Source organism: Streptomyces sp. NPDC050145, from assembly GCF_044460245.1.
Lineage (GTDB): Bacteria > Actinomycetota > Actinomycetes > Streptomycetales > Streptomycetaceae > Streptomyces.
The window spans coordinates 155,360-210,499 of record NZ_JBITJS010000015.1 but is presented as its reverse complement, the minus strand read 5'-3'; the positions used below and the strand labels follow the sequence as shown (position 1 = coordinate 210,499).

54 protein-coding genes and 1 pseudogene (2 of these 55 only partly in view) are annotated in these 55,140 nt (G+C 71.0%); 14 read left to right on the top strand and 41 right to left on the bottom strand.

Annotated features, from left to right (window positions below; all coding sequences use genetic code 11):
• The 15 genes from recQ to ACIBTU_RS28660 all read right to left on the bottom strand — a co-directional run.
• On the bottom strand, positions 1 to 172 hold the 5' end (the start) of the coding sequence (gene recQ / locus ACIBTU_RS28730) for a DNA helicase RecQ (RefSeq protein WP_399129415.1). 1,772 nt of this gene lie to the left of the window's left edge; the window shows 172 of its 1,944 coding nt (coding positions 1–172); the start codon lies at positions 170 to 172; its stop codon lies off the left edge, out of view.
• A 205-nt stretch (positions 173 to 377) separates the two neighbouring features.
• Positions 378 to 2,027: an NADH-quinone oxidoreductase subunit NuoN gene (nuoN, locus tag ACIBTU_RS28725; protein ID WP_399129414.1), complete on the bottom strand. Its 1,650-nt coding sequence runs from the start codon at positions 2,025 to 2,027 to the stop codon at positions 378 to 380.
• Positions 2,028 to 2,035: 8 nt separating this feature from the next.
• Complete coding sequence (locus tag ACIBTU_RS28720) at positions 2,036 to 3,610, bottom strand: NADH-quinone oxidoreductase subunit M (RefSeq protein ID WP_399129413.1); 1,575 nt, start codon at positions 3,608 to 3,610, stop codon at positions 2,036 to 2,038.
• Between the two features lie 5 nt (positions 3,611 to 3,615).
• Positions 3,616 to 5,511: an NADH-quinone oxidoreductase subunit L gene (gene nuoL, locus ACIBTU_RS28715; RefSeq protein ID WP_399129412.1), complete on the bottom strand. Its 1,896-nt coding sequence runs from the start codon at positions 5,509 to 5,511 to the stop codon at positions 3,616 to 3,618.
• Between the two features lie 13 nt (positions 5,512 to 5,524).
• Positions 5,525 to 5,824, bottom strand: a complete 300-nt coding sequence (gene nuoK, locus ACIBTU_RS28710) for an NADH-quinone oxidoreductase subunit NuoK (protein WP_161299832.1) — start codon at positions 5,822 to 5,824, stop codon at positions 5,525 to 5,527.
• A complete protein-coding gene (locus ACIBTU_RS28705) occupies positions 5,821 to 6,648 on the bottom strand; it encodes an NADH-quinone oxidoreductase subunit J (RefSeq protein ID WP_399129411.1) in 828 nt (275 codons plus the stop codon). The genes nuoK and ACIBTU_RS28705 overlap by 4 nt, the downstream gene beginning before the upstream one ends.
• Positions 6,645 to 7,298, bottom strand: a complete 654-nt coding sequence (gene nuoI, locus ACIBTU_RS28700) for an NADH-quinone oxidoreductase subunit NuoI (protein ID WP_399129410.1) — start codon at positions 7,296 to 7,298, stop codon at positions 6,645 to 6,647. Before nuoI ends, ACIBTU_RS28705 begins: the two co-directional genes overlap by 4 nt.
• Positions 7,291 to 8,685 (bottom strand): NADH-quinone oxidoreductase subunit NuoH, encoded by a 1,395-nt coding sequence (gene nuoH / locus ACIBTU_RS28695; protein ID WP_399129409.1) that lies wholly within the window; start codon positions 8,683 to 8,685, stop codon positions 7,291 to 7,293. Before nuoH ends, nuoI begins: the two co-directional genes overlap by 8 nt.
• A complete protein-coding gene (locus tag ACIBTU_RS28690) occupies positions 8,682 to 11,183 on the bottom strand; it encodes an NADH-quinone oxidoreductase subunit G (RefSeq protein ID WP_399129408.1) in 2,502 nt (833 codons plus the stop codon). Before ACIBTU_RS28690 ends, nuoH begins: the two co-directional genes overlap by 4 nt.
• Positions 11,180 to 12,541: an NADH-quinone oxidoreductase subunit NuoF gene (gene nuoF, locus ACIBTU_RS28685; RefSeq protein ID WP_399129407.1), complete on the bottom strand. Its 1,362-nt coding sequence runs from the start codon at positions 12,539 to 12,541 to the stop codon at positions 11,180 to 11,182. Before nuoF ends, ACIBTU_RS28690 begins: the two co-directional genes overlap by 4 nt.
• Positions 12,538 to 13,320: an NADH-quinone oxidoreductase subunit NuoE gene (nuoE, locus tag ACIBTU_RS28680; RefSeq protein ID WP_399129405.1), complete on the bottom strand. Its 783-nt coding sequence runs from the start codon at positions 13,318 to 13,320 to the stop codon at positions 12,538 to 12,540. The genes nuoF and nuoE overlap by 4 nt, the downstream gene beginning before the upstream one ends.
• A complete protein-coding gene (locus ACIBTU_RS28675; protein WP_399129404.1) occupies positions 13,317 to 14,639 on the bottom strand; it encodes an NADH-quinone oxidoreductase subunit D in 1,323 nt (440 codons plus the stop codon). Before ACIBTU_RS28675 ends, nuoE begins: the two co-directional genes overlap by 4 nt.
• Positions 14,639 to 15,376 carry an NADH-quinone oxidoreductase subunit C gene (locus ACIBTU_RS28670; protein ID WP_399129403.1) on the bottom strand — a complete coding sequence of 246 codons (738 nt, stop codon included), beginning with the start codon at positions 15,374 to 15,376 and terminating at the stop codon, positions 14,639 to 14,641. The genes ACIBTU_RS28675 and ACIBTU_RS28670 overlap by 1 nt, the downstream gene beginning before the upstream one ends.
• On the bottom strand, positions 15,373 to 15,927 hold the full coding sequence (locus tag ACIBTU_RS28665) for an NADH-quinone oxidoreductase subunit B family protein (protein WP_016640165.1): 555 nt from the start codon (positions 15,925 to 15,927) through the stop codon (positions 15,373 to 15,375). Before ACIBTU_RS28665 ends, ACIBTU_RS28670 begins: the two co-directional genes overlap by 4 nt.
• Before the next feature lie 35 nt (positions 15,928 to 15,962).
• On the bottom strand, positions 15,963 to 16,322 hold the full coding sequence (locus ACIBTU_RS28660) for an NADH-quinone oxidoreductase subunit A (protein ID WP_003956195.1): 360 nt from the start codon (positions 16,320 to 16,322) through the stop codon (positions 15,963 to 15,965).
• A gap of 686 nt (positions 16,323 to 17,008) precedes the next feature.
• Between ACIBTU_RS28660 and ACIBTU_RS28655 the strand changes: the two genes are divergently transcribed.
• The gene (locus ACIBTU_RS28655; RefSeq protein ID WP_399129436.1) at positions 17,009 to 17,824 is read left to right on the top strand and encodes a C40 family peptidase; all 816 of its coding nucleotides are present in this window, start codon (positions 17,009 to 17,011) and stop codon (positions 17,822 to 17,824) included.
• A 104-nt stretch (positions 17,825 to 17,928) separates the two neighbouring features.
• On the opposite strand, the gene ACIBTU_RS28650 is transcribed toward ACIBTU_RS28655, so the two are convergent.
• Positions 17,929 to 18,255, bottom strand: coding sequence for a putative quinol monooxygenase (locus ACIBTU_RS28650; protein ID WP_399129401.1), 327 nt, complete (start codon positions 18,253 to 18,255; stop codon positions 17,929 to 17,931).
• Between the two features lie 83 nt (positions 18,256 to 18,338).
• Positions 18,339 to 19,634: a geranylgeranyl reductase family protein gene (locus tag ACIBTU_RS28645; RefSeq protein WP_399129399.1), complete on the bottom strand. Its 1,296-nt coding sequence runs from the start codon at positions 19,632 to 19,634 to the stop codon at positions 18,339 to 18,341.
• A 96-nt stretch (positions 19,635 to 19,730) separates the two neighbouring features.
• Here ACIBTU_RS28645 and ACIBTU_RS28640 point away from each other — a divergent pair, with 96 nt between their 5' ends.
• A complete protein-coding gene (locus ACIBTU_RS28640) occupies positions 19,731 to 20,234 on the top strand; it encodes a GNAT family N-acetyltransferase (RefSeq protein WP_399129398.1) in 504 nt (167 codons plus the stop codon).
• 16 nt (positions 20,235 to 20,250) lie between these two features.
• Here the strand turns inward: ACIBTU_RS28640 and ACIBTU_RS28635 are convergent, their stop codons facing one another.
• The 9 genes and pseudogenes from ACIBTU_RS28635 to ACIBTU_RS28595 form a co-directional block, all read right to left on the bottom strand.
• Positions 20,251 to 22,632, bottom strand: coding sequence for a hypothetical protein (locus ACIBTU_RS28635; RefSeq protein WP_399129437.1), 2,382 nt, complete (start codon positions 22,630 to 22,632; stop codon positions 20,251 to 20,253).
• A 168-nt stretch (positions 22,633 to 22,800) separates the two neighbouring features.
• Positions 22,801 to 22,869 (bottom strand): annotated as a pseudogene (locus tag ACIBTU_RS28630) (zinc-ribbon domain-containing protein); the annotation flags it as partial.
• Positions 22,870 to 22,994: 125 nt separating this feature from the next.
• Positions 22,995 to 23,684: a demethylmenaquinone methyltransferase gene (locus ACIBTU_RS28625; RefSeq protein ID WP_399129396.1), complete on the bottom strand. Its 690-nt coding sequence runs from the start codon at positions 23,682 to 23,684 to the stop codon at positions 22,995 to 22,997.
• A 543-nt stretch (positions 23,685 to 24,227) separates the two neighbouring features.
• On the bottom strand, positions 24,228 to 24,824 hold the full coding sequence (locus ACIBTU_RS28620; RefSeq protein WP_399129395.1) for an imidazolonepropionase-like domain-containing protein: 597 nt from the start codon (positions 24,822 to 24,824) through the stop codon (positions 24,228 to 24,230).
• A gap of 1 nt (position 24,825) precedes the next feature.
• Positions 24,826 to 26,031, bottom strand: coding sequence for a cyclic dehypoxanthinyl futalosine synthase (gene mqnC / locus ACIBTU_RS28615; RefSeq protein ID WP_188337464.1), 1,206 nt, complete (start codon positions 26,029 to 26,031; stop codon positions 24,826 to 24,828).
• Between the two features lie 68 nt (positions 26,032 to 26,099).
• Positions 26,100 to 26,801, bottom strand: a complete 702-nt coding sequence (locus ACIBTU_RS28610; RefSeq protein WP_399129394.1) for a prepilin peptidase — start codon at positions 26,799 to 26,801, stop codon at positions 26,100 to 26,102.
• A gap of 51 nt (positions 26,802 to 26,852) precedes the next feature.
• Complete coding sequence (locus tag ACIBTU_RS28605) at positions 26,853 to 28,565, bottom strand: protein kinase (RefSeq protein WP_399129393.1); 1,713 nt, start codon at positions 28,563 to 28,565, stop codon at positions 26,853 to 26,855.
• Between the two features lie 55 nt (positions 28,566 to 28,620).
• Complete coding sequence (gdhA, locus tag ACIBTU_RS28600; protein WP_399129392.1) at positions 28,621 to 29,976, bottom strand: NADP-specific glutamate dehydrogenase; 1,356 nt, start codon at positions 29,974 to 29,976, stop codon at positions 28,621 to 28,623.
• Positions 29,977 to 30,371: 395 nt separating this feature from the next.
• Positions 30,372 to 31,268, bottom strand: a complete 897-nt coding sequence (locus tag ACIBTU_RS28595) for a menaquinone biosynthetic enzyme MqnA/MqnD family protein (protein WP_399129391.1) — start codon at positions 31,266 to 31,268, stop codon at positions 30,372 to 30,374.
• Between the two features lie 362 nt (positions 31,269 to 31,630).
• Between ACIBTU_RS28595 and ACIBTU_RS28590 the strand changes: the two genes are divergently transcribed.
• Positions 31,631 to 31,834: a cold-shock protein gene (locus ACIBTU_RS28590; protein WP_003948780.1), complete on the top strand. Its 204-nt coding sequence runs from the start codon at positions 31,631 to 31,633 to the stop codon at positions 31,832 to 31,834.
• A gap of 128 nt (positions 31,835 to 31,962) precedes the next feature.
• Here ACIBTU_RS28590 and ACIBTU_RS28585 read toward each other — a convergent pair whose 3' ends face one another.
• Positions 31,963 to 32,541, bottom strand: coding sequence for a helix-turn-helix domain-containing protein (locus ACIBTU_RS28585; RefSeq protein WP_399129390.1), 579 nt, complete (start codon positions 32,539 to 32,541; stop codon positions 31,963 to 31,965).
• Positions 32,542 to 32,639: 98 nt separating this feature from the next.
• Between ACIBTU_RS28585 and ACIBTU_RS28580 the strand changes: the two genes are divergently transcribed.
• Entirely contained in the window at positions 32,640 to 33,341 is a 702-nt protein-coding gene (locus ACIBTU_RS28580; protein ID WP_399129389.1) for an AzlC family ABC transporter permease, read from the top strand.
• Positions 33,338 to 33,652 (top strand): AzlD domain-containing protein, encoded by a 315-nt coding sequence (locus tag ACIBTU_RS28575; protein WP_399129388.1) that lies wholly within the window; start codon positions 33,338 to 33,340, stop codon positions 33,650 to 33,652. The genes ACIBTU_RS28580 and ACIBTU_RS28575 overlap by 4 nt, the downstream gene beginning before the upstream one ends.
• Here the strand turns inward: ACIBTU_RS28575 and ACIBTU_RS28570 are convergent.
• Together ACIBTU_RS28570 and ACIBTU_RS28565 are read right to left on the bottom strand one after the other, a co-directional pair.
• A complete protein-coding gene (locus tag ACIBTU_RS28570; RefSeq protein ID WP_399129387.1) occupies positions 33,618 to 34,844 on the bottom strand; it encodes an MFS transporter in 1,227 nt (408 codons plus the stop codon). The two genes, ACIBTU_RS28575 and ACIBTU_RS28570, sit on opposite strands and share 35 nt — an antisense overlap.
• 213 nt (positions 34,845 to 35,057) lie before the next feature.
• Positions 35,058 to 36,476 carry an MFS transporter gene (locus tag ACIBTU_RS28565; protein WP_399129386.1) on the bottom strand — a complete coding sequence of 473 codons (1,419 nt, stop codon included), beginning with the start codon at positions 36,474 to 36,476 and terminating at the stop codon, positions 35,058 to 35,060.
• A gap of 219 nt (positions 36,477 to 36,695) precedes the next feature.
• Between ACIBTU_RS28565 and ACIBTU_RS28560 the strand changes: the two genes are divergently transcribed.
• The gene (locus ACIBTU_RS28560) at positions 36,696 to 37,535 is read left to right on the top strand and encodes a helix-turn-helix domain-containing protein (protein WP_399129385.1); all 840 of its coding nucleotides are present in this window, start codon (positions 36,696 to 36,698) and stop codon (positions 37,533 to 37,535) included.
• A gap of 21 nt (positions 37,536 to 37,556) precedes the next feature.
• On the opposite strand, the gene ACIBTU_RS28555 is transcribed toward ACIBTU_RS28560, so the two are convergent.
• A complete protein-coding gene (locus ACIBTU_RS28555; protein ID WP_399129384.1) occupies positions 37,557 to 38,861 on the bottom strand; it encodes an acetyl-CoA C-acetyltransferase in 1,305 nt (434 codons plus the stop codon).
• An 88-nt stretch (positions 38,862 to 38,949) separates the two neighbouring features.
• Here ACIBTU_RS28555 and ACIBTU_RS28550 point away from each other — a divergent pair, with 88 nt between their 5' ends.
• Both ACIBTU_RS28550 and ACIBTU_RS28545 read left to right on the top strand, forming a co-directional pair.
• Positions 38,950 to 40,287, top strand: coding sequence for a 3-oxoacyl-ACP reductase (locus ACIBTU_RS28550; protein WP_399129383.1), 1,338 nt, complete (start codon positions 38,950 to 38,952; stop codon positions 40,285 to 40,287).
• A 25-nt stretch (positions 40,288 to 40,312) separates the two neighbouring features.
• A complete protein-coding gene (locus ACIBTU_RS28545; RefSeq protein WP_399129382.1) occupies positions 40,313 to 41,191 on the top strand; it encodes a MaoC/PaaZ C-terminal domain-containing protein in 879 nt (292 codons plus the stop codon).
• Here the strand turns inward: ACIBTU_RS28545 and ACIBTU_RS28540 are convergent.
• The 3 genes from ACIBTU_RS28540 to ACIBTU_RS28530 all read right to left on the bottom strand — a co-directional run bounded on the left by ACIBTU_RS28540 (position 41,188) and on the right by ACIBTU_RS28530 (position 44,087).
• A complete protein-coding gene (locus tag ACIBTU_RS28540; protein ID WP_399129435.1) occupies positions 41,188 to 41,811 on the bottom strand; it encodes a TetR/AcrR family transcriptional regulator in 624 nt (207 codons plus the stop codon). The two genes, ACIBTU_RS28545 and ACIBTU_RS28540, sit on opposite strands and share 4 nt — an antisense overlap.
• Before the next feature lie 191 nt (positions 41,812 to 42,002).
• Positions 42,003 to 43,349 (bottom strand): dicarboxylate/amino acid:cation symporter, encoded by a 1,347-nt coding sequence (locus ACIBTU_RS28535; RefSeq protein ID WP_399129381.1) that lies wholly within the window; start codon positions 43,347 to 43,349, stop codon positions 42,003 to 42,005.
• A gap of 444 nt (positions 43,350 to 43,793) precedes the next feature.
• A complete protein-coding gene (locus tag ACIBTU_RS28530; protein ID WP_399129380.1) occupies positions 43,794 to 44,087 on the bottom strand; it encodes a DUF4229 domain-containing protein in 294 nt (97 codons plus the stop codon).
• Between the two features lie 107 nt (positions 44,088 to 44,194).
• Between ACIBTU_RS28530 and ACIBTU_RS28525 the strand changes: the two genes are divergently transcribed.
• Positions 44,195 to 44,719, top strand: a complete 525-nt coding sequence (locus ACIBTU_RS28525; RefSeq protein WP_399129379.1) for a GNAT family N-acetyltransferase — start codon at positions 44,195 to 44,197, stop codon at positions 44,717 to 44,719.
• Between the two features lie 46 nt (positions 44,720 to 44,765).
• On the opposite strand, the gene mqnE is transcribed toward ACIBTU_RS28525, so the two are convergent.
• Positions 44,766 to 45,929: an aminofutalosine synthase MqnE gene (gene mqnE, locus ACIBTU_RS28520; RefSeq protein ID WP_399129378.1), complete on the bottom strand. Its 1,164-nt coding sequence runs from the start codon at positions 45,927 to 45,929 to the stop codon at positions 44,766 to 44,768.
• A 104-nt stretch (positions 45,930 to 46,033) separates the two neighbouring features.
• A complete protein-coding gene (locus tag ACIBTU_RS28515; RefSeq protein WP_399129377.1) occupies positions 46,034 to 46,489 on the bottom strand; it encodes an Lrp/AsnC family transcriptional regulator in 456 nt (151 codons plus the stop codon).
• A gap of 149 nt (positions 46,490 to 46,638) precedes the next feature.
• Here ACIBTU_RS28515 and ACIBTU_RS28510 point away from each other — a divergent pair, with 149 nt between their 5' ends.
• Positions 46,639 to 46,773, top strand: coding sequence for a hypothetical protein (locus ACIBTU_RS28510; RefSeq protein WP_262928338.1), 135 nt, complete (start codon positions 46,639 to 46,641; stop codon positions 46,771 to 46,773).
• Here the strand turns inward: ACIBTU_RS28510 and ACIBTU_RS28505 are convergent.
• Positions 46,770 to 47,450 (bottom strand): UbiX family flavin prenyltransferase, encoded by a 681-nt coding sequence (locus ACIBTU_RS28505; protein WP_399129376.1) that lies wholly within the window; start codon positions 47,448 to 47,450, stop codon positions 46,770 to 46,772. The genes ACIBTU_RS28510 and ACIBTU_RS28505 overlap by 4 nt on opposite strands.
• A gap of 69 nt (positions 47,451 to 47,519) precedes the next feature.
• On the opposite strand from ACIBTU_RS28505, the gene ACIBTU_RS28500 reads away from it, so the two are divergent.
• Positions 47,520 to 48,146 carry a rhomboid family intramembrane serine protease gene (locus ACIBTU_RS28500; protein WP_399129374.1) on the top strand — a complete coding sequence of 209 codons (627 nt, stop codon included), beginning with the start codon at positions 47,520 to 47,522 and terminating at the stop codon, positions 48,144 to 48,146.
• Here the strand turns inward: ACIBTU_RS28500 and mqnP are convergent.
• Entirely contained in the window at positions 48,136 to 49,038 is a 903-nt protein-coding gene (mqnP, locus tag ACIBTU_RS28495; RefSeq protein ID WP_399129372.1) for a menaquinone biosynthesis prenyltransferase MqnP, read from the bottom strand. The two genes, ACIBTU_RS28500 and mqnP, sit on opposite strands and share 11 nt — an antisense overlap.
• Entirely contained in the window at positions 49,035 to 50,492 is a 1,458-nt protein-coding gene (locus tag ACIBTU_RS28490; protein ID WP_399129371.1) for a menaquinone biosynthesis decarboxylase, read from the bottom strand. The genes mqnP and ACIBTU_RS28490 overlap by 4 nt, the downstream gene beginning before the upstream one ends.
• 88 nt (positions 50,493 to 50,580) lie before the next feature.
• Between ACIBTU_RS28490 and ACIBTU_RS28485 the strand changes: the two genes are divergently transcribed.
• The 3 genes from ACIBTU_RS28485 to ACIBTU_RS28475 all read left to right on the top strand — a co-directional run bounded on the left by ACIBTU_RS28485 (position 50,581) and on the right by ACIBTU_RS28475 (position 52,252).
• On the top strand, positions 50,581 to 50,970 hold the full coding sequence (locus ACIBTU_RS28485; protein WP_399129370.1) for a PLD nuclease N-terminal domain-containing protein: 390 nt from the start codon (positions 50,581 to 50,583) through the stop codon (positions 50,968 to 50,970).
• Between the two features lie 2 nt (positions 50,971 to 50,972).
• Complete coding sequence (locus ACIBTU_RS28480; protein ID WP_399129369.1) at positions 50,973 to 51,428, top strand: nucleoside deaminase; 456 nt, start codon at positions 50,973 to 50,975, stop codon at positions 51,426 to 51,428.
• 230 nt (positions 51,429 to 51,658) lie between these two features.
• On the top strand, positions 51,659 to 52,252 hold the full coding sequence (locus ACIBTU_RS28475) for a TetR/AcrR family transcriptional regulator (protein WP_399129367.1): 594 nt from the start codon (positions 51,659 to 51,661) through the stop codon (positions 52,250 to 52,252).
• A 3-nt stretch (positions 52,253 to 52,255) separates the two neighbouring features.
• Here the strand turns inward: ACIBTU_RS28475 and ACIBTU_RS28470 are convergent, their stop codons facing one another.
• The 3 genes from ACIBTU_RS28470 to ACIBTU_RS28460 all read right to left on the bottom strand — a co-directional run.
• Complete coding sequence (locus tag ACIBTU_RS28470; RefSeq protein ID WP_399129365.1) at positions 52,256 to 52,759, bottom strand: SRPBCC domain-containing protein; 504 nt, start codon at positions 52,757 to 52,759, stop codon at positions 52,256 to 52,258.
• A 74-nt stretch (positions 52,760 to 52,833) separates the two neighbouring features.
• A complete protein-coding gene (gene ccsB / locus ACIBTU_RS28465; protein ID WP_399129364.1) occupies positions 52,834 to 53,931 on the bottom strand; it encodes a c-type cytochrome biogenesis protein CcsB in 1,098 nt (365 codons plus the stop codon).
• Positions 53,928 to 55,140, bottom strand: partial view of a cytochrome c biogenesis protein ResB gene (locus ACIBTU_RS28460; RefSeq protein ID WP_399129362.1) — the 3' portion only. The gene runs 536 nt beyond the window's last position; the window shows 1,213 of its 1,749 coding nt (coding positions 537–1,749); the start codon falls outside the window, past its right edge; its stop codon occupies positions 53,928 to 53,930. Before ACIBTU_RS28460 ends, ccsB begins: the two co-directional genes overlap by 4 nt.

The following is a 55,140-nucleotide window of genomic DNA, read 5'->3' as shown; positions in this document are numbered from 1 at the left end:
AGCACAGCGACTTTCCGCCGCCGGTCGGCATGAGCACGACCGCGTCGCCGCCGCTCACCACGTGCTCGATGACCGCTTCCTGCTCACCGCGGAAAGCGCCGTAGCCGAACACCCGGTGGAGCGTGGCGAGGGCCTCGCTCTGCACGGCCTCGCGCTCCGTCACCTCAGTCATACCCTCTGTCCCGTCGTCATCCCCGACCCCTTGCCTCGACCTCTGCCTCGACCTCTCCACCCACGATAGGGGGCCGGACCGACAACCCTCGAAGTTATCCACAGGCTCGGGACACGGCTCGGGACACGGCGCGGCACATGCCGGTGCCCGGCACCCCCTCCCAAGGGCACCGGGCACCGGAACACACGGTCGAACGAGGACCGCGCTACCGCACGAACACCCCGGCCTGGCTCGCCAGGTCCAGGAAGTACTGCGGCGCGAGGCCCAGCACGATCGTGACCGCCACACCCACACCGATCGTCGTCATGGTCAGCGGCGACGGCACGGCCACGGTCGGGCCGTCCGCCTTGGGCTCGCTGAAGAACATGAGGACGATCACGCGGATGTAGAAGAACGCGGCGATCGCGGACGAGATCACACCGACCACGACCAGACCGCCGGCCCCGCCCTCGGCCGCCGCCTTGAACACCGCGAACTTTCCGGCGAAGCCGGAGGTCAGCGGGATGCCGGCGAAGGCGAGGAGGAAGACGGCGAAGATGGCGGCGACCAGCGGCGAGCGCCGGCCGAGCCCCGCCCACTTCGACAGGTGCGTCGCCTCGCCGCCCGCGTCGCGCACCAGCGTGACGACGGCGAAGGCACCGATGGTCACGAAGGAGTACGCGGCGAGGTAGAAGAGGACCGACGAGACGCCCTGCGGGGTCGTCGCGATGACACCGGCGAGGATGAAGCCGGCGTGCGCGATCGACGAGTACGCGAGGAGTCGCTTGATGTCGGTCTGGGTGATGGCGACGACCGCACCGGCGAGCATCGTGACGATCGCCACGGCCCACATGACCGGCCGCCAGTCCCAGCGCATCCCCGGCAGCACCACGTAGAGCAGCCGGAGCAGGGCGCCGAAGGCCGCGACCTTGGTGGCCGCCGCCATGAAGCCGGTGACCGGCGTCGGGGCACCCTGGTAGACGTCGGGCGTCCACATGTGGAACGGCACGGCGCCGACCTTGAAGAGCAGCCCCATGACGACCAGCGCCATGCCGATGAGCAGCAGCGCGTCGTTGCCCATGGTGTCGGCGAGGGCCGGGTTCACGTTCTGGACCGTGCCGTCGACGACCTCGGCGAGCGTGGCGTACGAGACGGAGCCCGCGTAGCCGTACAGGAGCGCGATGCCGAAGAGGGTGAACGCGGAGGCGAAGGCGCCGAGCAGGAAGTACTTGACCGCGGCCTCCTGCGACATGAGCCGCTTGCGGCGGGCCACGGCGCACAGCAGGTACAGCGGGAGTGAGAAGACTTCCAGGGCGATGAACAGCGTCAGCAGGTCGTTCGCCGCGGGGAAGACCAGCATGCCGCCGATCGCGAACAGGGCGAGCGGGAACACCTCGGTGGTGGTGAACCCGGCCTTGACCGCGGCCTTCTCGCTGTCGCTGCCGGGTACGGCGGCGGCCTGCGCGGCGAACGAGTCGACGCGGTTGCCGTGCGCCTCCGGGTCGAGCCGGCGCTCCGCGAACGTGAAGATCGAGACGAGTCCGGCGAGCAGAATGGTCCCCTGGAGGAAGAGGGCCGGTCCGTCGACGGCGATCGCGCCCATGGCCGCGATGTGTGCCTTGGTCGTCCCGTATCCGCCGGCGGCGAGGCCGACGACGGCCGCGAACGCGGCGGCGATCGCGACGATCGCCAGGAACGCCTGCGCGTAGTAGCGCTGCCTGCGCGGGACGAAGGCCTCGACGAGGATGCCGAGGACTGCGGCGCCGATCACGATCAGCGTCGGGGACAGCTGCGCGTACTCGATCTTCGGCGCGTCGATCTTCGTGATCGGGTCAGCTGCCGCTGTCCACAGGGTGTGGACGGTCGGGGCACTCACGAGAGCACTCATTTGTGAGCCGCCTCCACTTCCGGCTTCGGGTCCTTCTTGTGGACGTCGGACAGGGTGTGCTTGACCGCCGGGTTCACCAGCTCGGTGAGCGGCTTCGGGTACACACCGAGGAAGATCAGTACACCGATCAGCGGGACCACGACCGCGAGCTCACGCACCCTGAGGTCCGTAATGCCCTCGGTCGACGGCTTCACCGGGCCGGTCATGGTGCGCTGGTAGAGGACCAGCGTGTAGAGCGCGGCGAGGACGATGCCGAAGGTCGCGATGATCCCGATGACCGGGTAGCGCGTGAACGTGCCGACCAGGACCAGGAACTCGCTGACGAACGGGGCGAGTCCGGGCAGCGACAGGGTCGCCAGGCCGCCGATCAGGAAGGTGCCGGCGAGCACCGGGGCGACCTTCTGCACGCCCCCGTAGTCCGCGATGAGGCGGGAGCCGCGGCGCGAGATGAGGAATCCGGCGACCAGCATGAGCGCGGCCGTCGAGATGCCGTGGTTGACCATGTAGAGCGTCGCGCCGGACTGGCCCTGGCTGGTCATCGCGAAGATGCCCATGATGATGAAGCCGAAGTGCGAGATCGACGCGTAGGCGACCAGGCGCTTGATGTCGCGCTGGCCGACGGCGAGCAGTGCCCCGTAGACGATGCTGATGAGCGCCAGTACGAGGATCACCGGCGTCGCCCACTTGCTGGCCTCCGGGAAGAGCTGGAGGCAGAAGCGGAGCATCGCGAAGGTGCCGACCTTGTCGACCACGGCCGTGATGAGCACGGCGACCGGGGCCGTGGCCTCGCCCATCGCGTTCGGCAGCCAGGTGTGCAGCGGCCACAGCGGGGCCTTCACCGCGAAGGCGAAGAAGAAGCCGAGGAAGAGCCAGCGCTCGGTGCTGGTGGCCATCTCCAGGGAGCCGTTCGCCCGGGCGGCGACGATGTCCTGGAGCGAGAAGGTTCCCGCGACCACGTAGAGGCCGATGACGGCCGCCAGCATGATGAGGCCGCCGACGAGGTTGTAGAGGAGGAACTTGACCGCCGCGTACGAGCGCTGGGTCGCGGCCTCCTTCTCGCCGTGCGGGCCCGCGCGGTCCCCGAAGCCTCCGATGAGGAAGTACATCGGGATGAGCATGGCTTCGAAGAAGATGTAGAAGACGAAGACGTCGGTGGCCTCGAAGGAGAGGATCACCATGGCCTCGACCAGGAGGATCAGGGCGAAGAAGCCCTGCGTCGGCCGCCACCGTGAGCTGCCGGTCTCCTGGGGGTCGGCGTCGTGCCAGCCGGCCAGGATCACGAACGGGATCAGCAGCGCGGTCAGCGCGACGAGCGCCACCCCGATGCCGTCCACGCCCAGCTCGTAGCGGACGCCGAAGTCCTTGATCCAGGCGTGGGACTCGGTGAGTTGGTAGCGGTCGCCGGTCGGGTCGAAGCGGACCGCGACCACCGCCGCGACCGCGAGTGTCGCGACCGAGAACAGCAGCGCGAGCCACTTGGCCGCGGTGCGCTGTTTCGCCGGCACGGCGGCCGTGACGATCGCCCCCACGGCCGGGAGCGCCGCCGTCGCTGTCAGCAGAGGAAAGGACATCGGTATCAGACCGCCCTCATCAGCAGGGTCGCGGCGACGATGAGTGCCGCACCGCCGAACATCGAGACGGCGTACGAGCGCACGTAGCCGTTCTGGAGCTTGCGCAGCCGGCCGGAGAGTCCGCCGACCGAGGCCGCCGTCCCGTTGACCACCCCGTCGACCAGGGTGTGGTCCACGTAGACGAGCGAGCGGGTGAGGTGCTCGCCGCCGCGTACGAGGACGACGTGGTTGAAGTCGTCCTGGAGGAGGTCGCGGCGGGCGGCCCGGGTGAGCAGCGAGCCGCGCGGGGCGACGACCGGGACGGCGCGGCGCCCGTACTGGAGCCAGGCGATGCCCACGCCGATCACGAGGCACACCATGGTGGCCCCGGTGATCACGCCCGCGCTGATCGGCGCGTGCCCGTGGTCGTGGCCGGTGATCGGCTCCAGCCAGGTCAGGAAGCGGTCGCCGAGGGAGAAGAAGCCGCCGGCGAAGACCGAGCCGAAGGCCAGGACGATCATCGGGATCGTCATGGACGAGGGCGACTCGTGCGGGTGCGGCTCGTGGCCGTCCGCGTCCGGCTGCCAGCGCTTCTCGCCGAAGAAGGTCATGATCATCACGCGGGTCATGTAGAACGCGGTGATCGCGGCGCCCAGGAGCGCGACGGACCCGAGGATCCAGCCCTCGGTCCCGCCCTTCGCGAAGGCCGCCTCGATGATCTTGTCCTTGGAGAAGAAGCCCGACAGGCCCGGGAAGCCGATGATGGCCAGGTAGCCGAGGCCGAACGTCACGAAGGTGACCGGCATGTATTTGCGCAGGGCGCCGTACTTGCGCATGTCGACCTCGTCGTTCATGCCGTGCATGACCGAACCGGCGCCGAGGAAGAGCCCGGCCTTGAAGAAGCCGTGCGTCACCAGGTGCATGATCGCGAACACGTAGCCGATGGGGCCGAGGCCCGCGGCGAGGATCATGTAGCCGATCTGCGACATCGTCGAGCCGGCCAGCGCCTTCTTGATGTCGTCCTTCGCGCAACCGACGATCGCACCGAACAGCAGCGTGACGGCACCGACGATGGTGACGACCAGCTGGGCGTCCGGCGCCGCGTTGAAGATCGCGCCGGAGCGGACGATCAGGTAGACGCCCGCGGTCACCATGGTCGCGGCGTGGATGAGGGCCGAGACCGGGGTCGGGCCCTCCATCGCGTCCCCGAGCCAGGACTGCAGCGGCACCTGCGCCGACTTGCCGCACGCGGCGAGCAGCAGCATCAGGCCGATCGCTGTGAGCTTGCCCTCGGAAGTGTCCCCGACGCTGTCGAGCACGGGGCCGAAGGCGAAGGTGCCGAAGGTCGTGAACATCAGCATGATCGCGATCGACAGACCCATGTCGCCGACACGGTTGACCAGGAACGCCTTCTTCGCGGCCGTGGCCGCGCTCGGCTTGTGCTGCCAGAAGCCGATCAGGAGGTACGAGGCGAGGCCCACACCCTCCCAGCCGACGTACAGGAGCAGGTAGTTGTCGGCGAGCACCAGCAGGAGCATCGCCGCGAGGAACAGGTTCAGGTAGCCGAAGAAGCGGCGGCGCCGCTCGTCGTGCTCCATGTACCCGATCGAGTAGATGTGGATCAGCGTGCCCACGCCGGAGATCAGCAGGACGAACGTCATCGACAGCTGGTCGAGCTGGAACGCGACGTCCGCCTGGAAGCCCTCGACGGGGATCCAGCTGAACAGGTGCTGGGCGAGCGTGCGGTCCTCCGGGCCCTTGCCCAGCAGATCGGAGAAGAGCACGACGGCGATCACGAAGGAGGCGGCCGCGAACACGGTGCCGAGCAGATGACCCACCCGGTCCAGTGCCCGTCCGCCGCAGAGCAGGACGGCCGCTCCGAGCAGTGGCGCCGCTACCAGCAGCGCAATCAAGTTCTCCACTGGTTGCGACCCCTTACAGCTTCATCAGGCCGGCGTCGTCGACCGAGGCCGAGTGGCGGGTACGGAACAGCGACACGATGATCGCGAGCCCGACCACGACCTCCGCGGCGGCGACGACCATCGTGAAGAACGCGATGATCTGGCCGTCGAGATTGCCGTGCATCCGGGAGAACGCGACGAACGCGAGGTTGCACGCGTTCAGCATCAGCTCGATGCACATGAACACGACGATCGCGTTCCGCCTGATGAGCACGCCGGTGGCGCCGATCGTGAACAACAGGGCGGCGAGATACAGGTAGTTGACCGGATTCACTTCGACGCCTCCTCTGCCTTGTCGCGGGAGCCGCGCTCGAGCCGCTCGGCCGAACGCTGCTCCAGGGCCTTGAGGTCGCTGAGCGCCTCACCGGACACGTCCCGGATCTGGCCGCGCTCGCGCAGCGTCTGCATGACCGTGAGCTCCGACGGGGTGCCGTCCGGCAGCAGGCCCGCGATGTCCACCGCGTTGTGCCGGGCGTAGACGCCGGGGGCGGGCAGCGGCGGCAGGTGCTTGCCCTCGCGGACGCGCTGCTCGGCCAGCTCGCGCTGGGTCTTGGCCCGCTCGGTGCGCTCCCGGTGCGTGAGCACCATCGCGCCGACGGTCGCCGTGATGAGCAGGGCGCCGGTGATCTCGAAGGCGAAGACGTACTTGGTGAAGATGAGGGCGGCGAGGCCCTCCACGTTCCCGTTCGCGTTCGCCTGGCCGAGGCCGGTGAACTGCGTCAGCGACGCGTTCCCGATCCCCGCGATCAGCAGGACGCCGAAGCCGATCCCGCACAGGGCGGCGAGCCAGCGCTGCCCCTTGATGGTCTCCTTCAGGGAGTCCGCGGCGGTGACGCCGACGAGCATGACCACGAAGAGGAACAGCATCATGATCGCGCCCGTGTAGACGACGATCTGGACGATGCCCAGGAAGTACGCCCCGTTGGCCAGGTAGAACACCGCGAGGATGATCATGGTCCCGGCCAGACAGAGGGCGCTGTGCACGGCCTTCTTCATCAGGATCGTGCACAGGGCGCCGATGACGGCGACGGTGCCGAGGACCCAGAACTGGAAGGCCTCACCGGTGGAGGTGGCGTAGGCGGCGAGCTGCGTGCTCATGCCTCCACCCCCTCGGCCTCGGATGCGGCCTCGGACGCGGCCTCGTCGGGCTTCTCGCCCTTGGAGACGGCCACTTGGCGCTCGGTGCCGGGCGCGGCCTCGGTCACCAGGCCCCGGTAGTAGTCCTGCTCCTCCATGCCGGGGAAGATCGAGTGCGGGCTGTCGACCATGCCCTCCTCGAGGCCGGCCAGCAGCTGCTCCTTGGTGTAGATCAGGTTGGCCCGGCTGCTGTCGGCGAGTTCGAACTCGTTCGTCATCGTCAGCGCGCGCGTGGGGCACGCCTCGATGCACAGGCCGCACAGGATGCAGCGGGCGTAGTTGATCTGGTAGACGCGGCCGTAGCGCTCACCCGGGGAGTAGCGCTCCTCCTCCGTGTTGTCCGCGCCCTCCACGTAGATGGCGTCCGCCGGACAGGCCCAGGCGCACAGCTCGCAGCCGACGCACTTCTCCAGGCCGTCCGGATGGCGGTTGAGCTGGTGCCTGCCGTGGAAGCGGGGAGCCGTGGTCTTCGGTTGCTCCGGGTACTGCTCGGTCAGCCGCTTCTTAAACATGGCCTTGAAGGTCACGCCGAAGCCGGCGACCGGGTTCATGAACCCCGGCGCTGTGTCCTTCTCGCTCTTCTCGTTCATCTCGTTCTTCTCGTCAGCCATCGGACGCCTCCTTTCCCTCACGAGATCCGCCGAGTGATTCGTCACTCTGAGTATCGGGGCCACCACTGACAATCAACTCGCCCTCACGGCGCGAGCGTCGGCGCGGCACGGGCGGCAGGGACTGTCCGGGCAGCGGTGGCACCGGGAAGCCGCCCGCCATCGGGTCGAAGGCCGCCGGTTTCGCCGCCGCCTCGGCCTCGGCCTGCTTGGCGCCCCGGTCGCGGAAGATGTCCACGACGAACGAGAGCAGCAGGAGCACGAGGATGCCGCCGCCCACGTAGAGGGCGATCTCGGCGAAGTCGTAGTTCTCGTTCTGGAGCGTCCGCACGGTGGCGACGAGCATCAGCCACACCACGGAGACCGGGATGAGGACCTTCCAGCCGAGCTTCATCAACTGGTCGTAGCGCACGCGCGGGAGCGTGCCGCGCAGCCAGATGAAGAAGAACAGCAGCAACTGGACCTTGATGACGAACCAGAGCATCGGCCACCAGCCGTGGTTCGCGCCCTCCCAGAACGTGGAGATCGGCCACGGCGCGCGCCAGCCGCCCAGGAAGAGCGTCACGGACACCGCGGAGACCGTGACCATGTTCACGTACTCGGCGAGCATGAACATCGCGAACTTGATGGACGAGTACTCGGTGTTGAAGCCGCCCACGAGGTCGCCCTCGGACTCCGGCATGTCGAACGGCGCGCGGTTCGTCTCGCCGACCATCGTCACGATGTAGATGAGGAACGAGACGGGCAGCAGCACGATGTACCAGCGGTCGTGCTGCTGGGCGACGATCTCCGAGGTGGACATCGAGCCCGAGTACAGGAAGACCGAGGCGAACGCGGCGCCCATCGCGATCTCGTAGGAGATCATCTGCGCGCAGGAACGCAGGCCGCCGAGGAGCGGGTACGTGGAGCCGGAGGACCAGCCGGCGAGGACGATGCCGTAGATGCCGACCGAGGCGACCGCGAGGACGTAGAGCATCGCGATCGGCAGGTCGGTGAGCTGCATCGTGGTGCGCGTGCCGAAGATCGAGATCTCGTTGCCGGCGGGTCCGAAGGGGATCACCGCGATCGCCATGAAGGCCGGGATGGCCGCGACGATCGGCGCGAGGACGTAGACCACCTTGTCCGCGCGCTTGACGATGAGGTCTTCCTTCAGCATCAGCTTGATGCCGTCGGCGAGCGACTGGAGCATGCCCCAGGGGCCGTGCCGGTTCGGGCCGATGCGCAGCTGCATCCAGGCGACGACCTTGCGCTCCCACACGATGGAGAACAGCACGGTCACCATCAGGAAGGCGAAGCAGAACACCGCCTTGATGACGACCAGCCACCAGGGGTCGCGGCCGAACATCGACAGGTCTTCGAGGGCGAGCGGGTGCAGTGCCGTCGGGCTCATGACTCCACCTCCGGGGCGCCGGCGGCGACGGCCGGGCCGATCTTCACCAGGTCGCCGGGAACGGCGCCCGTGTCCGAGGCGACGCCGCCGCCCACGGAGTTCAGCGGGAGCCAGACGACCCGGTCGGGCATCTGCGTGACCTGGAGCGGCAGTTCGACGGTGCCGGCCTTTCCGGTGACCGCGAGGACGTCGCCGTCCTTGACGCCCGCCTCGGCCGCCGTCGCGGCCGACACGCGCGCGTGGGCGGCGTGCCGGGTGCCGGCGAGCGCGTCGTCGCCCTCCTGGAGGCGGCCCCGGTCGAGCAGCAGCCGGTGTCCGGCGAGGACCGCCTCGCCCGCGGCGGGCCGCGGGGCCGGGGCGGCCGTCTCCAGCGGCTCCGTGGCGTACGGCCCGTCCCAGGCGCCGAGCCGGTCCAGCTCGGAACGGGCGGAGCGCAGGTCCGGCAGGCCCAGGTGGACGTCCATGGCGTCGGCGAGCATCTGCAGCACGCGGAGGTCGGTCGGCGCCAGGGTGCGGGTCATCTGGTCCGGCTTGAGCGCGGCCTCGAACATCCGGGCCCGGCCCTCCCAGTTGAGGAACGTGCCCGCCTTCTCGGCGACCGCGGCCACCGGGAGGACGACGTCGGCGTGCTCGGTGACCTCGCTCGGCCGCTGCTCCAGGGAGACCAGGAAGCCGACCTCGTGAAGTGCTTCACGCGCGCGTGCCGGGTCGGGCAGGTCGGCGATCTCGACGCCGGCCACCACGAGGGCCCGCAGCGCACCGCCCGCGGCGGCCTCCACGATCTGGCCCGTGTCGCGGCCGTAGCTGTGCGGGAGTTCGGCCACCCCCCACACGGCGGCGACCTCCTCCCGCGCGCGCGGGTCGGTCGCGGGGCGGCCGCCCGGCAGCAGCGAGGGCAGCGCGCCGGCCTCGATCGCACCGCGCTCACCGGCCCGGCGCGGGATCCACACCAGCTGGGCGCCGGTCGCGGACGCGGCCCGTACGGCGGCGGTGAGACCGCCCGCGACGGACGCGAGCCGCTCACCGACGACGATGACCGCACCCTCGGAGCGCAGCGCCTCGGCGGCGGCCGCTCCCCCGGTCTCCAGGCCGACGCCGGAGGCGAGCGCGTCCAGCCACTCGGTCTCGGTGCCGGGCGCGGCCGGCAGCAGCGTGCCGCCCGCCTTCTCCAGGCCCCGCGTCTCGTGCGTGGCCAGCGAGAACACCTTCTGGCCGTGCCCGCGCCACGCCTTGCGGAGCTTCAGGAAGACGCCGGGCGCCTCCTCCTCGGACTCGAAGCCGACGAGCAGCACGGCGGGCGCCTGCTCCAGCTTCGTGTACGTGACGCCGCTGCCGTCGAGGTCGCGGCCCCGTCCGGCCACGCGCGCGGCGAGGAAGTCGGACTCCTCGCCGCTGTGCACGCGCGCGCGGAAGTCGATGTCGTTCGTGGCGAGGGCGACCCGGGTGAACTTGCTGTACGCGTAGGCGTCCTCGACGGTGAGCCGGCCGCCGGTGAGGACACCGGCCCGGCCGCGCGCCTCGGTGAGCCCGCGCGCGGCGGCCTCCAGGGCCTCCGGCCAGGACGCGGCGCGCAGTTCACCGGTCTCGGCGTCACGCACCTGCGGGGTGGTGAGCCGGTCGGGCTTCTGCGCGTACCGGAAGCCGAAGCGGCCCTTGTCGCAGACCCACTCCTCGTTGACCTCGGGGTCGTTCGCCGCGAGGCGGCGCATGACCTTGCCGCGCCGGTGGTCGGTGCGGGTGGCGCAGCCGCCCGCGCAGTGCTCGCACACCGACGGCGAGGACACGAGGTCGAAGGGCCGGGAGCGGAATCGGTACGCCGCCGAGGTCAGCGCGCCGACGGGACAGATCTGGATGGTGTTCCCGGAGAAGTACGACTCGAACGGGTCGCCCTCGCCGGTGCCGACCTGCTGGAGCGCGCCGCGCTCGATCAGCTCGATCATCGGGTCGCCCGCGATCTGGTTCGAGAACCGGGTGCAGCGGGCGCACAGGACGCACCGCTCGCGGTCGAGCAGCACCTGGGTGGAGATCGCGACCGGCTTCTCGTAGGTGCGCTTCTTCCCCTCGAAGCGGGAGTCGGCCTGGCCGTGCGACATCGCCTGGTTCTGCAGCGGGCACTCGCCGCCCTTGTCGCAGACCGGGCAGTCCAGGGGGTGGTTGATGAGCAGCAGCTCCATGACCCCCTTCTGCGCCTTCTCGGCGACCGGGGAGGAGAGCTGGCTCTTGACGACCATGCCGTCGGTGCAGGTGATGGTGCAGGAGGCCATCGGCTTGCGCTGGCCCTCGACCTCGACGATGCACTGGCGGCAGGCACCGGCCGGGTCGAGGAGCGGGTGGTCGCAGAACCGGGGGATCTCGATGCCGAGCAGTTCGGCGGCGCGGATGACCAGGGTCCCCTTGGGGACGCTGATCTCGATGCCGTCGATCGTCAACGAGACGAGGTCCTCGGGCGGGACCGCCGCCGCGCCGCCCCCGGAGGGAGCGCCCGTGGTCACAGTCATGCGTTCACCTCCGTGCGGTGCTGGTCGGCCCACAGGGTCGACTTGGCCGGGTCGAAGGGGCAGCCCTTGCCCGTGATGTGCTGCTCGTACTCCTCGCGGAAGTACTTGAGCGAGGAGAAGATCGGCGAGGCGGCGCCGTCGCCGAGGGCGCAGAACGACTTGCCGTTGATGTTGTCGGCGATGTCGCCCAGCTTGTCGAGGTCGTCCAGGGAGCCCTTGCCGGCCTCGATGTCGCGCAGCAACTGAACGAGCCAGTAGGTGCCTTCGCGGCAGGGCGTGCACTTGCCGCAGGACTCGTGGGCGTAGAACTCGGTCCAGCGGGTGACGGCGCGCACGACGCAGGTGGTCTCGTCGAAGCACTGCAGGGCCTTGGTGCCGAGCATGGATCCGGCGGCGCCGACGCCCTCGTAGTCGAGGGGCACGTCGAGGTGCTCCTCGGTGAACATCGGGGTGGAACTGCCGCCGGGGGTCCAGAACTTGAGGCGGTGGCCGGGGCGCATGCCGCCGCTCATGTCGAGGAGCTGGCGCAGCGTGATGCCGAGCGGGGCCTCGTACTGGCCGGGCGAGGCGACGTGGCCGCTGAGCGAGTAGAGCGTGAAGCCCGGGGACTTCTCGCTGCCCATCGACTTGAACCAGTCCTTGCCGCGGTTCACGATCGCGGGAACCGACGCGATGGACTCGACGTTGTTCACGACAGTGGGGCACGCGTACAGACCGGCGACCGCGGGGAAGGGGGGTCGCAGCCGGGGCTGGCCGCGGCGGCCCTCGAGCGAGTCCAGGAGTGCGGTCTCCTCGCCACAGATGTACGCGCCCGCGCCCGCGTGCACGGTGAGTTCGAGGTTGAGACCGGATCCCAGGACGTTCTCGCCGAGGAAGCCGGCTTCGTACGCCTCGCGGACGGCCTCGTGCAGGCGACGCAGCACGGGGACCACTTCGCCGCGCAGGTAGATGAAGGCGTGCTCGGAGCGGATCGCGTAGCAGGCGATCACGATGCCCTCGATGAGGCTGTGCGGGTTGGCGTAGAGGAGCGGGATGTCCTTGCAGGTCCCCGGCTCCGACTCGTCGGCGTTGACAACAAGATAGTGAGGCTTGCCGTCGCCCTGCGGGATGAACTGCCACTTCATGCCGGTGGGGAAGCCCGCGCCGCCGCGTCCGCGCAGGCCCGAGTCCTTCACGTAGGCGATGAGGTCGTCCGGCGTCATCGCGAGGGCCTTGCGCAGACCCTCGTAGCCCTCGTGCCGGCGGTAGACGTCCAGGGACCAGGAGCGGTCCTCGTCCCAGAACGCCGACAGGACCGGCGCGAGCAGCTTCTCGGGGCTGGACTCGTTGTTCTCGATCTCGGCTGCCAAGGTCATCACTCCCCCTCCTGACCGGACTGGCCTGCCGGCGGCTCCTCTGCGGGCGCGGCGTCGCGCGGGTGGACCACTCGGGCCGCGGCCGTCTCGCCCTTGGCCAGGCGGAGCCCGACGAGCGAGGCGGGGCCTGCGCTGCCGCCGGCCTCGACGGCGCCTTCGCGCGCGTCGGGGAAACCGGCGAGGATGCGCGCGGTCTCCTTGAAGGTGCACAGCGGGGCGCCGCGGGTGGGCGACACCTCGGTGCCGGCGCGCAGGTCGTCGACCAGGCGCGTGGCGGACTCGGGCGTCTGGTTGTCGAAGAACTCCCAGTTGACCATCACCACGGGAGCGAAATCACAAGCGGCGTTGCACTCGATGTGCTCCAGCGTGATCTTGCCGTCGTCGGTGGTGCCGTTGTTGCCGACGCCGAGGTGCTCCTGGAGCGTCTCGAAGATGGCGTCGCCGCCCATGACGGCGCACAGGGTGTTGGTGCAGACGCCGACCTGGTAGTCGCCGCTCGGCTTCCTGCGGTACATCGTGTAGAAGGTCGCGACCGCGGTGACCTCGGCCGTGGTGAGGCCGAGCAGGTCCGCGCAGAACTGCATGCCGGTGCGCGTGACGTGCCCCTCCTCCGCCTGCACGAGGTGCAGCATCGGCAGGAGCGCCGAGCGGGAGCCGGGGTAGCGGGCGATGATCTCGCGCGCGTCGGCCTCCAGGCGGGCGCGGACGTCGTCCGGGTAAGCGGGCGCGGGCAGTTGCGGCATGCCCAGGCTGACGCCCTGCTCCGAAGAACTGGTGGTCACCGGTCGACGCCTCCCATCACGGGGTCGATGGAGGCGACGGCGACGATGACGTCGGCGACCTGGCCGCCCTCGCACATCGCCGCCATGGCCTGCAGGTTGGTGAAGGACGGGTCGCGGAAGTGGACCCGGAAGGGGCGGGTGCCGCCGTCGGACACGGCGTGCACCCCGAGCTCGCCCTTGGGCGACTCCACGGCGGAGTACGCCTGTCCCGGCGGGACGCGGAAGCCCTCGGTCACCAGCTTGAAGTGGTGGATGAGGGCCTCCATGGAGGTGCCCATGATGTTCTTGATGTGGTCGAGCGAGTTGCCGAGTCCGTCGGGCCCGAGGGCCAACTGGGCGGGCCAGGCGATCTTCTTGTCGCCGACCATGACCGGGCCCGGGGCGAGCCGGTCCAGGCACTGCTCGACGATGCGCAGCGACTGGCGCATCTCCTCCAGGCGGACCAGGAAGCGTCCGTAGGAGTCGCAGGTGTCGGCGGTCGGGATCTCGAAGTCGTAGTTCTCGTAGCCGCAGTACGGGTCGGTCTTGCGCAGGTCGTGCGGCAGGCCCGCCGAGCGCAGGATCGGTCCGGTGGCGCCGAGGGCCATGCAGCCGGCCAGGTCGAGGTAGCCGACGTCCTGCATACGGGCCTTGAAGATGGGGTTCCCGGTGGCGAGCTTGTCGTACTCGGGCAGGTTCTTCTTCATCTTCTTCACGAACTCGCGCAGCTGGTCCACCGCGCCGGGCGGCAGGTCCTGGGCGAGTCCGCCGGGCCGGATGTACGCGTGGTTCATGCGCAGGCCGGTGATGAGCTCGTAGATGTCGAGAATCAGTTCACGATCGCGGAAGCCGTAGATCATGATCGTCGTCGCGCCGAGCTCCATGCCGCCGGTGGCGATGGCGACGAGGTGCGAGGACATCCGGTTCAGCTCCATGAGCAGGACGCGGATGACGCTGGCCCGGTCGGGGATCTCGTCGGTGATGCCGAGCAGCTTCTCGACGGCGAGGCAGTACGCCGTCTCGTTGTAGAACGGCGTCAGGTAGTCCATGCGGGTCACGAACGTGGTGCCCTGCGTCCACGTGCGGTACTCGAGGTTCTTCTCGATGCCCGTGTGCAGGTAGCCGATGCCGCAGCGGGCCTCGGTGACCGTCTCGCCGTCGATCTCCAGGATCAGCCGCAGCACGCCGTGCGTGGACGGGTGCTGGGGACCCATGTTGACGATGATGCGCTCGTCGTCGGACTTGACCGCGGACTGGACGACCTCGTCCCAGTCGCCGCCGGTGACCGTGTAGACGGCACCTTCGGTGGTCTCGCGGGGCGATGCAGAAGGAGTAGACATCAGCTGTACGACCTCCGCTGGTCCGGAGCCGGGATCTGGGCGCCCTTGTACTCGACGGGGATGCCGCCGAGCGGGTAGTCCTTGCGCTGCGGGAAGCCCTGCCAGTCGTCCGGCATCATGATCCGCGTCAGCGCGGGGTGGCCGTCGAAGACGATGCCGAAGAAGTCGTACGTCTCGCGCTCGTGCCAGTCGTTCGTGGGATACACCGGGACCAGGGACGGGACGTGCGGGTCCGTGTCCGGCAGCGACACCTCGAGGCGGATCAGCCGGCCGTGGGTGAGCGAGCGCAGGTGGTACACGCAGTGCAGCTCGCGGCCCTTGTCCCCCGGGTAGTGCACGCCCGAGACACCGGTGCACAGTTCGAAGCGGAGCGCCGGGTCGTCGCGCAGCGTCTGGGCGACCCGCACCAGGTGCTCGCGCTCGATGTGGAAGGTGAGCTCGTCGCGGTCGACGACCGTCTTGTCGATGGCGTTCTCGGGGACGAGGCCCTGTTCCTCCAGGGCGCCCTCCAGCTCGTCGGCCACCTCGTCGAACCAGCCGCCGTAGGGGCGGACGGCCTCGCCGGGCAGCCGGATCGAGCGGACAAGTCCGCCGTAACCAGACGTATCGCCACCATTGTTGGCGCCGAACATGCCGCGCTGGACGCGGATCTCCTCGCCCTGGTCGCCTCGCTGCCCCGGGAGGTTGGAGGCGCTGAGGTCCTTCTCGGGGTTCACCCCGTTGTTCTCGCCGCTCACCGCAGCAGCCCCTTCATCTCGATCGTCGGGAGCGCCTTGAGCGCCGCTTCCTCCGCCTCGCGGGCCGCCTCCTCGGCGTTCACGCCGAGCTTGGAGGTCTGGATCTTCTGATGGAGCTTGAGAATCGCGTCCATCAGCATCTCGGGCCGCGGCGGGCAGCCGGGCAGGTAGATGTCCACCGGCACGACGTGGTCGACGCCCTGCACGATCGCGTAGTTGTTGAACATCCCGCCGGACGAGGCGCAGACACCCATGGAGATGACCCACTTGGGGTTGGGCATCTGGTCGTAGACCTGGCGCAGGACGGGGGCCATCTTCTGGCTCACGCGTCCGGCGACGATCATCAGGTCCGCCTGGCGGGGCGATCCGCGGAACACCTCCATGCCGAACCGCGCCAGGTCGTAGCGGCCCGCGCCCGTCGTCATCATCTCGATGGCGCAGCAGGCGAGCCCGAACGTGGCGGGGAAGACGGACGACTTGCGCACCCATCCCGCGGCCTGCTCGACGGTGGTCAGAAGGAATCCGCTCGGCAGCTTTTCTTCGAGTCCCATAGCTCAGTGGCTCCTGTCCTCCCCTGTACGGGGGCTCAGTCCCATTCCAGGCCGCCGCGCCGCCACACGTACGCGTAGGCGACGAAGACGGTGAGCACGAAGAGCAGCATCTCCACGAGCCCGAAAAGCCCCAGGGCGTCGAAGGAGACGGCCCAGGGGTAGAGGAAGACGATCTCGATGTCGAAGACGATGAAGAGCATCGCCGTCAGGTAGTACTTGATGGGGAAGCGCCCACCGCCGGCCGGCGTGGGGGTGGGCTCGATGCCGCACTCGTACGCTTCGAGCTTCGCCCGGTTGTACCGCTTTGGACCGATAAGCGTGGCCATGACCACGGAGAAGATCGCAAAGCCTGCCCCGAGGGCTCCCAGTACGAGGATGGGCGCATACGCGTTCACCGCTCCTCGCTCCTCTCAGTCGGCGCTGACTGCTGGCGGTTGCAACGGACCCGGAACCTTTCTCCCCCTGCGCACGATCCGAAGATCGCTTACATGTGAAGCAGGTCACAAGCCCGACGTGTCCCGCATCCTATGCCCGGGACTCTGTGATCTGCGACACGGGGTGCGCCAACTAGTTTGTGATCTCCACCACCTGACGAAGGATCATGAAGTCGGATGAGCGGTGATCTTCACACGCGAAGCACCTGAGTGATCACCAGAGGTGACAACTTGCCGCGTTACTGCTGGTAGAAGGCTCGGTGCACTATCAAGCCATCGCCTCGGCAGGCAAATTGGCGCTGGACACGACTGGCTGATAGTGGCTGCCGTTCACACATCAGAGGGACATGGGCATCCCTGAGTGGACGCGAGCACTCCCCTTAGGGGTATCTGTGTGACCTGCGTCACGTGATACGTAACGGCTCGGAAACCGGGCTTGGCCAACCGTCTCAACGAGTGGTAAGCGTCGGGCAATTCGGGCGTATCGCGAAAAGCCAATGATCACAGCGCTGCACGGCACTGTCCGGATTGCCCGTTACGGCGTCAATAAGGGCCGCCACGCCCGGGATTCACGTCTCGGTTTCACAACTGTGGCGCACCACACGTTTCTTGAAGGGAACGGTGAAGCCCTGATAGCGGTTGTACTCATGTCCCACACCGCTCACATACCCAGCCACCGGAAGCCCCGCCGCAGCGCCTCGAAGCTGGCCCTGCGCGCCGGAGTTACCGGTGGCGTCCTCAGCACCCTGGCAGTGGCTGGTGCGTCCGGTGCGGCGAACGCTGCAGAGCCCGTGACGCAGACCATCGAGCTGCCCACGCTGACCTCCGACCTCGCCTCGCAGGTCGCCGAGTCGGCGGACGCCACGCAGCAGGCCGCGGCGAACTACCAGCTCCAGGCCGAGCGCGACGAGGCGTTCGCCAAGGCCGCCGACCAGGCGAAGAAGGACCAGCTCTCCGCCGAGAAGAAGGCCGAGGCCAAGAAGAAGGCCGAGGCCGCCGCCAAGGCGAAGGCCGAGCGCGAGGCCGCCGAGGCCGCCGCTTCCCGCTCCAGCGAGCGCAGCACGCTCTCCACGACGTCCGCCACGGCCGAGGCCCCCGCGCCCGCCAGCGGCTCCGTGGGCGCCGTCATCGGCTTCCTGAAGGCCCAGCTCGGCGACGCCTACGTCATGGGCGGCACCGGCCCCAACTCCTGGGACTGCTCCGGTCTGACCCAGGCCGCGTTCCGCCAGGCCGGCGTGGACCTGCCCCGCACCTCGCAGGAGCAGTCCACCTTCGGCACCCCGGTCTCCCTCTCCAACATCCAGGTGGGCGACCTCCTGTACTGGGGCGGCGCCGGCTCGGCGTACCACGTCGGCGTCTACATCGGTAACGGCCAGTACCTGGACGCCGCGAACCCCTCCAAGGGTGTCGTCATCCAGGACCTGTCCGGCTACCCGGCGAGCGGCGCGGTCCGCGTCCTCTGAGGCATCCGCACACATACGGCGAAGGCCGCCACACCCCCGCAAAAGGGATGTGGCGGCCTTCGCCGTATGTCTGAGTGCTCGGTGTGAGTGCTCAGTGTGAGTGCTCAGTTCTCGACGGCCAGTTCGCCCATCGGCCCGAAGCCCTCGTTCGGGATGTCGCAGTGGATGATCTCCGGGGTGCGGGCGAGCAGCGGGGCCATCGACTCCAGGCCGGCCTTGAAGTGGTCGGTGCCGACGTGGGCGGCGCCCGCCGCCGCGTCCCGGAAGCCCTCGACGAGGACGAACTGGTGCGGGTCCTCGACACTGCGGGACCAGTCGAAGAAGAGGTTGCCCTCCTCCGCGCGGGTGGCGGCGGTGAACGCGCCCGTCTTCTCCAGCCAGGAGTCGGCGTGCTCGGGCTTGGCGGTGAACTTCACGACGATGAGAATCATGCGTCCACCCTGCGCCCGAGCACCCGACGAGGACAAATCAGCCCAGGATGCCTGACTGTCCGTCTGTGCTGCCTGTCCGGCTGTCAGGACTTCGGGGCGACCTTGCTCAGGCCGTTGATGATGCGGTCCATCGCGTCGCCGCCCGTCGGGTCCGTCAGGTTCGCCAGCATCTTCAGCGTGAACTTCATCAGGACCGGGTGGGTCAGGCCGCGCTGCGTCGCGATCTTCATGACCTTCGGGTTGCCGATGAGCTTCACGAAGGCGCGGCCCAGCGTGTAGTAGCCGCCGTACGTGTCCTTGAGGACCTTCGGGTAGCGCTGGAGGGCCAGTTCGCGCTGGGCGTCCGTGGCGCGGGCGTGGGCCTGCACGATGACGTCCGCGGCGATCTGCCCGGACTCCATGGCGTACGCGATGCCCTCGCCGTTGAACGGGTTGACCAGGCCGCCCGCGTCACCGACCAGGAGCAGGCCCTTGGTGTAGTGCGGCTGGCGGTTGAAGGCCATGGGGAGGGCGGCGCCGCGGATCGGCGTCGTCATGTTCTCCGGCGTGTAGCCCCAGTCCTCCGGCATGGACGCGCACCAGGCCTTGAGGACCTCGCGCCAGTCCAGCTCGCGGAACGCCTTGGAGGAGTTGAGGATGCCGAGGCCCACGTTCGACGTGCCGTCGCCCATGCCGAAGATCCAGCCGTAGCCGGGCAGCAGCCGGTCCTCGCCCGGGCCGCGCCGGTCCCACAGCTCCAGCCAGGACTCCAGGTAGTCGTCGTCGTGGCGGGGCGACTCGAAGTACGTGCGGACCGCGACGCCCATCGGGCGGTCCTCGCGGCGGTGCAGGCCCATGCCGAGCGACAGGCGCGTCGAGTTGCCGTCGGCGGCGACGACGAGCGGGGCGTGGAAGGTGGTCGGCGTCTTCTCCTCGCCGAGCTTGGCGTGCACGCCGGTGATGCGGCCGGTGCGCTCGTCCGTGATGGGGGCGCCCACGTTGCACCGCTCGTACAGGCGCGCGCCCGCCTTCTGGGCCTGCCGGGCGAGCTGCTCGTCGAAGTCGTCGCGCTTGCGGACGAGTCCGTAGTCCGGGTACGAGGCGAGCTCCGGCCAGTCGAGCTGGAGGCGGACGCCGCCGCCGATGATGCGCAGCCCCTTGTTGCGCAGCCAGCCGGCCTCTTCGGAGATGTCGATGCCCATGGCGACGAGCTGCTTGGTGGCGCGCGGGGTGAGGCCGTCGCCGCAGACCTTCTCGCGCGGGAACGCCGTCTTCTCCAGGAGCAGGACGTCCAGGCCCGCCTTCGCCAGGTGGTAGGCGGTCGCCGAGCCGGCCGGTCCTGCGCCGACCACGATGACGTCTGCGCTGTGCTCGGAGAGGGGCTTGGGCTGCTCGGTCACGGCGGGTTCTCCCCAAGGGTCGAAAACAGTGTGCCGTCCGGCACGGACATGGGCAGTCTATTTGGCGGCACCGCTCACCGACCGAAGGGTCAGCCCATGACTCGAGTTCTGCCCGCCGTGGATCTGCGGGTCCCCACCCACGAGGACGCTTTCGCCTGGCACCGGGTGTTCGACGACCCCGACGTGATGGAGTTCCACGGGGGCGCCTCCGCCGAGCTGTCCGTGTACGAGGAGCTGACGGCACGCCAGCGGATGCACGACGCCGAGCACGGCTTCTGCCTGTGGACGATGACGGACGGCGCGGGCGAGGTCGTCGGGTTCACCGGCGCGCAGCCCTGGCCGCACGCGTGGGGACCGGCCGGGCAGATCGAGATCGGCTGGCGCCTCGGGCGCGCCCACTGGGGGCGCGGCTACGCGACGTCCGCGGCGCTCGCCACGCTGGAGCGGGTACGGGCGGCCGGGGTGCCGAGCGTCGTCGCGATGGTCGACGCGCGCAACGCCCGGTCCATAGCGGTCACGAAGCGGCTCGGCATGGATCTCGCCGAGACGTTCGTGACGCCGACCGGGCGCCGCGGGCACTGCTTCAGCCTGGAGTTGTAGCCGGACTCCTGTCGCTTCAGTCCGTGTCCGTGAGCCGCCAGGAGTCGAGCGCGATCCGGTACATCTCCTGCGCCGAGGTCCAGTCCGACTCCGGGGCGGTGAGCAGGATCGCGTACTCGGTGCCGCCGGCGGCCACGTACGCCTGGTCGACGGCATGGACCGTGGCCCCGGAGGCGTCCTCGTACGTGTACTCCCAGCGGGCCCCCGCACGCCCCTGGAAGGTGTTCCGCTCCAGCTGGACGCGCTGGTAGTCCTTCTTGTTCTTGTCCGCCTTGAGGCGCTTCTCCATCAGGAGCATGTTGTCGTACGAGGTGTACCCGGCGTCCGGGATGACGCCGACGAGGTAGCCCGACATCCCGGTGCTGCCCGCGTACGTGACCTGGCTGCCGTTCTTGACACCCTGCCGCTCCCAGACCTCGGGGACGACGAAGGAGAAGCCCAGTTCGTCGAAGACCTGGTGGTAGCCGGCGGGGACGGTCGGCATGTCCGTCGGCTCGCCGGTGGCGGTGGCGGCCGCCGGGTCCGAGGGCGTGGCGGCGGAGGCGTCGGCGGACTCCTGTGCGTCCGGCGACTCCTGTGACTCCTGCGACGCCTGGGCCGAGGGTGAACTCTGCGCGCTCGCGCCCTTGGCGTCGTCCTTCTTCGCGCTGCCCCCGTCGTCGTGGAGCAGCACGACACCGGCCGCCGAGCCGCCGCCGATGACGAGCGCCCCGACGAGCGTGCCGGCCCAGATCCAGGCGCGGCGGCGGTTGTTGCGGGGCGGCTGGGGCTGGGGCGGGCCGGCGACGAGGCCGACGGTGTGGAGGTCGTACGGGGCCTGCGGCGCGGGTGCGGGTGCCGGAAACGGGGTGTGCGGGGTCTGCTGGGGCTGCTGGACCTGTTCGGCCTGCTGGGATTGCTGGGACTGCTGGGACTGGTCCGGCTGCTGCGGGGCCTGCGCGTCCGGCGCGTCCTGCGGCGACTTCTGGAGCGGCACGGGCGCTTGCCCCGGCGGATCCTGCGGGGCCTGTGGGGTCTGCGGGGTCTGTGGTGACTGTTCGGGGATCGCGGGCGGGGCGGGCATCGGGGACGCGGCCGGGGCCGGCGGCATCGGAGGCCAGTACGGGCCCGGTGCCGGGGGCGTCGGGGTCGGGGTGAGGCCCAGGGCGCGCGCCACGTGCGGGCCCACGAACGCGGCGCCGCCGACCCACAGCAGCCCGAACAGCAGCACCTCGGGCACGTTCAGCCCCAGGTCGAACTGTCCGGCCCCGGTGCCGAGAAGCTCGATGTCGCCGCGGAACTCGGCGCCCAGCCCGCCGATCCCCGCGAGCAGCAGGAGCAGGCCGAAGAAGAGCCCTGCGGACAGGAGCTGTTCGCGCCGGTCGGCGGAGCGCCGGGCCGCGACGACGCCGACCAGCAGCGCGCAGACGAGGCCGACGCCGAGCGCGTACACGACGGACCCCGAGCCGAGTTCGTCGCCGAGCCGGGACAGGCCGAACGCCTCCTTCTCGTAGCCGCCGCCGAAGCCGGAGGTGCCGCGGGCCTCGACCTCCAGGGAGCCGCCCCAGCACAGACCGAGGACGGCGAGCGCGAAGTTGGGCAGCAACATCAGGAAGGTGCCGACCCCGGCGGCCTCGGAGCCGCCGAACTCCTCCTCGCCGAGGTCCGACGGGGAGCCGCCGCCCTCACCGAAGATCGCGAGCCCGATCCAGCCGAGGACGAGCGCGACGACGAGGACGAGGCCCATGGCGCGCACGGCCGTGCCGAAGGCGCCGACCGTCATGCGCAGTCCGGGTCGCGCGGCGGCGACCCGGTAGCGGAGGTCGTCCGCGTGCAGGACGCCGCCGGCGACGACGAGGGCGAGCAGCAGCGTCCACAGGGCCGTCAGGAACGGTGCGGAGGACACCGACACCTCGGCGATGTCCGGCTGCGCGAACAGGGCCAGGGCCAGCGTCCCGAGGGTCGTCGCGACGGCGACCCGCACGGCGGCCTCCAGACCGCCGGTGGCACCGTCGGGGGCGCCGGGCACGATCCGCGCGTACAGGCGGGAGCGGAGCATGCGCGTGCCGATGACGAGCGCGACGATCCACAGCACGGTCACCAGGAGCGGGACGACGGAGATCGCGGCGGTGCCGGAGCCGCCCGGCCCGTAGTCGCCGCTGCCGTAGTCGCTGCCGCCGTACGCGGGGACGCCGCCGCCGGAGCCGCCGCCCGCGGAGAGTTCCAGGCCGCCGCCGACGCCCTGGAGCAGGACGGCGAGGGCGAGCCGCATGCGGTCGCCGAAGCCGACCACGACGTCGCCGGAGTCCTGCCCGTACGAGGGGATGGCGAGGGCGACGGCGGCGAACAGCACGAGGCCGACCGGCCACAGCGCGGCCTGCACCGCGCCGGCCCAGTCGCCGCGCAGGGCCCGGCCCATGAAGGCGCCGAAGGCGGAGGGCTGGGCGGGTGGCGGCGGGGCGTAGCCGGGCGGGGGTGGTGGGGTGCCGGGGGCCGGTGGGGCGGCGGGTGCCGATGGGGTGGCGGGTGCCGATGGTGAGGGTGGGGGCGGAGGGCTCTGCGCGCCTCCGCCCGTGGACCGTTCGCGCCCGCAGCTCATACAGAAACGGGCTTCTTCAGGAGCCTCGGCTCCACAGTGCGGGCAGTGCGACGCCATCGGGGTGCTCCGTGATGATCCGGGGACGATCGGGTGACGAACCGTCACCGGTCGTCACCGCGTAATCAACGGACACATCTTTCCCGCCGCCCGGTTCCCGTCAACTGCAATACGGGAGCCGTGACTTACTTGATGCCGCGGTGCAGCGCCACGATGCCACCGGTGAGGTTGCGCCAGGCCACCTTCTGCCAGCCGGCGTCGCGCAGCCGGGTCGCGAGCTCGGGCTGGGTGGGCCAGGCGCGGATCGACTCGGCGAGGTAGACGTACGCGTCCGGGTTCGAGGAGACGGCGCGGGCGACCGGCGGCAGGGCGCGCATCAGGTACTCGGTGTACACCGTGCGGAACGGGGCCCAGGTGGGGTGGCTGAACTCGCAGATGACGACGCGGCCGCCGGGCTTGGTGACCCGGTACAGCTCGCGCAGCGCCTGGTCGGTGTCCTGGATGTTGCGCAGCCCGAAGGAGATCGTCACGGCGTCGAACGTGTCGTCCTTGAACGGCAGCTTCGTGCCGTCGCCGGCCGTGAACGGCATCCAGGGGTGGCGCTTCTTGCCGACCCGCAGCATGCCGAGCGAGAAGTCGCAGGGCACGACGTACGCGCCGGCCCGCACGAACGGCTGCGAGGACGTGGCCGTGCCGGCGGCGAGGTCGAGGACCTTCTGCGCGGGGCGGGCGTCGACGGCCTTGGCGACCTCCTTGCGCCACAGCCGCGCCTGTCCCAGGGACAGCACGTCGTTGGTGAGGTCGTACTTCTCCGCCACGTCGTCGAACATGGAGGCGACTTCGTGGGGCTGCTTGTCCAAAGATGCACGGGTCACCCCTGCATTGTGGCAGCCCACCCTTCGCCTCCGGCGGACCGGGACCCGTCTGCGATGCTGGGCCCCTCCGGGCGGATCTGACGCGGGGGTGGGGAGCTTGGCGGTGCGGGGGCGGGTTCTTGTGTGGGCGTGGGGGGCGCTGGTCGTCGGGGGGTTCGGGGCGACTCAGCTGCTCGGGGGTGGGGTCGCTCCGACGGACGGGGCCGGCCCCGAGCGAACGGCTCCGCCGTCGCCCTCGCCCTTGGTGCTCCCCGATGCGTGTCCGTCACCCCGGGCGGAACCTACGCCCCGGCCGGTGCCGTCCGATCCCGGGCACTTCTCCGCCGAGGCCCGGGACTGCGCCGTGATCACCACGCGTTGAGTCCCGGCCGCGGCCCGGTGGGGGCTGGTCGCGCAGTTCCCCGCGCCCCTGAAATGCAGACCCTTCGGGTCGCATTTCCCCGATGCGTGCGCCCCTATGGAGATAGCGCACGAAGTGCGCATCTCCAGGGGCGCGGGGAACTGCGCGACCAGCCCCCACCGGGGCCGCAGCCGAAGACCCCGTCACCGGCCCCGGTAGACCAACCGGCCGCCGACCACCGTCGCCACGCACGTGCTCGCGCCCTGGGCCACCAGTTCCTCGCGGGACGGGACGTCGAAGATCGCGAAGCGGGCCGGGCCGCCCACCGTGAGGGCGGGGAGCAGGACCATCGGGCGGGGGGAGAGGGAGACGGGGCCGGGGAGGCGGTCGGGGCGGGCCGCGAAGGCGAGGCCGGAGCGCTGGGCCACCTCCAGGACAGGGCGGGACCTGAGTTCCCCGGCGATCGCCACCGTGCCGTGGGCGAACAGCCGCTGGACGCCGCGGCGCGCGCTCGCCCCGACCCGCGACGGGTCGGCCCGGAAGATCGCGCGGGCCCGCTCGCCCCCGATCGGCGTCGTGCCGTACGTGTCGGCCTCACGCGGATCAGGGTGATAGGTGCCTTCGAGGATCTCGGGCCCGTACGGGTTGAGCAGGCCCGGCGTCAGGATGCCGGGCCACTCCCGCACCCGTACCCCGGGGTGCGCCGCGACCAGTTCGTCGGCGGAGCCGAGCGCGGCGATCCGCTCGCCGTCGACGAGCACGGCGGACCCGTCGGCGGCGCAGGCGTGCAGGGTGCGCACGTCAGCCCTGGTCGGAGGAGACGAGCTTCAGCTCGGGGTGCGCCGTGCCGCCCTCGATCGCGATGGAGGAGATGTGCGAGGAGACACGGTCGTCGACCGGGTCGTTCGCCGGGTCGTCGTGCACGACGAGGTGCTCGTACGTCGTGGCGCGCTGCGCGGGGACGCGGCCGGCCTTGCGGATGAGCTCGATGATCTCCATGCGGTTCGAGCGGTGCTTGGCACCGGCCGAGGAGACCACGTTCTCCTCCAGCATGATCGAGCCGAGGTCGTCGGCGCCGTAGTGCAGGGACAGTTGGCCGACCTCCTTGCCGGTGGTCAGCCAGGAGCCCTGGATGTGCTGGACGTTGTCCAGGAAGATCCGGGCGATCGCGATCATGCGCAGGTACTCGAAGAGCGTGGCCTGCGTCCGGCCCTTGAGGTGGTTGTTCTCGGGCTGGTACGTGTACGGGATGAAGGCCCGGAAGCCACCCGTCCGGTCCTGCACGTCGCGGATCATGCGCAGGTGCTCGATGCGCTCGGCGTTGGTCTCGCCGGTGCCCATGAGCATGGTGGAGGTGGACTCGACGCCCAGCTTGTGGGCCGCCTCCATGATCTCGAGCCAGCGCTCGCCGGACTCCTTGAGCGGGGCGATGGCCTTGCGCGGGCGCTCCGGGAGCAGCTCGGCGCCGGCGCCCGCGAAGGAGTCGAGACCCGCGGTGTGGATGCGCTGGATGGCCTCTTCGACGGACACCTTGGAGATGCGGGCCATGTGCTCGATCTCGGACGCGCCGAGCGAGTGGATCACGAGCTGCGGGAAGGCCTTCTTGATCGCCGAGAAGTGGTGCTCGTAGTACTCGACGCCGTAGTCGGGGTGGTGGCCGCCCTGGAACATGATCTGGGTGCCGCCGAGCTCGACGGTCTCCGCGCAGCGGCGCAGGATGTCGTCGAGGTCGCGGGTCCAGCCCTTCTTGGTGTCCTTGGGGGCCGCGTAGAAGGCGCAGAACTTGCACGCCGTCACGCACACGTTCGTGTAGTTGATGTTCCGCTCGATGATGTACGTGGCGATGTGCTCGATGCCCGCGTACTTGCGGCGGCGGATCGCGTCGGCGGCGGAGCCGAGCGCGTGCAGCGGCGCGTCGCGGTACAGGGCGACGGCCTCCTCGGGGGTGATGCGCCCACCGTCGGCGGCGCGGTCGAGGACGGACTGAAGCGCGGCCTTCTCGGTCACCGGGCGGGCCCCTTTCGGAGTGTTCGCGGCGCGTGCGCACCGCGGCTGAGCTGAAAACTCAGCGTACGTCAGGCGGCCAGAGCGCCCAGCAGAACCCCCGTGTAGGCGCCCAGGATCATGAACGGGCCGAAGGGGATCTCGGTCTTGCGGCCCGCGCGCCGGGCGACGACGAGGACGAGCGCGTACAGCGAGTTGAACAGGACGCCCGCGAACGCGCCGAGGAACAGCACGCCCCAGCCGTACCAGCCGAGCGCCGCGCCGAGCCCGAGCGCCAGCTTCACGTCACCGAAGCCCATGCCCTTGGGATAGGCGAGCAGGAGCAGCAGATAGCCGCCGCCGAGGGCGAGGGCACCGAGCAGCGCGCCGGTCCAGGACCCGCCGGACTCGGGCAGGGCCGCGGCCCCGCCGAGCGTGAGCAGGGCGAGGGCGGCCAGCGGGTAGGTGAGCACGTCGGGCAGCCGGTGCACGGCGAAGTCGACGGTGGCGAGCAGCACGGCGGGCGGGGCGAGCAGCAGCCAGGCGGCCAGTTCGGGCCGGGTGCCGGTGGCGGCGGCGAGGAGGGCGCAGACGGCGGCGGTGAGCGCGGCGAGGAGGAGCGGGCGGGGGCCGGGCCGGGGGCCGAGCCAGCCGCGCAGGGGCCGCCCGTCGGGCCGCGCGGACCGCCAGGGGTCCTCGGGCTCGACGGACAGCCGGTACGCGGGGCGCGGCAGCAGCGCTCCGGTGGCGGCGCCCCACAGAGCGGCGATCAGGACGAGAAGCTGGTCCGCCATGTCAGGCGACCGCCCCGCCCGCGCGGCAGGCCCACTGGGGGCTGCCGCGCTTCAGGGCTGCTCCACTCGGCTCAGACCGGCCCTCGGGTTCCCGGCCTGCGGGTACTGGGAGCTGTACTTGACGGTCTTGCCCGCGCGCTTGAGGTGCACGGTGTGGGGGCCCTTGGCGCAGGTGCCGCCGTTGTCCGGGGACGCGGCGCCGGAGGCGATCAGCTCCCCGGCGGAGGCCGACTTGAGGGTGAGGACGTCGACGCACGTGACGCCGAGCGGGTCGGTGGAGGTCACGGTGCCGAGCCGCTTGCCGACGGCGGCCTGCTTGATCCGCACCCGGTACGTGTCGAACTGGACGTCGCCCAGCGCCGTGGTCGCGGTGGCCTTGCCCTCCCAGGTGCCCACGTAGAAGGGGGGCACCACGCCCTTGGGGACCGGTGCCCGCGAGGTCGGTTCCTCCTGCGTCGGCTCCTTCGTCGGGGCGGCGGTCACCGCGGGCGGCTCGGCGCCGGCGTCGCTGCCGCCGCCCGTGTCCGGCCGCGTGTTGAGGAAGACGATGCCGCCGACGGTGACCGCGGCCATCGCTCCGGCCACCGCCAGCGCCACCGAGCAACTCACCTTGCGGCCGCGGCCGTCGGCGCTCGTCGGGGCGGAGGTCGCGGACACGGAGACGGACAGCTGGCCGGGCTTGGCGTCCTGCTTCTCCTCCGCCTTCTCCGGCGCCCCGGCGTCCTCCCTGGGCGGCGGGACCGGCGCGTACGAGGGGTCCGGCGGGCCGAAGACCCCGGGCTGCGGGGCCGCCTGCGAGCCGCCGGTGACCGACGGGCTGCTGAAGCCCACCGGCCCCGAGACCGGTTCGGCCGGGCCCGCCGGGACGGCCGTGTCCAGGTCCAGGAGCTGCACGGCGCTGCGCGACACCTGCTCGACCAGGGCGCCGGGCAGCCAGCCCGCCGCGACGAGCCGGGCAGCGCCCTCCGGGGCGAGGCTGCGCGCGACCTCCTCGGGGGTGGGCCGGTCGGCCGCCTCCTTGGCCAGGCAGGCCGCCGCGACGTCCTTCAGGTCGCCGCTCAGGGCGTCGAGTTCGGGCTCCTCGTGGACGACCTTGTAGAGCAGCGCGGCCGAGGAGTCGCCGAGGAACGGGGAGTGCCCCGTCGCCGCGTAGACGAGGACCGCGCCGAGGGAGAACACGTCGGCGGCGCCCGTGACGCCCTTGCCGAGGATCTGCTCGGGCGCCATGTAGCCGGGCGAGCCGATGGACACGCCGGTGGAGGTGAGGGAGGCGGTGCCGTCGGTGGCGCGCGCGATCCCGAAGTCGATCAGGCGCGGGCCGTCGACGGTCAGCAGCACGTTCGACGGCTTCACGTCGCGGTGCACGAGCCCCAGTCCGTGCACCGCGGTCAGCGCCTCGGCGAGGCCGGCGCCGAGCACCCGTACGGAATGCGCGGGCAGCGCCCGGCCCTCCCCTGCGGCCTGCGCGAGCGAGGGCCCGGCCACGTAGCCCGTCGCCACCCACGGCACCCGGGCCTCCGGGTCCGCGTCGAGCACCGGCGCCGTCCACGCCCCGCCGACCCGGCGCGCGGCGTCCACCTCACGGCGGAACCGCGCCCGGAACTCGTCGTCGAGCGCGAAGTGCGGGTGCACGACCTTCACGGCGACCGTGCGGCCACCGGCGCTGCGGCCCAGGTACACGCGGCCCATGCCGCCGTGCCCGAGCCGGCCGAGCAGCCGGTAGGGCCCCACGGTCGTCGGTTCGTCGTCCTCCAGCGGCTGCATGGTGACCTCCCCCGTCGGTCAGCGCGCTCCAGGCGAGCCTAGGGCCTGGGGCCGGTCAGATGACGCCCTGGGCCAGCATCGCGTCGGCCACCCGCTCGAACCCGGCGATGTTGGCGCCGGTCACGTAGTCGCCGGGGGCGCCGTAGCGCTCGGCGGTCTCGTGGCAGGTGGCGTGGATGTCGTTCATGATGCCCGCCAGCTCGTCCTCGACGCGCTCGGCCGTCCACGACGTACGGGCGTGGTTCTGCGCCATCTCCAGGGCGCTGACCGCGACACCGCCCGCGTTGGCCGCCTTGCCGGGGCCGAACGCGACGCCCGCCCGCTGGAGCAGGTGGACGGCCTCGGGCGTGGTCGGCATGTTGGCGCCCTCGGAGACGGCCTTCACGCCGTTGCGGACCAGGGCCGCCGCGTCGTTCTCGTCCAGCTCGTTCTGGGTGGCGGACGGCAGCGCGATGTCGGCCGGCACCTCCCAGACCCGCCCCTTCGGCACGAAGCGCGCCGAGGCGCCGCGGCGCTGCGCGTACACGTCGACGCGGCCCCGCTCGACCTCCTTGATCTGCTTGAGCAGCTCCAGGTCGATGCCCTTCTCGTCGACGACGTAGCCCGAAGAGTCCGAGCAGGTCACGGCGTTGGCGCCGAGCGCGGTCAGCTTCTCGATCGTGTAGATCGCGACGTTGCCGGAGCCGGACACGACCGCCGTCTGTCCCTCCAGGTCCTCGCCGCGCTCGCGGAGCATGGCCGCCGCGAACAGCACGTTGCCGTAGCCGGTCGCCTCCGGGCGGATCAGCGAGCCGCCCCAGCCCTGGCCCTTGCCGGTCAGGACCGACTCCCACCGGTTGGTGATGCGCCGGTACTGGCCGAACAGGTAGCCGATCTCGCGGCCGCCGACGCCGATGTCACCGGCCGGCACGTCCGTGTGCTCGCCGATGTGCCGGTACAGCTCCGTCATGAAGGACTGGCAGAACCGCATGACCTCGGCGTCGCTGCGCCCGTGCGGGTCGAAGTCGCTGCCGCCCTTGCCGCCGCCGATGCCGAGCCCGGTCAGCGCGTTCTTGAAGATCTGCTCGAAGCCCAGGAACTTGATGACGCCGAGGTTCACCGAGGGGTGGAAGCGCAGGCCGCCCTTGTACGGGCCGAGCGCGCTGTTGAACTCGACGCGGAAGCCGCGGTTCACGTGCACGCGGCCCTTGTCGTCCTGCCACGGCACCCGGAACATGACCTGGCGCTCGGGCTCGACGAGCCGCTCCACGAGTCCGGCCCGCCCGTACTCGGGCCGGGCCGCGAGCACCGGTGCGAGCGTCTCCAGGACCTCGTGGGCGGCCTGGTGGAACTCCGGCTGAGCGGGGTTGCGGTGCTCGATCTCCTCGAGGAGGTCGGCGAGGAGGGACTGGGTCTCGGATCGAGTCGTCACAGAAGGCCTTTCTGGCGCGGCTGTCACCGGATCCGCCACGGGTGCGGCGCGCTCGGGTCCGGTCCACTGCTGACTGCTGCGGCGCCGTTGCCGCACGCGGGACAGAGGTAAGTGTTACGCGCATGTAAACGCGTGACCAGAGCCCCGGGCCCGGAGCGCTCACGATGTGAGACCGCGTTCCGGGCCCGGAGCCGTTCATCGGGATTTCATCCGATACCCGCGGGAAATCGGAGGGGCATTCACCGAATTCGCGCGGGTACGTACCGAGTGGCGCCGGCCGGGCCCTGTGCCCGGCCTCTGCCGAGCCCCCGGATTCACCCGATGATCCGCTGTCCGGACCTCGTCCGGACCCCCGCCCGGATCTCCGTCCGGATCTCCGTCCGGAAAGCGCGGATTCACCGCGGGAGCAGTTCCACCTTCACGTCCGCGGGAAATCCCGTGGTCGGTCCGACCCGGCGTGCGAACTCCGTGACGCCTTCCAGCTGAGCGGTCCCGAACCGGAAGTCGAGCGTCGTGAAGTACTCCTCCAGAACGGCCTCCCCGAAGACCTCCCAGCGCGCCGCCTGCTCGGCGACCTTGGCGACCTCCACCAGCGACAGGTCCCGCGAGGACAGGAACGCCTCGTGCACCTGCCGGGTGATCTCCGGCTCCCGAGCGACGTACTCCTTGCGCGCGGCCCACACGGCGAAGACGAACGGCAGCCCCGTCCACTCCTTCCACATGGCGCCGAGGTCGTGGACCTGGAGGCCGAGCCGCGGCGCGTCGTGCAGGTTGGCGCGCAGCGCGGCGTCGCCGATGAGCACGGCCGCCTCCGCGTCCTGCATCATCAGGCCGAGGTCGGGCGGGCAGGTGTAGTACTCGGGCCGCACCCCGATCTTCTCCTCGAGCAGCAGCTGCGCGAGCCGCACGGAGGTGCGGGAGGTGGAGCCGAGCGCGACACGCCGGCCGTCCAACTCGTCGAGCGGCACCTGCGACACGATGACGCAGGACATGACGGGGCCGTCGCAGCCGACGGCCAGGTCGGGGAAGGCGACGAGGTCGTCGGCGGCCTTGAGGAACTCGACCAGGGTGATGGGCCCGATGTCGAGCCGCCCGTCGACCAGCCGCTCGCTGAGCTTCTCGGGGGTGTCCTTCGTCAGCTCGAAGTCGAGCAGGGAGCCCGTGCGGGCGAGGCCCCAGTACAGGGGCATGCAGTTCAAGAACTGGATGTGGCCGACGCGCGGACGGATGCGCCGCGCGGCCGCGAGGTTCTCGTGCTGGGTCTCATGCTGAGTCTCGGGAGAATTGTCCACATCGCGAGGCTAGACCCTGCCGTCCGCCGTCCCGTCGTCCGCCCGGGGCGAAGGGGGTGACGTGGGGCGAAAGGCCGGTTCTGGCCCGGTGCGGTACGGTGCAGAATCCGGCCCTTGAAGGGTGCCGATCAATCCCCCGGCGGGACTCCGCACAAACCTACGGGTGACGTGATCTTGCCCTCTATCGCTTTCGGCTGCCTGCGTGCTAGGCTCGCCGCAATTTGCAGTTTGGTTTCCCTTGCAGTACAGAGCCTGCGGAGCATGTAACCGCGGGCTCTCGTCGTTTTCAGACTTTTGCAGTTGTTCGCAAGCGCATTTGCAGGTTCTGGAGCAGGGCGACCCTTTGGCCCATAGGAGGGCTTATGGCTACCGGAACCGTGAAGTGGTTCAACGCTGAAAAGGGCTTTGGCTTCATTGCCCAGGAAGGCGGCGGCCCGGACGTCTTCGTCCACTACTCGGCGATCAACGCGAACGGCTTCCGCTCCCTCGAGGAGAACCAGGCCGTGACCTTCGACGTCACCCAGGGTCCGAAGGGCCCGCAGGCGGAGAACGTCACCCCCGCCTAATCTCTCCTGATCACGCGGCCATGGCCGCATTTTGATCCGGAACCGAGAGCAGTACCCAAGGAGCCCCGTGCCGCAAGGCAGCGGGGCTCCTGCCTGTTTCCGGTCCGGTTCCCGAGGCCCGAGGCGTCCTAGGTGAACTGCATCAGCAGCACGCACGTGGTGCCCGGCTCCAGCGCCCGGCAGGTGTGCGGCAGGTCGCCGGGGTACGTGATGCAGTCGCCGGGGCCCAGCTCGACGGGGTCGTCCTGGGGTCCGGCCAGCACGCGCCCGGTGGCGACGACCAGGTGCTCGACCGTGCCCGGGTTGTGCGCGTCGGAGTCGCGGGCCGCGCCGGGCTCGACGTGCAGCCAGTACAGGTCGCGGCGGGCGCCGGGCGGGCAGGCGGAGAGCAGGGTCGCCGTGTAGTCCGCGTGCTCGGAGGGGATGGCGACGCCCTGGCCGGCCCGGACGACCTGGACGGTCGGGCGGGGCGGGTCAAGGAGCAGGCTCGGCGGCACGTCGAGGGCGACGGCGAGGGCCCACAGCGTCTCCAGCGTGGGCTTGCCGGACGCCGACTCCAGCTGGGACAGGGTCGACTTGGCGATCCCGGCCCGCTTGGCCAGCTCGCTCAGCGAGATCCCGGCGCGGGTGCGCTCGCGGCGCAGGGCCGCGGCGATGCGGTCGAGGGGCAGCGGGCTCTTGGGCGGGTACGCGTCGGTGTCGCTCATAGCGGCCTCACTCTACGGGAACGAACGCCTCCTCGTTCGCTACGGCGGACCGCTTGTTCGACTTGACGAACGCGGCCGCCCGGAGTCACGCTACCCGTATGCGTACGGCACAGCGAACACTCGACCCGGCACACCGAACGCCGGGCGACTCCGACCCCCGTCTCCTGCGCGACGTCGCCCTGGTCTGTCTGGCCGACGGTGTCGTGGGGCTGTCGTTCGGGGCCGTCGCGGTCGCGAACGGGCTTCCGGTGTGGCTGCCGGTGCTGATGTCGCTGCTGGTGTTCGCGGGCTCGGCACAGTTCAGCGCCGTCGGGGTGTTCGCCGCCGGGGGCGGGCCGGTGGCCGCGGCGGCGACGGGGCTGCTCCTCAACACCCGTACCGCCGCCTTCAGTCTCGCCGTCGCCGACGCGCTCGGCCGGTCCTGGCCCGCGCGGCTGGTCGGCGCGCACCTGGTGACCGACGAGACCGCCGCGTTCGTACTGGCCCGCACCGATCCGGCGGCGCGCCGCCGGGCCTTCTGGATATCGGGGCTCGGCCTGTTCGTGGCCTGGAACGTGTCCGTCCTCGCGGGGGCGCTCGCCGGGGCGGCCCTCGGCGACACGGACCGCTTCGGGCTCGACGCGGCGTTCCCCGCCGTGCTGCTCGCGCTGGTGCTGCCCGCGCTGCGGGACGGCCGGGGCGTGCGCCGGGCCGCCGCGGCCGGAGGCGCCGTCGCGGTCCTCGCCACGCCGTTCCTGCCCGCCGGGGTGCCGGTGCTCCTCGCCCTCACCGGCCTGCTGCTCGCCCGGAGGTCCGCATGAACCCGCAGCTCGTCGCCGTACTGGCCCTCGCGGCCGGCACGTACGTCTTCCGCCTGGCCGGTCCCGCGCTGCACGGGCGGGTGGAACTGCCCGCCCGTGTCCAGGAGTTGCTCACGACGGCCGCGACCGTCCTGCTCGTCGCGCTGCTGGCGACGGGCGCGCTCATGGCGGGCCACGAGTTCGCCGGCTGGGCGCGTCCCGCCGGGGTGCTGGCCGGGGGCGTGCTCGCGTGGCGCCGGGCGCCGTTCGCGCTGGTGGTCGTCGGGGCGGCGGCGGTCACCGCGCTGCTCCGGCTGGCTGGGCTTCCGTAAGGGCCTGCGTGCGCCGGGCCCAGCGGGTCGCCGGGCCGAACGCCATGCCCGCCGCCAGGAAGAAGGCGCCGAGCAGCAGCCAGCCCGGCACGCCCCACGTCACCAGGAGCGCGGTCAGGACCAGCGGGCCGACCGTGCGGGCCAGGGGGACGCCGGTGCCGAAGAAGCCCTGGTACTGGCCGACCTGGTGCGCGGGCGCCAGGCTGAACGCCAGCTGCCAGGAGCCGGCCGACTGCCCCATCTCGCCGACCAGCAGGAACGCCGAGGCCAGCACGAGCACGGCGCTCGCGCCCCACATCCCGAGCCGGTCCGCCGCCGACACCGCGAACACCGCGCACGACAGGGCGAGCATGGCCCCGGCCCGGCGCAGCCCGCGCGTCGCCGCCCCGGCCCCGTCGATCCCGCGCGCGGCCCGCACCTGGAACGCCGTCACACCCAGGGTGTTGAGCACGAACAGCGCCGAGACCAGCCACCCGGGCGCGTCCGTGCGGGACACGATCCACAGCGGCACGGCGAGCGAGAGCAGCGGCATCCGCAGCAGCAGCACGGCGTTGAGCAGCGTCACGACGGCGTACGGCCGGTCCCGCAGCACCGCGAACCGGGCCTCCCGCACCGCGGGCACCGCGACCGGCGCGGCCTTCGGCAGCGCCGCGAGCAGCGCCGCGCAGATCACGAACCCGGCGCCGTCGAAGGCGAACACCGCCAGATAGCCGCCGGTGGTGTCGTGCTGCAGAGCGAGCCCGCCGATCGCCGCCCCGACCGCGAGCCCCGCGTTGAGGACCGACTGCAGCCGGGCGAGCACCGCCGTCCGCTCCGCGGGCTCGACCAGCCCGGCGAGCAGCGCCTGCCGCGCCGCGGCCAGCCCGCACTGCGCGACCGCGTAGGCGACGGCGGCCAGCAGGAACGCCGGGTACGAGCGGATCACCAGGAAGGACAGCACGGCCGCCGCCGTGGCGAGCGCGAGCCCGACGGACACCCCGCGCGGCCCGCGCCGGTCGGCCAGCGCCCCCAGCGGCACCCCGGCGACGGCACCGATCGCCCACGCCACGGTCAGGGCGAGCCCGATCCGGGTGGGCGAGAGCCCGACGACACGGCTGAAGTAGAGGGCGGAGGTGACGTAATAGGCCCCGTCCCCCAGCGAGTTGGCCAACTGAGCGGCGGCAAGACCCCGTACCGGCGAGCGCTTCGACATGCCCCCACGCTACGAACAAATGGCCCACCCTCCATAGGCAACCTCTGCCGCATTCGACTGGGCCAATCAGGCTCGGGATGCGGGGCTGTACCCGATCAGCGACTCCCGTCGCGGGGCGCAACCAACCGGGCCCCTGGGGCACACGAAGTGTGCCTTCCAGGGGCGCGGGGAACTGCGCGACCAGCCACGACGAAAGCCGCACCCGGCAACGACTCAAGAACCCGCAACGGCGCGCTGCCGCCCCCCGGGCAACAGAACCCCGGCCACCCCAGCGGTAGCGCACAGCACCACCCCCGCGACGACCAGCCCGACCCGCATCCCGCTCACCGAGAACCCCGTCGAACCCCCGCCGATGACCGCTCCGAACATGGCCACCGACAACGCCCCACCCGTCTGCCGCAGCGCGTTCAGCATCCCGGAAGCCGTCCCGACCCGCTCCCCGGGGACGGAGTCCATCAGCATCGCGGTGACCGCAGGGACGGCGAACGCCCCGCCCATCCCCGTAGGCACGAGCAGCAGGAGCACCAGCCACAACGGGGTGCCCTGCGTCAGCGGCAGGAGCGCGAACATGGCCAGGGCCAGGACCAGCGTGCCGGTCACGACGACCCGCCGCCGCCCCATCCGCTCGGCGGCCCGCGGCGACACCAGGTTCGTCGCCGTGATGATCGCCGCCATCGGTACGAACATCAGGCCCGCCGCCGTCGCGGACATCCCGCGCAACTGCTGGAGGTACAGGCCCAGCAGGAACACGACCCCGTAGAACCCGAGGTTGAGGGCGAAGCCGACCACCAGCGACACGGAGATCGTGCGCTGGCGCAGCATCCCGAGCGGCACCATCGGAGCCCGCTGCCGCCGCTCGGCGACGTAGAACCCGGCGCCGCTCACCACGGCGAGCGCGAGCGCCCCGAGCACCGGCGCCGAGGACCAGCCCCCGTGCCCGCCCTCGATCACGGCGAAGGTCAGCCCCGCAAGTGCGAGCACGGCCGTGATCTGGCCGGGCAGGTCCAGCGGAGCGGCCCGCCGCGGCGAGCGCGCGACCTTCGTCAGCAGGGCCAGGATCACCGCGCCGACCGGCAGGTTGAGGAAGAACACGGCCCGCCAGCCGACGTGTTCGGTCAGCACACCGCCCAGCACGGGCCCGGCGGCCATGGACACCGAACCGCCGACCGTCCACAGCGCCACCGCCCGCGCCCGCCGCACCGGCTCCTCGTACGCCTGCCGGATCAGCGCCAGCGAGGCCGGCATCAGCACGGCGGCCGCCCCGCCCTGCACGACCCGCGCCGCGACGAGCGCCCCGAGCCCGGGGGCGAGGGCGCAGGCCAGCGAGGCGACGGTGAACAGCGCGGTGCCCCACGCGTAGGCGCGGCGCGCCCCGGTCCGGTCGCCGAGCGCGCCCGCCGACAGCATCAGCCCGGCGAACATCAGCGTGTACGCGTCCGCGACCCACTGCAGTCCCGTCATCCCGGTGTGCAGGGACTCCTGGATGCCGGGCAGCGCGATGTTCACCGCCGACACGTCGATGGTGATGACGGCGAAGCCGAGCAGCGCGGCGAGCAGCGCCGCGCCGCCGCCACGGCGGGTGTCCGCCACAGCCGTGGCCGCCGGGGCCTCGGTTCGGATGAGAGTGGTCACGCGGTCCTCCTGGAACGGGCGTCGAGGTGCGGGTGGGCGGCGGGCCCGGGACGCGGACCTGTGCCGTGCACTCCCTGGGCCCAGCCCGCCGGCCACCCGCAACGCACTCCACTGTGGGGCCGCCGCCGCGAAGGTGGCAGGCCGTGTTCCACCGGGGTGCCGCGTTCCTGGCCCTGACACAGCCCCCCACCGAAGATCGCCACCAGGGACAATGGACGTATGGCTGAACACTCCGGCACCGAACTCGGCACGTACCTGCGCGCCCGCCGCGCCCTGGTCACCCCGGCCGACGTGGGTCTGCCCGCCGGCACCGGTCTGCGCCGCACGCCGGGTCTGCGCCGCGAGGAACTGGCGACGCTCGCCGGCGTCAGCGTCGACTACTACACGCGCCTGGAGCGCGGCCGCGAGACGAACCCGTCCAGCGCGGTCATCGACGCGATCGCCCGTGCGCTGCGGCTGTGCGGGGACGCGCACGTACGCCTGCACGAGCTGGCGGAGCTGGCCTCGGGGCGGTACAGCGAACCCCGGCCCACGACCGACGACACGGTCCGCGACTCGGTGCACCAGATGCTGGAGGCGCTGCGGCCCATGCCCGCGTACGTCGTCAGCCGGTTCAACTACGTCCTCGCCGCGAACCCGGGCGGCCGGCGCCTGCTGCCCGGCCTGTGGGACTGGCCCGCCGAGCAGCGCAACGTGACCCGCTACGTCTTCCTGCATCCCGCCGGCCGGACCCTGTACGTGCCGTGGGAGGAGACGGTCGCCCTGTCGGTCGCGCATCTGCGGGCGGTGGGCGGCGCGGACCCCGACGACCCGCGCCTGACCAACCTTGTCGGCGAACTCCTGCTCAAGTCACCGGAGTTCGCCGAGATGTGGAACCGGTACGAGGTCCTGGAGCGCGGCGGCGGCACGAAGCACTTCGCCCATCCCCAGGTCGGCGACCTGGCCCTGACCTACGAGATCATGCAGCTCTCCCGCACGGGCGGCCAGCGCCTGGTCGTCTACCAGGCCCCTCCGGGGAGCCCGGCGGAAGCGGCGGTGCGGAGCCTGGACGCTCCGTAAGGAGCGCGGGCCCCGGCCAGGTCAGGCCCGCTCCAGGATCGCCGTGACGCCCTGGCCGCCGGCCGCGCAGATCGAGATCAGGCCGCGCCCCGAACCGCCCCGCTCCGCCAGCAGCTTGCCCAGCGTCGCCACGATCCGCGCCCCGGTCGCCGCGAACGGATGCCCCGTGGCCAGGGAGGACCCGGCCACGTTCAGTCGCTCCCGGTCGACGGGGCCGAGCCCCGCCTTCTCCCAGGCGGCCAGCGTCGCCAACACCTGGGACGCGAAGGCCTCGTGCACCTCGAAGAGGTCGAAGTCCTCGATCCCGAGCCCGGCCCGCTCCAGCATCCGCGGAACGGCGTACGCCGGAGCCATGAGCAGCCCGTCCCCGCCCCCACCGGTGACGTCCCCCGACACGAAGTCGACCGCGGCGGTCTCGTAGGCCGTCAGATACGCCAGCGGTTCCAGCCCGCGCGCCTGCGCCCACTCCTCGCTCGCGAGCAGGACGACCGCCGCCCCGTCCGTGAGCGGCGTCGAGTTCCCCGCCGTCATGGTCGGCGACGGGTCCTTCACCCCGAACACGGGCTTCAGCGTGGCGAGTTTCTCGACGGTGGACCCGGGCCGCAGGTTCTGGTCGCGCTCGAGCCCGCGGAACGGGACGACGAGGTCGTCGAGCAGTCCGCGTTCGTAGGCCGCGGCGAGCTTCTGGTGCGAGGCGGCGGCCAGTTCGTCCTGCGCCGCGCGCGAGACGCCCCACTCGCGCGCGGTGACGGCGGCGTGCTCGCCCATCGAAAAGCCGGTACGGGGCTCGGCGTTGCGCGGGATGTCGGGCACGAGGTGGCCGGGCCGGATCCGGGAGAGGGCCTTGAGGCGGGCGCCCGCGGACTTGGCGCGGCGCGCGGCGAGCAGGATCTTGCGCAGGTCGTCGTTGACGCCGAGCGGCGCGTCGCTGGCCGTGTCGGAGCCGCCCGCGACGGCGCTGTCGAGCTGTCCGAGCGCGATCTTGTTGGCGGCGGCGATCACGGCCTGGAGTCCGGTCCCGCAGGCCTGCTGGATGTCGTAGGCGGGCGTGCGCGCGTCGAGCCGCGAACCGAGCACGGTCTCGCGCGCGAGGTTGAAGTCCCGGGCGTGCTTGAGGACCGCGCCGGCCACGAACTCCCCGACCGCGCCCGGTTCTTCGAGGTCGAAGCGGTCGACGAGCCCGTCGAGGGCGGCGGTCAGCATCTGCTGGTTGGACGCGGTCGCGTACGGGCCGTCCGAGCGGGCGAACGGGATCCGGCTGCCACCGACGACGGCGACGCGGCGCGGGGCCGCGCCGCGGGCGGGGACGTTCTTCGTGCGCACCATCTCGGCAGCTCCTGGCCTCTCGACAAGTTCTGACTGTTGAGTAACCTTACTCCGAAGTAAATTTACGACCGAGCAGGGAGCTTGGACAATGGCCGACCGCTATCTGAACTTCACCGGCACGGCCCCCGGCCGCTTCCTGACCCAGCGCCTCGGCCTGCCCCAGCCCGCCCCGCTGCGCCGCTGGAGCCCCGAACACCCGGCGCTCGAAGGTCAGTTGCTGCACTTCACCGCGGGCCCCTCCGCCCACCGCGCGGACCTTTCCGCCGTCCTCGCCCGCACCGGCCTCGACGTCCGCGGCTCCCTGTCCGGCGGCGCGGCCGACCGGCCCGCCGCCATCGTCGTCGACGCCACCGCGGTCACCGGCCTGGACACCCTCGCCGAGGTGCACGCCGCACTGCACCCGACCGTGCGCTCCCTCGCCGCCGGCGGCCGCGTCGTCGTCCTCGGCGCCCGCCCCAGCGCCGACGACCACCACCAGGCCGCCGTCCAGCAGGGCCTGGAGGGTTTCGTCCGCTCCCTCGGCAAGGAGATCGGCCGCGGCCGCACCGTCAACCTCGTCCGGCTCGCCGACGCGACCCCGCAGGCCGCCGAATCCACCCTGCGCTTCCTCCTCTCGCCGCGCTCCGCGTACGTGAGCGGCCAGGTCATCGAGATCGGCGCGGCGGAGACGGCCTCCCCCGAGAACTGGGACCGCCCGCTGGCCGGCCGGACGGCCCTGGTCACCGGCGCCGCCCGCGGCATCGGTGAGGCCGTCGCCGAGACCCTCGTCCGCGACGGCGCGCAGGTCGTCCTCCTCGACGTGCCCTCGGCCGAGGCCGACCTCACCGCAGTCGCCGAACGGCTCGGCGGGCGCGCCCTGCCGCTCGACATCACCGCCGACGACGCGGGCGAGCGCATCGCCGCGTTCACCGCCGAGTCCGGACTCGACGTCCTCGTCCACAACGCCGGCATCACCCGCGACCGACGCCTCGCCAACATGCCCGCCGAGCGCTGGAGTTCGGTCCTCGAGGTCAACCTCGCCAGCGTTCTCACCACCACCGACGCCCTCCTCAAGGCGGGCGCGATCCGACGCGGCGGCAGCATCGTCACCACCGCCTCCATCGCCGGCATCGCGGGCAACACCGGACAGACCAACTACGCGGCCGGCAAGGCCGGAATCATCGGCCTCGTCCGCTCCCTCGCCCCGCGCGCCCTCGCCGAGCACGGCGTGACCCTCAACGCGGTCGCCCCCGGCTTCATCGAGACCAAGATGACCGCGGCCGTCCCCCTCTTCATCCGCGAGGCGGGCCGCCGCATGAACTCCCTCGGCCAGGGCGGACTGCCCGTCGACGTCGCGGAGACGACCGCCTGGTTCGCCTCCCCCGCCTCCGGCGCGGTCAACGGCCAGATCGTGCGCGTCTGCGGCCAGAGCCTCCTCGGCGCCTGACATCCCACCTGCCCCCGGAGCCCCGATGACCGCCGAAGCCCCCCGCACCGTCACCCTCGACCGCGTCCCGCCCCTGCTCCCCCTGATGCTGCGCGGCGCCGCGCTCTCCCCGCTCAAGCGCCCCCGCCCCGGCGCCACCGCCCCCACGACCCGCCTCACCGTCCCGGCCCTCCCCGTCGACCAGGCCCACCTCACCGCGTACGAGCGGCTCTGCGGCTTCCCGACGGGGCCCGCCGGGCTCCCGGTCACCTACCCGCACGTCCTCGGCTTCCCGCTCTCCATGCGCCTCATGGCCGACCGCGCGTTCCCGCTCCCGCTCCTCGGCCTCGTCCACACCACCCTCGAGATCACCCAGCACCACGACCTCTCCCCCGGCGACCGGTACGACCTCACGGTGACGATCCCCGAGCTGCGCCCGCACCGCCGCGGCACCGAAGCCGTCGTCGTCACCGAACTCACCGCGCACGGCGAGACCGTCTGGACCTCGGCCAGCACCTACCTCGCCCGCCACGCCACCACGCCACCCCCGGCCCCTGCACCTTCACCGGCCACCCAGGACGAGCCCCCGCTCCCCGCCCTCGCCCTCGCCCAGTGGCCCCTCGGCGCCGACCTCGGCCGCCGCTACGCCGCCGTCTCCGGCGACCGCAACCCCATCCACCTGCACCCGCTCACCGCCCGCGCCCTCGGCTTCCCGCGCGCCATCGCCCACGGCATGTGGACGGTGGCCCGCTGCCTCGCGGAACACGGCGCCCGCGGCCCGGTCCACGTACGGGCCGCCTTCAAGGCCCCCGTCCTGCTCCCCGGCACGGTCGCCTACGCGGCGAAGGACGAGACCTTCGAACTCCGCTCGGCGAAGAACGGCCGCCTCCACCTCACCGGCGAGGTCACTCCACACACGCCCTAGGAGGCGTCCGGGACCGACCAGCGGGCGCCCACCATCAGGTTGCCGAGTCCGGCCCAGGCGAAGTTCATCATGGTCGCGGCGGCCTCCCGCGCCGAGACGGAGGCGTCCCCGTTCGCCCACCCGGCCAGCGCCTCCGCCGCGCCGACCAGCGCCTGCGCGAGGCCCGCGACCTCCCGCTCGGCCAGCTCGGGGTCGCCGTGCGCCTCCCGTGCCGCGGCCGCGATCAGGGAGGTCACGAACGCGACGATCTCCTCACGCATCGCCACGACCTCGGCGACGAACGGGTCCCCGCCCGACCGCGCCTGGCTGTGCAGCACCGCCCACCCGTCCGGACGCTCGGCGGTGTGCGCGAAGAAGGCGGTCAGCCCGTCCCACAGCTGCCGGTCGGCGGGCACGTCGACCCGCACCCCGGCCCGGACGGCCGCGACGAGCGCCGCCGCCTCCCGCCGGATGCAGGCGGTGAACAGGTCTTCCTTGGAGTTCAGATACAGGTACACCAGCGGCTTGGACACCCCCGCCAGCTCGGCGATCTCGTCCATCGACGCCGCCCGGTACCCGCGCTCCCCGAACACGCGCACCCCGGCGTCCATCATCTGCCGCTCCCGCTCGGCCCGGGGCATCCGCTTCTGCCCCGTCCCCGCACCCCGTCGGCCGCCCACCCCGGTCACCTCTCCACCCCGTACATCCGCGTACATCCCCGTACATTCACGTTCTCCGCCCGTCAGCCTACGTCCGCACATGACGGCGCCCCGCCCCGGAACGGTGTTCCGGGAGCGGGGCGCGGTCGGTGCTGCGGTGCGTCGACGGACGGTCAGGCGGCGGCCGTGACCGGCTCGGCCTGGTCCGACTTCGCGTGCTCGTAGACCTCGATGTCGTCGTCGAAGCCGGACGCCGTGGCGTTGTCGTACTTCGTGCGGTCGAGGATCTTCTCGCGGGCCGAGACGATCACCGGGACGAGAGCCTGACCGGCCACGTTCGTGGCGGTGCGCATCATGTCCAGGATCGGGTCGATCGCGAGGAGCAGGCCGACGCCCTCCATGGGCAGGCCCAGGGTGGAGAGGGTCAGGGTCAGCATCACGGTCGCGCCGGTGAGGCCGGCGGTGGCGGCGGAGCCGATCACCGAGACGAACGCGATGAGCAGGTACTCCTTGATGCCCATGTGCACGTCGAAGATCTGGGCGACGAAGATCGCGGAGATCGCCGGGTAGATCGCTGCGCAGCCGTCCATCTTGGTGGTGGCGCCGAACGGCACGGCGAAGGAGGCGTAGTCCTTCGGGACGCCGAGGCGGATCGCCGACTGCTGGGTGACCGGCATGGTGCCGACCGAGGAGCGGGAGACGAAGGCCAGCTGGATGGCGGGCCAGGCGCCCTTGAAGAACTGGAGCGGGTTCAGCTTGGCGACGGTCGCGAGGAGCAGCGGGTAGACGCCGAACAGGACGAGGGCGCAACCGACGTAGATGTCGATGGTGAACGTCGCGTAGTTGCCGAGGAGGTCCCAGCCGTACTGGACGATGGCGTTGCCGATGAGGCCGGCGGAGCCGATCGGGGCGAGCAGGATGACCCACCACAGGGCCTTCTGCAGGAGCTCCAGGACGGACTCGGAGAGGTTGAGGATCGGCTGGGCCTTCTTGCCGATCTTCAGGATGGCGATGCCGGCGACGACGGCCATGAAGACGATCTGCAGCACGTTCAGCTGGGTGAACGGCGTGATGATGTCCGTCGGGATGATGCCCGTCAGGAAGTCGAGCCAGGAGCCGGCGTGGTCGGGCTTGGCGCCGTCGGCCGGGGTGAGGTCCGAACCGTTGCCCGGGTTGGTCAGCAGGCCGATCGCGAGGCCGATGACGACCGCGATGAGCGAGGTGATCATGAACCAGAGCAGGGTGCGGGTCGCGAGGCGGGCCGCATTGTTGACCTTGCGCAGGTTGGTGATGGACACCAGGATCGCGAAGAAGACGAGCGGGGCGACGGCCAGCTTGAGGAGCTGGACGAAGATGCCGCCGACCTTGTCGAGCGTCGTGGCGAGCCACGAGACGTCGTAGGTGCGGGCGACCCAGCCGAGGACGAGGCCGACCACGAGGCCGAGCAGTACCTGGGCCCAGAAGGGTATGGGTATGCGGAAGCCGCGCTTCTGTTCGACTTCAGGGGTGTTCGCGGACACGGAGGCACTCCAGTGATGACGCGGGGGGACAAGACGGGGACGTACTGGAGCGGCGACCGCGAGACGGATCGGCGGCGCCGCTGCATGGGGAAGTTCGCGTCAGGCGCGACACGCCGCGGACATGCAGCGGCAGAGATCGACATGCAGGCGCGCCACGAGCGGGACGCTCATGGCCGTTCGGTGCGCTGCGGATGTCTTCATGTCAGGAACGTTAACACCGCGTCTTTGGGAACATCAAAGGGTTTCTTTGGGGTAACTTCACCACTCGACAGGCCCAAAAGCCGCAAATGCCTTGAAAACGCAGGCGACCCCGGCATCTGAGCGATACCGGGGCCGTACGAGGTGTGACGCAACTTACGTGGCACTTACATCTGGATCATGGCCTGGTCCACATGCTGGACCGACGGGCGTGGACCGACGGATGCGCGCCGGGGTGTGGAGCGACTAGGCGCCGTGCGCGCGGGCGGCGTCGTCCGCGCTGTCCTCCATGGTGCGGTTCGCCTCCATGTTCGCCTTGGCGCGGTCGACGCGGGCGACGATCTTCTCGGAGGCGCGGTCCCGCTCCTTGCGCAGCAGCACGAAGCTGAGGGGCGCGGAGACCACCAGCGCGAGCAGGGCGACCCACAGGAAGTTGGAGCCGCCGAGGCCGCGCGGGACGATGCCGGAAGCGACGAGACCCCAGACGACGAGGAAGCAGCCCGCGAAGATCCCGAGGCGCATCAGCGTGTAGCGGAGCATGTCAATCCACTCTTCCGTTGCGAACGTTGCGAAATGGTCCCCCCAGTGAAGCACGACCGCCGGAAAGCCCATTGAGCGGTCCCCGGTGTAATGGGTACCGTCGAGGCATGACTCTTACCTTCACCCTGGACCCGTCGCTCGACCCGGCCCTGCGCGACGACGTTCTCGCACTGTGGGCGGATGTCTCCAACGCGGGCGGGGCCGTCGGCTTCGTCCCGCCCGTCACGCCGGAGGACGTCCGCCCCGAGCTCGCGCGGCGGCTGACCGAGATCGAGGAGGGACGGACCCGGCTGCTGGTCGGGCGGGACGCGGACGGGACGGTCACGGCGACGGCGTTCCTCGTGCCCACCCCGCACCGGCTGATGCGTCACCACCTGTGGGTCTACGTGGTGATGGTGCACCCCAAGCACCAGGGCCAGGGGTACGGCCGGGCCCTGATGGCCGCCGTGGAGGAGGCCGCGCGGGGCTTCGACGGGATCGAGGCGCTGCGGCTGACCTGCCGCGGCGGCACCGGGGCGGACCTCTTCTACACGGCGTGCGGCTACCAGGAGGTCGGCCGGGTGCCGGGGGCGATTCGGGTGGCCCCCGGCGACGACCGGGACGACGTCCACATGATGCTGCCGCTGACCTGAGACCGGCCGGGGCCGGCGCCTCGGGTCTCGGGTCTCGGGTCTCGGGTCAGAGACGCATGGCCTGCGGCTCGTCGCGGCGGGCCGGGTCCGGGCCCTCGTACTCGCGGATGATCTCGTAGCGCGTGTTGCGCTCGACGGGGCGGAAGCCGGCGTCGCGGATGAGGTCCAGGAGGTCCTCGCGGGTCAGCTTGTTCGGCGTGCCGTAGTTGTCGGCGTCGTGCGTGATCTTGTACTCGACGACCGAGCCGTCCATGTCGTCGGCGCCGTGCTGGAGCGCGAGCTGCGTGGTGTGCAGTCCGTGCATGACCCAGAAGCACTTCACGTGCGGCACGTTGTCGAACAGGAGGCGGGAGACGGCGAAGGTCTTCAGGGACTCGGCGCCGGTGGCCATGGTCGTGCGCGCCTGGAGGCGGTTCCTGACCTTGCCGTCCTTCATGTCCACGAAGTCGTGCTGGTAGCGCAGCGGGATGAAGACCTGGAAGCCGTTCGTCTCGTCCTGCAGTTCGCGCAGGCGCAGCACGTGGTCGACGCGGTGGCGGGGCTCCTCGATGTGCCCGTACAGCATCGTGGCCGGGGTCTTGAGCCCCTTCTCGTGCGCGAGGCGGTGGATGCGCGACCAGTCTTCCCAGTGGGTGTCGTGGTCGACGATGTGCTGCCGGATCTCCCAGTCGAAGATCTCGGCGCCGCCGCCGGTCAGCGACTCCAGGCCGGCCTCGATGAGCTCGTCGAGGATCTCGGAGGCGGAGAGCCCCGAGATCTTCTCGAAGTGGTGGATCTCGGTGGCCGTGAACGCCTTGAGGCCGACGTTCGGCAGGGCCTCCTTGAGGGCCTTGAGGGAGCGCGGGTAGTAGCGCCACGGCAGGCTCGGGTGCAGGCCGTTGACGATGTGCAGCTCGGTGAGGTGCTCCGACTCCATCGCCTGGGCGAGCTTGACGGCCTCCTCGATGCGCATCGTGTACGCGTCCTTCTCGCCCGGCTTGCGCTGGAACGAGCAGTAGGCGCAGGAGGCGGTGCAGACGTTCGTCATGTTGAGGTGACGGTTCACGTTGAAGTGGACGACGTCGCCGTTCTTGCGCGTCCGCACCTCGTGGGCGAGTCCGCCGAGCCAGGCCAGGTCGTCCGACGCGTAGAGCGCGATGCCGTCCTCGCGGGACAGCCGCTCGCCGTCCCTGACCTTCTGCTCCAGCTCGCGCTTGAGCCCTGCGTCCATGCCCGTACCTTTCCTCACCGGAGAATTCGCCTCACCCGGAAAACTCGCTCCACCGTACGCCCCGCGACCGGGGCCTCACTTCGGGCCTCGCCTCAGGCCTCGCCTCAGGCCTCTTCGGGCAGTTCGCCCACCCTGTTCTCCCACTTGGTGGAGAGCACGATCGTGGTGCGGGTGCGGGAGACGCCCTTGGTGCCGCTGAGCCGGCGGATCGTCTTCTCCAGGCCGTCCACGTCCCCGACGCGGACCTTGAGCATGTACGAGTCGTCGCCCGCGATGAACCAGCAGTCCTCGATCTCGTGCAGGTCCTTGAGGCGGCGCGCGACGTCCTCGTGGTCGGCGGCGTCGGACAGGGAGATGCCGATGAGGGCGGTGACGCCGAGGCCGAGCGACGCGGAGTCGACGGTGGCCCGGTAGCCGGTGATCACTCCGGCGGCCTCGAGGCGGTTGATGCGGTCGGTGACGCTGGGGCCGGAGAGGCCCACGAGACGGCCCAACTCGGCGTACGAGGCGCGGCCGTTCTCGCGCAGAGCCTGGATGAGCTGCCTGTCCACGGCGTCCATAGGACCAAAGCCTTTCATTGTTCAGCGTTGACGCGAGTTTACGTGTAGAATCTAAGGCATGCGGGGCTGACGCACCGCGAAACCTAAAGTCACATCACTGGATCACTTCAGATCCATCGAAACCAACGATTCTCAGGAGTGTTGTCACCGTGTTCACGACGATCGAGATGGCCTACGCCCGCATGCGCGAGATGCAGGACCAGGCCAATCGTGCGCGTGTCCACCAGTCCGCCATCGACGCCCGCCGCGCCGCCAAGAAGGCCGCGCGCGCGAAGAAGCGCTAGCTCTCCCGAGAGCCTCCCCCCAGCTCTCCCTCCCAACGGCGGTACAGCGTGTGCGGCACTCCTGCCGCGTCCAGCGTCCGCCCCGCGACGAAGTCCACCAGATCCTGGATGTGCGTCGCCCCCGCGTAGAACGCCGGCGAGGCGGGCACCACCACGGCGCCCGCCTCGTCCAGCGTCACCAGAGCCTTGAGCGTCTGCCCGTTCAGCGGCGTCTCCCGCACCGTGACCACCAGCCTGCGCCGCTCCTTGAGCGTCACGCTCGCCGCACGCTGCAGCAGGTCCTTCGAGAGCCCGAGTGCCACCCCCGCCACGCACGCCGTGGACGCGGGCACGATGATCATCCCCTTCGCCCGGTACGAACCCGAGGACGGGCCCGCCGCGAGATCCCCGGCCGGCCAGTACCGCACCCCGTCCAGGTCGATCCCCTCGAACGTGCCCGGCTTGCCGTCCGCCCCGCGCGCCAGCCACTCCCCCAGGTCCTCGCGCCAGTGCGCGTCCCGGAAGGAGATGCCCGTCTCGTCGAGCAGCGTCAGACGCGAGGCCCGCGAGACGACCAGATCGACGGCCTCACCGGCCGCGATCAGCGCGCGCAGCACGGACGCCGCGTACGGGGTACCGGAGGCGCCGGACACCCCGACGACCCAGGGCCTGGGGTCTTCTGCTTTCACGTGCTCCACACCACGAGCCTATCCGGCGGTCCACAATGGGGACTTGAGCAGGGGCCGTACGAACCGGGGTGGGCGGACATGACGTACGAGAGTTCACAGGACACCGTGCCGCGGTGGTCGGCGCGCGACCGCATACTTCCGGCGGCCAAGGTGATGCTGGGCTGGCTCGCCCTGCTGTGGGCGCTGGAGGCCGTCGACAGCGTCACGGGCCACTCGCTCGACCGCTTCGGCGTCCAGCCCCGCGACCCCGCCGAACTCGTCGACGTGGTCCCCTCCTCCTTCATCCACTTCGGCTTCGCCCACCTCGCGGCGAACTCCCTGCCGCTGCTCGTCCTCGGCTTCGTCGCCGCGCTCAGCGGCCTGCGCCGCTTCGTGTACGCCGTCGCGATGATCGCCGTCGTGGGCGGGCTCGGCGTCTGGCTCGTCGCCCCGGCGCACACGAACACGGCGGGCGCCTCGGGCGTGATCTTCGGCCTCTTCGGCTTCGTCCTGTTCAGCGGCTTCTTCGAGCGCCGCCCCCTCGGCATCGTCGTCGGCGTCCTCGCCGCCGCCTACTACGGCGCCGGCATCCTCGCGGGCCTCTCCCCCCTCCAGCAGGGCGTCAGCTGGCAGGGCCACCTGCTGGGCCTCGCGGCGGGGGTGGGGGCGGCGTTCGTGCTGCGCCGCCGACCCGACCAGGTACGGGAGCTGCCCGCTACACCGTGAGGCCGCGGACCAGCAGATCCAGCAGCGCACACACGAACAACGCGATCCCGATGAAGCCGTTGACCTGGAAGAAGGCGCGGTTCAGGCGGGAGAGGTCGTGGGGCTTCACGATGGTGTGCTCGTAGAGGAAGGCGCCCGCGACGATGACGAGGCCGGCCCAGAAGAAGGTGCCCGCGTCCGTCGCCAGGGCGTACCAGACGAAGAGGGCCGTGGTGACGGCGTGGCAGGCGCGGGCGCCCCAGATGGAGGCGGGGATGCCGAAGCGGGCCGGGACCGACTTCACGCCGACCTCGCGGTCCGTCTCCACGTCCTGGCAGGCGTAGATCAGGTCGAAGCCGCCGATCCAGATGCCGACCGCGAGGCCGAGGACGACCGCGTCCCAGGACCAGGTCCCGGTGACCGCGATCCAGGCGCCGACCGGACCCATCGCCTGGGCGAGCCCGAGGATGGCCTGCGGGAAGTTCGTGAAGCGTTTCCCGTAGGGGTAGACGACCATCGGGATCACGGCGATGGGGGCGAGGGCGAGGCAGAGCGGGTTCAGCAGGGCCGCCGCGCCGAGGAAGATCACCAGGGCGATCAGGGCGCCGGTCCACGCCGACTTCACGGTCACTGCGCCGGTGACCAGCTCGCGGTGCGCGGTGCGCGGGTTACGGGCGTCGATCTCCCGGTCGATGATCCGGTTCGCCGCCATCGCGAACGTGCGCAGGCCCACCATGCAGATGGTGACCAGGAGCAGCCGCCCCCAGTGGATGTTCCTGTCCAGCTGGAACATCGCGGTCAGGGAGGCGATGTAGGCGAAGGGCAGCGCGAAGACCGAGTGCTCGATCATGACCAGGCGCAGGAAGGCCTTGGTGCGTCCCGGCTGCGGGAGTAGTCCTTCAGCTGCGCTCACAGCCCGTACTCCTTCCAGCGGCGGTCCACGAGGGCCGCCGTACGGGGGTCGGAGGCGACCATCTCGGGCCAGCCCCCGTCCCGGGTGTAGCCCTCCTCGGGCCACTTCTTCGTCGCGTCGATGCCCGCCTTGCCGCCCCAGAACTGCTGGTAGGAGGCGTGGTCGAGGTGGTCGACCGGGCCTTCGACGACGGTCAGGTCACGGGCGTAGTCCGTGTTCCCGAGCGCGCGCCACGAGACTTCATGAAGGTCGTGCACATCGCAATCGGAGTCGACGACGACGATCAGCTTGGTCAGCGACATCATGTGCGCGCCCCAGATCGCGTGCATCACCTTCTGGGCGTGCTTGGGGTACTTCTTGTCGATCGAGACGATCGCACAGTTGTGGAAGCCGCCCGACTCGGGCAGGTGGTAGTCCACGATGTCCGGGACGATCACCTTGAGGAGCGGCAGGAAGAAGCGCTCCGTGGCGCGGCCCAGCGGGCCGTCCTCCGTCGGCGGGCGGCCGACGACGATCGACTGGAGCAGCGGACGCTTCCGCATCGTCACACAGTCGATCTTGAGGGCGGGGAAGGGTTCCTGCGGGGTGTAGAAGCCGGTGTGGTCGCCGAACGGGCCCTCGGGCAGCATCTCGCCGGGCTCCAGCCAGCCCTCGATGACGACCTCGGCGTTGGCCGGAACCTGGAGCGGGACGGTCTTGCAGTCGACCATCTCGACGCGCTTGCCCTGGACGAACCCGGCGAGCAGGTACTCGTCCATGTCGCCGGGAAGCGGGGCGGTCGCCGCGTACGTGACGGCGGGCGGGCAGCCGAACGCGATGGCGACGGGCAGCCGCTCGCCTCGCTTGGCGGCCACCTGGTAGTGGTTGCGGCTGTCCTTGTGGATCTGCCAGTGCATGCCGATGGTGCGCTTGTCGTGGCGCTGCAACCGGTACAGGCCCAGGTTCCGCACACCGGTCTCGGGGTGCTTGGTGTGGGTCAGGCCCAGGTTGAAGAAGGAGCCGCCGTCCTCGGGCCAGGTGAACAGGGCCGGGAGCTGCTCCAGGTCGACGTCGTCGCCGGTGAGCACGACCTCCTGCACCGGGGCGCTGTCGGACTTCACCTTCTTCGGCGGCACGTGCGCCATCGCGCCGAGCTTGCCGAACGCCTCGCGCACCCCGATGAAGCCCTGCGGCAGCTCCGGCTTGAGCAGCCCGCCGATCTTCTCGCTGATCTCCCCGTACGACTTGAGTCCGAGGGCCTTGAGCAGGCGCCGGTCGGTGCCGTACACGTTCATCGCGAGGGGCATGGAGGCGCCCTTCACGTTCTCGAAGAGCAGGGCGGGGCCGCCGGCCTTGTTCACCCGGTCGACGATCTCACCGACCTCCAGATACGGGTCGACCTCGGCCTTGATGCGCTTGAGGTCGCCCTCGCGCTCCAGCGCCCGGAGCAGCGAGCGAAGATCGTCGTAAGCCATGCCGTCCAGTATCCGGCACCGGCTAACCTGGGCCGGTCACCGGGGGCCACGTGGCCCCTCGCACCGCTCCTTGGGGGACCGCGACACCATGCTCCGCTATCTGCCGTTCCTGCTGGTCCTGGCGCTGTGGATCTACGCGTTCATCGACTGCCTGAACACGCCCGAGGAGGAGGTGCGCGGCCTGCCCAAGGTCGTGTGGGTGATCATCATCCTGCTCTTCGGCGAGGTCCTGATCGGGCCGATCGCCTGGCTCGTGGCGGGCAAGCAGCGCGGGGTGCCGGCCGGCGGTTCGACGCCGTCCGAGTGGCACCGCGGGCACCGCGCCACCTACGTCGCGCCGGACGACAACCCGGAGTTCCTCCAGTCCCTCAAGAAGGAGAACCAGAAGGACGAGGCTCTCCTCAAGGACTGGGAGGCGGACCTGCGCCGCCGCGAGGAGGAGCTGCGCCGCAAGGAGCAGGGCGAGGACAAGGACTGACGATGACTCTGGACCCGGATCTCGCCCGTACGTGGCTTGCGACCGCCGTCGAGGAGGCGCGGGCCTCCCTCGCCGAGGGCGGCATCCCGATCGGGGCCGCGCTGTACGGCGCCGACGGGACGCTCCTGGGCCGGGGGCACAACCGGCGGGTGCAGGACGACGATCCCTCGGTGCACGGTGAGACCGACGCGTTCCGCGCCGCGGGGCGGCAGCGCTCGTACCGGGGCACGACGATGGTGACGACGCTCAGCCCCTGCTGGTACTGCTCGGGTCTGGTGCGCCAGTTCGGCATCTCGCGGGTCGTGATCGGCGAGGCGCGGACCTTCCACGGCGGGCACGACTGGCTGGCCGAGCACGGCGTCGAGATCGTGCTGCTCGACGACCCGGAGTGCGTGGCGCTGATGACGGAGTTCATCGCGGCGCGGCCGGAGCTGTGGAACGAGGACATCGGCGCGTAGGCCGGTCCGGGACGATCGGGTGGGCCCGGGCGCGGATGTCCCCTCCGGCATCCGCGCCGCGCGGGCCCCCGTGTCCCGGCCGGTGCCGCCGAGCGGTCCCCCGTACTGCTCGACGGCACCGGCCGGGGAAAGATCAGTGTGACCCAAACGGGCGCCGAACTGGAGTCCTTTTCTAGAAATTCACTTTAGGAACCACGGCGGAATCCGGTGTTCTAGGCTGATCGGTAACCATGAGTCCCAAGCAGCGACGCGGCGCGGAGACCGCCGACCGCCTCCTCGACGCCGCGTTGACGGTGTACTCCGAGGCCGGCGAACAGGGCGTCACCGTCAGCGCCCTGACCCGCACGAGCGGCGTGAGCCTCGGCAGCCTCTACCACCACTTCGGCAGCGTCGACGGGCTGATGAACGCGCTGGTGGTCCGCTGGCTCGGCCGGCTCCTCGAGCACCTCGGCGGCGCCCTCGCCGAGCCCCGCGGCGCCCGCGCCGGGATCGCCGCCCTCGTCCACGCCTACCTGTCCTTCGTCCGCGACCACCCGGACGAGGCCCGGCTGCTGCACTCCGCGTACGCGGACCGGCTCGGGATGGAGCAGGCCCGGCAGCTGCGGGACGCCCAGGAGGCCCGGCTCTCCCCGCTGACGCAGTGGCTGGAGGGGTACGTGGCGGCGGGCGAGATCGCCGACCTGCCGGGGCCGGTCCTGGAGGCGCTCGTCCTCGGACCCGTGATCGGCTTCGCGCGCGGCTGGCTCGCCGGGGTCTCCGGCGTCGAACCCGACGAGGCCGCGCGGCTGCTCCCGGACCGGATCTGGCGCTCGCTGGAGCCGTGAAGGTCAGGCGTGTTCGGCGGCGTACGTGGCGCGCAGGGTCTGCCAGCGCTCGCGGGTCCAGGCGGCCCAGCCGTCGGCCGTCATGGGGCGGCCTTCGAGCGCGTCGGCCAGCATCAGGAAGTGGTCGTGCCAGCCCGCGAGACAGTCCAGCCGCAGCGCGTCGTCGCCCTCGAACTCGTTCGTGAACCGCAGGATCGTGCCCGGCTCCAGGTGGAAGCGGATCCGGCCGTGCAGCCCTTCGAGCGTGTACTCGGCGACCCGCTCCACGTCCCAGGCGGTGACCCGGCCCCGGTACGCGGCGCCGCCGTTCAGCCAGCGCAGCGTCACCGCGCCGCCGAGCCGGGGTTCCAGGACGTCCGCCGCGGCGAGCCAGCCGGTCAGGCCCTCGGGCGTGGCGACGGCGGCCCAGACCTTCTCGACGGGGTGGGGCAGGGTCAGCGTGAAGTGCAGGGTGCGGGTGGTGCCTTCGGTGCGGCTGGTGCCCTGCTCGATGCGGCTCTCGGTCATGGAACCAGCGTGGCGCATGCCCCGCGCGATCGCGGGGCATGCGCCACGGTTGTCGTACGTGTCCTGCGGGCTTCTCAGACGCCGGCGTAGGAGTGCTTGCCGGTGACGAAGATGTTGACGCCGTAGTAGTTGAAGATCCAGCACGCGAAGGCGATCAGGGCCAGGTAGGCGGCCTTGCGGCCCTTCCAGCCGGCGGTGGCGCGGGCGTGCAGGTAGCAGGCGTAGGCGACCCAGGTGATGAACGACCAGGTCTCCTTCGGGTCCCAGCCCCAGTAGCGGCCCCACGCGTCGCCGGCCCAGATGGCGCCCGCGATGATCGTGAACGTCCACAGCGGGAAGACCGCCGCGTTGACGCGGTAGGAGAACTTGTCGAGGGACGCCGAGGCGGGCAGCCGCTCCATGACGGAGGTGGCGAACTTGCCGGGCGTGCCTCCGCTCGCGAGCTTGCTCTCGTAGTTGTCCTTGAACAGGTACAGGAGCGTGCCGACGGCGCCGACGTAGAAGACCGCGCCGCAGAAGATCGCCGTCGAGACGTGGATGTACAGCCAGTACGAGTGAAGAGCGGGAACCAACTGGTCGCTCGCGGTGTACAAGACAGTGACAGCGAGGCCGAGGTCGAGGAGGACCGTGGTGACCAGGGGGAGGCCGAGCCAGCGGACGTTCTTCTTCAGCGCCAGCAGCGCGAGGTACACGCCGACGGCGACGGTGGAGAAGGTGATGCTGAACTCGTACATGTTGCCCCACGGGGCACGCTGTACGGACATGGCGCGGGTGACGACACCGGCGAGCTCGACGACGAAGGCGAGAGCCGTGAGAGAGACGGCGATACGCCCGTAGAGGTCGCCCTGCGCGTCGTCGCCGGCGGCGCCGGGGCCGTCCGGCACGTCACGCGATCCGGCGCCGGCCCGGGTGACGACCGCGGGACGGTCCAGGACGGCGGTGCCGCCGTCCTTCTTCTTCACGGTGACGGCGGGCGCGCCCGCGCGGGCGGTCCCGTCCGCGTTCTCGGCGCCGGTCAGGGCGGCGGCGGTGCGGCCGACCTTGCTCCGGCTTCCGAAGATCCACTCGGCCATGTTGGCGAAGAACGACAGCAGATACACGGCCATCGACGAGTAGATCAGGACGTTGCTGGTGTGCGCCAGGTTCTCGTTGGTCGCGGCGGCGAGAGTCATTTCCCAGCCCCTTCGGCTGACGGTGCGGAGTCGGGTTCGGGGGCGCTGGGCGCCTGGTCGTGCAGCTGACCGACGAGTTCGCCGAGCTCCTCGGGGAGCTTCGCGGACTCGCTGCGGCCCAGGCCCGCCATCTCGACGACGGTGACACCGTCGGGGCCCTCGACGGCGCGCACCCAGACGCGGCGGCGCTGGATGAACAGGGAGCCGGCCAGACCGGCGATCGCGGCGAGCGCACCGCCGAGCGCCCAGCCGTCACCGGGCTGGTGCGTGATCTGGAAGCTGGCCCACTGCTTGATGTCCTTCTCGAAGGTGATCGAGCCGGCGCCGTTCGGCAGCTTCAGGGTCTCGCCGGGCAGCAGCCGCTTCTTCAGCAGTTCGCCCTTGGAGTCCTTGAACTCCTTCATCTTGGAGGTGTCCAGTTGGTACACGTTCTGCGGGATGCCCGAGTCCACGCCGAGGCTGCCGTGGTACGCGGACAGCGCGAGCACGGGGAAGTCCGCGGCGGGGAACTGGGAGAACATGTCGCCCTTGCCGGAGCCCGCGAAGGTGGGCACGAAGAAGGCGTTGAAGCCCAGCTGCTCCTTCTTCCCCTGCTTGTCGCGGTAGCCGTCCATGACCTTGATGGCACCGGTGGAGGTGACGTTGGCGTCGATGGGCAGCAGCGCCACGGACTGCCGGGAGACGACCTTGCCCTTGCCGTCGCGGACGGTGACGGTCGGCGCGTAGCCGTGGCCGTTGAGGTAGACCTTGGTGCCGTCGACGTCGAGGGGCTTGTTCACCTCGATCGCGGTCTTCTTCCGCTTCCCGTCGGCGCCCTCGGTGTACGTGACCTCGGCGCGGTACGTGCGCGGGGTGCCCTTGTTGGGGCCCGAGCGCTCGTAGGTGCCGTCGAACCGGTCAAGCTGGAAGCTGAAGGGGGTGAGGTCGGTGTCCGTGTCGAAGAGGTTGCCGGACTTGAAGTCGTCGTACATCGGCAGGGCGTTGGAGAAGCCTCCGTCGCCCTCGACCATCAGCTTGCCGCCCTCGGACTTGAACAGCTGGCCCCAGGCGAAGGCGATGAGCATCACGATGAGCGCGATGTGGAAGGCGAGGTTGCCGGCCTCGCGCAGGTAGCCCTTCTCGGCGGCGACGGCGTCACCGACGACGTGGGCGCGGTAGCGGCGCTTGCGCAGGACGGTGAGCGCGGCGTCGCGGACCTCGTCCGGGGCG

What these genes read in the sequence shown, in the direction of transcription:
- ACIBTU_RS28580 (WP_399129389.1), top strand. Translation starts at nt 32,640, where the DNA reads ATGCGTACGGCACAGCGAACACTCGACCCGGCACACCGAACGCCGGGC.
- ACIBTU_RS28555 (WP_399129384.1), bottom strand. Translation starts at nt 38,861, where the DNA reads ATGGTGCGCACGAAGAACGTCCCCGCCCGCGGCGCGGCCCCGCGCCGC.
- ccsB (WP_399129364.1), bottom strand. Translation starts at nt 53,931, where the DNA reads ATGACTCTCGCCGCCGCGACCAACGAGAACCTGGCGCACACCAGCAAC.
- ACIBTU_RS28480 (WP_399129369.1), top strand. Translation starts at nt 50,973, where the DNA reads ATGACTCTGGACCCGGATCTCGCCCGTACGTGGCTTGCGACCGCCGTC.
- ACIBTU_RS28665 (WP_016640165.1), bottom strand. Translation starts at nt 15,927, where the DNA reads ATGGGACTCGAAGAAAAGCTGCCGAGCGGATTCCTTCTGACCACCGTC.
- ACIBTU_RS28655 (WP_399129436.1), top strand. Translation starts at nt 17,009, where the DNA reads ATGTCCCACACCGCTCACATACCCAGCCACCGGAAGCCCCGCCGCAGC.
- ACIBTU_RS28650 (WP_399129401.1), bottom strand. Translation starts at nt 18,255, where the DNA reads ATGATTCTCATCGTCGTGAAGTTCACCGCCAAGCCCGAGCACGCCGAC.
- ACIBTU_RS28590 (WP_003948780.1), top strand. Translation starts at nt 31,631, where the DNA reads ATGGCTACCGGAACCGTGAAGTGGTTCAACGCTGAAAAGGGCTTTGGC.
- ACIBTU_RS28550 (WP_399129383.1), top strand. Translation starts at nt 38,950, where the DNA reads ATGGCCGACCGCTATCTGAACTTCACCGGCACGGCCCCCGGCCGCTTC.
- ACIBTU_RS28500 (WP_399129374.1), top strand. Translation starts at nt 47,520, where the DNA reads ATGACGTACGAGAGTTCACAGGACACCGTGCCGCGGTGGTCGGCGCGC.
- ACIBTU_RS28525 (WP_399129379.1), top strand. Translation starts at nt 44,195, where the DNA reads ATGACTCTTACCTTCACCCTGGACCCGTCGCTCGACCCGGCCCTGCGC.
- ACIBTU_RS28675 (WP_399129404.1), bottom strand. Translation starts at nt 14,639, where the DNA reads ATGTCTACTCCTTCTGCATCGCCCCGCGAGACCACCGAAGGTGCCGTC.
- ACIBTU_RS28575 (WP_399129388.1), top strand. Translation starts at nt 33,338, where the DNA reads ATGAACCCGCAGCTCGTCGCCGTACTGGCCCTCGCGGCCGGCACGTAC.
- nuoH (WP_399129409.1), bottom strand. Translation starts at nt 8,685, where the DNA reads ATGAGCCCGACGGCACTGCACCCGCTCGCCCTCGAAGACCTGTCGATG.
- ACIBTU_RS28720 (WP_399129413.1), bottom strand. Translation starts at nt 3,610, where the DNA reads ATGTCCTTTCCTCTGCTGACAGCGACGGCGGCGCTCCCGGCCGTGGGG.
- ACIBTU_RS28635 (WP_399129437.1), bottom strand. Translation starts at nt 22,632, where the DNA reads ATGGGCCGGGCCCTGCGCGGCGACTGGGCCGGCGCGGTGCAGGCCGCG.
- ACIBTU_RS28705 (WP_399129411.1), bottom strand. Translation starts at nt 6,648, where the DNA reads ATGAGCACGCAGCTCGCCGCCTACGCCACCTCCACCGGTGAGGCCTTC.
- ACIBTU_RS28690 (WP_399129408.1), bottom strand. Translation starts at nt 11,183, where the DNA reads ATGACTGTGACCACGGGCGCTCCCTCCGGGGGCGGCGCGGCGGCGGTC.
- nuoI (WP_399129410.1), bottom strand. Translation starts at nt 7,298, where the DNA reads ATGGCTGACGAGAAGAACGAGATGAACGAGAAGAGCGAGAAGGACACA.
- ACIBTU_RS28540 (WP_399129435.1), bottom strand. Translation starts at nt 41,811, where the DNA reads ATGCCCCGGGCCGAGCGGGAGCGGCAGATGATGGACGCCGGGGTGCGC.
- ACIBTU_RS28570 (WP_399129387.1), bottom strand. Translation starts at nt 34,844, where the DNA reads ATGTCGAAGCGCTCGCCGGTACGGGGTCTTGCCGCCGCTCAGTTGGCC.
- ACIBTU_RS28545 (WP_399129382.1), top strand. Translation starts at nt 40,313, where the DNA reads ATGACCGCCGAAGCCCCCCGCACCGTCACCCTCGACCGCGTCCCGCCC.
- ACIBTU_RS28530 (WP_399129380.1), bottom strand. Translation starts at nt 44,087, where the DNA reads ATGCTCCGCTACACGCTGATGCGCCTCGGGATCTTCGCGGGCTGCTTC.
- ACIBTU_RS28475 (WP_399129367.1), top strand. Translation starts at nt 51,659, where the DNA reads ATGAGTCCCAAGCAGCGACGCGGCGCGGAGACCGCCGACCGCCTCCTC.
- ACIBTU_RS28560 (WP_399129385.1), top strand. Translation starts at nt 36,696, where the DNA reads ATGGCTGAACACTCCGGCACCGAACTCGGCACGTACCTGCGCGCCCGC.
- ACIBTU_RS28490 (WP_399129371.1), bottom strand. Translation starts at nt 50,492, where the DNA reads ATGGCTTACGACGATCTTCGCTCGCTGCTCCGGGCGCTGGAGCGCGAG.
- ACIBTU_RS28610 (WP_399129394.1), bottom strand. Translation starts at nt 26,801, where the DNA reads ATGGCGGACCAGCTTCTCGTCCTGATCGCCGCTCTGTGGGGCGCCGCC.
- ACIBTU_RS28640 (WP_399129398.1), top strand. Translation starts at nt 19,731, where the DNA reads ATGACTCGAGTTCTGCCCGCCGTGGATCTGCGGGTCCCCACCCACGAG.
- ACIBTU_RS28515 (WP_399129377.1), bottom strand. Translation starts at nt 46,489, where the DNA reads ATGGACGCCGTGGACAGGCAGCTCATCCAGGCTCTGCGCGAGAACGGC.
- ACIBTU_RS28485 (WP_399129370.1), top strand. Translation starts at nt 50,581, where the DNA reads ATGCTCCGCTATCTGCCGTTCCTGCTGGTCCTGGCGCTGTGGATCTAC.
- ACIBTU_RS28605 (WP_399129393.1), bottom strand. Translation starts at nt 28,565, where the DNA reads ATGCAGCCGCTGGAGGACGACGAACCGACGACCGTGGGGCCCTACCGG.
- ACIBTU_RS28585 (WP_399129390.1), bottom strand. Translation starts at nt 32,541, where the DNA reads ATGAGCGACACCGACGCGTACCCGCCCAAGAGCCCGCTGCCCCTCGAC.
- ACIBTU_RS28470 (WP_399129365.1), bottom strand. Translation starts at nt 52,759, where the DNA reads ATGACCGAGAGCCGCATCGAGCAGGGCACCAGCCGCACCGAAGGCACC.
- mqnE (WP_399129378.1), bottom strand. Translation starts at nt 45,929, where the DNA reads ATGGACGCAGGGCTCAAGCGCGAGCTGGAGCAGAAGGTCAGGGACGGC.